This window comes from Streptomyces sp. SS8, from assembly GCF_054072955.1.
The window spans coordinates 111133-156797 of the sequence record NZ_JBSVCZ010000014.1; the positions used below are offsets into that span (position 1 = coordinate 111133).

Consider the following 45665-nt stretch of genomic DNA (forward strand, 5'->3'; position numbering starts at 1 on the left):
CCGCTGTTCGACCTTCTCGATGAACAGCTGAGTGGGGGCCTTGGTCTCGGAGGCCTCCTCGACCATCGCCACGATCTTCGCGATCACCGTCTGCGACGGATCCCGCTCCACCCGCACCGTGAGGGCGCCCGTGCCGTTCACCGTGCCGGCGAAGACCTCGTCCCCGGGCTGCTTGGCGGCCGGCAGCGGTTCGCCGGTGATGGTGGCCTGGTCCACCTCGCTCTCGCCGGCGAGGACCGTGCCGTCGGCGCCGACCCGCTCGCCGGGGCGGACCAGGACGGTGTCGGCGACCGCCAGTTCCGCGGCCGGAACGGTCTCCTCGCTTCCGTCGGGCAGCAGCCGGGTCGCGGTGGCCGGGGCGAGGCCGAGCAGGCCGCGCACCGAGTCCGCGGTGCGGGCGGTCGCGACCGCCTCCAGGGCGCCGGAGGTGGCGAAGATGACGATCAGCAGCGCCCCGTCGATGATCTGGCCGACGGCGGCGGCGCCGAGGGCTGCGACCACCATCAGCAGATCCACGTCCAGGGTCCTGTCCCGCAGGGCTTTCAGTCCCTCCCAGCCCGGTTCCCAGCCGCCGGTGACGTAGACGGCGGCGAACAGCGGGCCCCACAGCCAGGCGGGGGCATCCAGCAGGTACAGGGGGAGGGCGGCCAGGAAGAGGGTCAGGGCGGCGAGCACCCAGCGGGCCTCGGGCAGCGCCAGGATCCGGGTGCGCCCGCGCGGCGCGGCGGCAGCGGTGTGTTCCCCCGGCGGCGCCGGGGTGGTCAGTGTCGAGGTCATGGGCTACGGCCTTCGGGAGACGTGGGGTCCGGGCCCCACACCATACAGGAATGATTGAACATCCTTTCATGTATCGGTTTCCGTAGGATGAGGGCATGGGCCATGGAGCGAAACCCCCCGAGAGCGGCAGTGCGGTTCCGCGTGCCCGGCTGACCGCGCAGAACGCGCCCAGGGTCGCCGAGACCCTCCAGGCCCTGGCCACCCCCTCCCGGCTGCTGATCCTGGCCCGGCTGCGGGAAGGTCCCTGCGCGGCCACCGAACTGGCCGCCGCCGTCGGCATGGAGCAGTCCGCCTGCTCCCACCAGCTGCGTGTCCTGCGTACCCTCGGCCTGGTCACCGGCACCCGCCGGGGTCGCAGTGTCGTCTACGCCCTGCACGACGACCATGTCGCCGAACTCCTCGACCAGGCCCTCTACCACGTGGAGCACCTGCGTCTGGGGCTGGCCGACGCCCGGATCGAGGAAGCCGAGCCCGCCGTCCTCCCCTCCCCCTGAGCGGCCGGGATCCCGGAGGCCGCGCCGGCGGCCGCCCGGTCGAGCGCCGCTCCGGACCGCGGACTTGATTAATTCCCCCGATGCGGGGAATCTGGACGCCCGTGCGATTGTTTAACATTCAAGCAAGCCCGGTCGACGGGTGTACAGCGCAAGGATGAGACCTGTCATGGGCATTTTCAGCCGCGATCGCACACACGACACCCACGGAACGGAGACCGCAACCGTGAGCACCCCCGTCAAGCTCGCCGTCGTCTACTACTCCTCCACCGGCACCATCGCCGAGATCGCCAAGGAGATCACCCAGGCCGCGGAGAAGGCCGGCGCCGAGGTCCGTCTGCTCAAGGCCGCCGAACTCGCTCCGCAGGCCGCGATCGACTCCAACCCGGCCTGGGCCGCCAACGCCACCGCCACCGCCGACATCCCCCACGCCACCCCCGAGGACATGGAGTGGGCCGACGCGGTGATCTTCGGCTCCCCCACCCGCTACGGCAACATCGCCAGTCAGCTCAAGCAGTTCATCGACACCCTCGGCGGCCTGTGGGCCCAGGGCAAGCTGGCCGACAAGGTCTACAGCGGCTTCACCTCCTCCGCCACCGCCCACGGCGGCCAGGAGTCCACCCTGCTGGCGCTGTACAACACCATCCACCACTTCGGCGGCATCCTCGTGGCCCCCGGCTACACCGACCCGGCCAAGTTCGCCGACGGCAACCCCTACGGCACCTCCCACGTGGACGCCCAGGGCGACAACCCCGTCGACGACACCACCCGCACCGCCGCCCGCATACAGGCCGAGCGCGTCGTGAAGATCGCCACCGCCCTCAAGAAGGGCCTCACCGCCTGACGGCGAGGACGTACGTGGGCGTCCGCCGGCGGGTTCGACCCACCGCCCGACCGGCCCGGGGGCCTCGAACGGACCCGTCGGCTCCGTCCGGGTGGGGCTCGCCCGCATCCGCCGGACGGAGTGGGTGACCTCACAGGAGCATCCACCGGGCGGGCCGGCCGCACCCCCGCCGTGCGGCCGGCGCGCCCGCCGCCCTCCCGTGCCAAGGTGGTGGACAGGTGTCACGGACACCGGCGCGCCCCGTCCGGCCGGCGGGGGTGCGGCCGCGGGCCTTTTACCGGACGCGGACCCGGGTACCCACGTCCCGGACTCCGTGTCACGGCGACCGCAAGACCTCCGCGCCTCGCGGCCCGGACACACCGGTGCCGCGCACCCGTACCGGTGCGCGCGGCAGAGAACGAGGAGCTGTGATGAGCGGACCGGTCGGCACGGTCGACGCGCCCCCCGCCCTGGCCGACGCGGGCCACCCCACCGCGCCGTGCGTGGAGGTGGGTGAGAGCCGGGAGGAGACCGTCGGCAGGATCCGGGTGCGCCGCGCGCTGCCGCGCCGGGGCAGGCGTACGGTCGGCGCCTGGTGCTTCGCCGACCACATGGGACCGGCCGACGTTACCGAGAACAGCGGCCTGGACATCGGCCCCCACCCCCACACCGGTCTGCAGACCGTCACCTGGCTCACCGACGGGCAGGTGCTCCACCGCGACAGCCTCGGCTCCGAACAGGTCATCAGGCCCGGTCAGCTCAACCTGATGACCGCGGGCGGCGGCGTCTCCCACGCCGAGGAGGCCACCGGCCACTACCGGGGCGTCCTGGAGGGCATCCAGTTGTGGGTCGCCATGCCCGAGGCCACCCGGCACGGGCCGGCCGCCTTCGAGCACCACACCGAGCTCCCGCGCACCGACCTGGACGGCGGTGCGGGCGCGGCCACCGTCCTGGTCGGGGACTTCGGCCGGCTGACCGGCCCCGCCCGGCACGACACCCCCCTGACCGGGGTCGACCTCGATCTGCGCTCCTCCGCCACCGTGCCGCTGCGCACCGACTTCGAGTACGCCCTCGTGGTCCTCGAGGGAACCGTCGCCGTCCACGGCAGGCCGCTGCGTCCGGGCAGGATGGGCTACCTGGGCGAGGGCCGCGGGGAACTCCGCCTGGATGTGCGGGAACCGGCCCGCGCGATCCTGCTGGGCGGCGAACCGTTCCCCGAACCCATCGTGATGTGGTGGAACTTCGTCGGCCGCACCCGCGCCGAGATCGACGCCGCCCACGCCTCCTGGACGGCGCAGGACGACCGCTTCGGCCGGGTGCGCTCCTCCCTTCCGCTCATCCCCGCCAAGGCCCCCTTCTGGCAGCGGACCTGAGCCGACGACAGGGCGGACTACGGGCTGTGACCTGAGACCGTGCGGGCTCTCCGGGCCGGACCACGGCCGGAGAGCCTCGGCGGCGGGGCGTTCCTCGCGGTGAGGCGAGAGCTGGCGGCCGCACCGCTCAGTCCCGCTCCCCGGCACCGGGCGAGGGCGAGGCGGGCGGGGAGGGGGAGGCGGCCTCCTCGGGGAAGGACACCAGCGGCACATTGGGCTGCTCGGGCGTGCCGTCCAGGGCGGCGACGATCCCGAAGGCCGTTCCGACGGCCAGTGCGGCGGCGAAAACGCAGGTCAGCAGGGCGGGAAGGAACCTGGGCATGGGCGGCTGCCTCTTTCGCAGATGAGAGACGACATCCGACGCACACCGGCCCCGCCCGGTTACCGCTCAGTATGGGAAGGGTGTTGACACCCGTCAAGACGGCGCTCTACGTTCCCTGGCCCAGGCGCACCACGCTTTCGACCGCGGCGCCTTCGCACCGCTGATACGCCTCTCGCCCGGTGCTCGTCGTCCTGCCTCGGCCCGGTCCGGCACGTCCGCGCGGCCCGGCCTTCCGTCCTCACCCCTCGTCGGGAGTTCCCATGCTCCGTCACAGCCGCTCACGCCCGGCCCTCGCCCTCCTGGGCGCGGGCGTCTTCCTGCTCGTCCTCGCGCCGATGCTCGCCTGGTACGTCGAACCACGCGCGAAACGCACCCCGACCGATGTGAACATGACCACGGTGCTGACCGGCCGCGGCAGCTACTTCGACACCGACTCCGTCACCACCGTCGAGGACCAGGAGATCACCGTCACCCGCCGGGTGCTGGGCGACGTCGCCGACAGCGAGCGCAGCGGCAGGGCCGTGTGGGACGTGTCCACCACCATCGACACGCCGAGGACGCTGTCCCTGGGGGACCCCCGCAGATCGCTGAAGTGGACCACGGAGCGCTGGGTCACCGACCGCCGCACCAACCTGCCGGTGCACTGCTGCGAGGAGACGCCGGCCTTCGACGGCGACGCGTACCTGAAGTTCCCCTTCGACGTGCGGAAGCGGACCCACCGCTGGTGGGACAGCACGCTCGGCGGCGCCGTCCCGCTCCGCTTCGCCGGCACGCGGGATGTGTTCGGCCACCGGGGCTACCGCTTCACCGGCACCGTGCGGCCGGTGAGGACCGGCACCCGGCAGGTGCCGGGAAGGCTGGTCGACCGCCCCGGGCAGGGCCAGGTGCTCGCCGAGGAGTGGTACGCCAACGACCGTATCGAGCTGGTCGTCGACCCGCGCACCGGAAGGCTCCTCGACGTGAGCCTCGCCCCCCGGATGACGCTGCGCGCGCCCGGGGGCGAACGCGACGAGGCCGTTCTGCTGCGGAGCGACCGCCTGAGGTTCTCCGAGGCCACCCGGCGCCAGGCGGTACGGCTGGCCGAGTCCGACAACCGCCGTCTGCGGATGCTCGGCGAGACCGCCCCGGCGGGCGCCGCACTGGCCGGAACACTGCTCGCCGTTGCGGCGCTGCCGGTGGGACGGAGAGCCAAGCGGCACACCGCGCGGGACGGGGCCGGCCGGGGTCTCTAGAACGAAGTGATGAAGGGACGGCCTCCCAGGGCCCCGCATTTGTCATCCGGTGAGTAGAGAAGCGAACACGGGGCCGGAAAACTGACGGCACCACGCGCACCCCCCGCTCGCGCGTATCAGGTCGCCACACCGGGCGGCTCACCCTCATCAGTGTGTTCCAGACACGAGTTGGAGCTCCCATGCCCCAGCACGTCCCTCCCCTGGCGCCCGCCTCGGGAACAGCCTTCCCCGCCCACCCACCGGTCCCGGCGCCGGTCCCGTCCTCGCCGCGGCCGGCGGAGCCCGCTCCGCAGCCCCGCCGGATCGCCTTCCTCGCCCGCCGCGACCTCGGCAACAGCGCCGCGGGAGGCTCGGAACTCCTGGTCGACCGCATCGCCCAGGGACTCACCGAGGCCGGTCACCAGGTCACGCTGCTGTGCGGCGGCCCGGCCGCCCACCGCGACTACCGCGTGGTGTCGGCGGGCGGGGACATCGGGCACTTCCTGCGCGCCGGACGGGCGTTCGCCCGGCAGGTGGGCGACTGCGACCTGCTCGTGGAGGTGTGCAACGGCATGCCCTACCTCGCGCCCCTGTGGCACCGCGGCCCCACGCTGTGCCTGGTCAACCACGTCCACACCGACCTGTGGCGGATGCGCTACCCCGCCCCCGCCGCGGGAGTCGGCCGCAGCCTCGAACGGTGGACGCTCGCCGGCGTCCACCGCGGCAACCTGATGGTCGCCGTGTCCGAGTCGACCGCCGCCGCCCTCACCCGCATCGGGGTGGAGGAGGACCGGATCAGGATCGTCCACAACGGCGTCGAGCGGCCCGGACCACTGGTGCCCAAGAGCCGGGAGCCCCTCTTCCTGGCCATGGGAAGGCTGGTGGAGTACAAACGGATCGATCTGCTGCTGCGGCTGTGGGAGCGGGTCCGCCCGGTCACCGGCGGACGGCTGGTCGTCGTCGGCGACGGCCCCGAGCGGCAGCGCCTGGAGGCCATGGCCGGGCCGGACGTGGTGTTCGCCGGGCGCGTGACGGAGGAGGACAAGCACCGGCTGCTGTGCCAGGCGTGGCTGCTGCTCCATCCCTCGCTCGTCGAGGGGTGGGGGCTGGTCGTCACCGAGGCCGCCGCCCGCGGCACCCCGGCCGTCGGCTTCGACATACCGGGGCTGCGCGACTCCGTGCGCGACGGCGTCACCGGCCTGCTGGCGCGCGGGGAGAGCGCGTTCGCCTCCGCCTGGTGCACGCTCGCGCTCGGCGACGGGCGGCGGGAGGCGATGGGGCGCGCCGCCGCGCGCCGCGCAGCCGGCTTCACCTGGGACGAGACCGTCCGCCGGTTCCGCGCCGTGGCCGCCGAGGTGTACGGGGAGTACGGCGGCGGAGCCCGGGACGGAGGGCGCCGCGCATGACGCACACCCCGCTGAAGGACCCGTCCGTGCGCCGCTCCCTGACGCTGTTCCGCGCGTTCATGCGGGAGCAGACCGACCCCGAGCGGTGCTACACCCTCCTGGCCCGGGACTCCGCCGACCAACTGGAGCGGTACGCGCCGCTGTCCGGCAGCGTGGTCGCGGACGTCGGCGGCGGCCGCGGCCACTTCACGGAGGAGTTCCGGCGCAGAGGCGCGCACGCCTACCTCTTCGAACCCGACCGCCGTGAACTGTGCGCCCGGGGAGGGCCGCCCAGGGGCGCGGTGCTCGCCGACGGCTATCTGCTGCCGCTCGCGGACGGCGCCGCGGACATCAGCTTCTCCTCCAACGTCCTGGAGCATGTGGCCGATCCGCGGACTTTCCTCAGCGAGCTGGTGCGGGTGACCCGCCCCGGCGGCCTGATCTACGTGTCGTACACCAACTGGCTCTCCCCGTGGGGCGGGCACGAGACCGCGCCCTGGCACTACCTGGGCGCGCGGCGGGCGCGCGAGCGCTACCGGCGGCGGACCGGCCGCCCCGCCAAGCACACCCTCGGCGAGAACCTCTTCGCGATCCACATCGGCCCCGTGCTGCGCCATGTGCGCGGACGCCAGGACGTGACCGTGGTAGCGGTGCGCTCCCGCTACTGGCCGTTCCTCGCCTCCGCCGTCACACGGATCCCGGGGCTGCGGGAGATCGTCACCTGGAACCTCCTCCTCATCCTCCGGCGGTGCTCATGAGCGGAACGACGACATCGGCGCCGGTGCGGGCCGGCTCCCCGGCGGAACCCGGGCACCCGGGTTCCGCCGGACCCGCGCGGCCGGCCGGCGGCGCCCCCCGGGCCGAGGCCCCCCGAGGCCGCCGCACCCTCCTGGCCTTCTGGGCCGCCGCCTTCCTGGCCTTCCTGGCCCCCTCGCCGGGGAAGGTGACCTTCGAGACCAAGCTCGGCGTGCCGCTCGACCCGCGGGGGTTCATCGCCGGCCTCGGCGACCTGTGGCACTCACAGGCGGGCTTCGGCGGCATCTTCAACCAGTACATCGGCTACGCCTTTCCCTCGCTGCCGTACTACGCACTGATGGACCTCGCCCGCGTCCCCGTGTGGCTCGCCGAGCGCCTGTGGCTGTCGCTCATCGTGACCACGGCCTTCTGGGGCGCGCTGCGGCTGGCCGAACGGCTGGGCGCGGGCACCGCGCCGACCCGGCTGCTGGGCGCGGTCACGTACGCGCTGTGGCCCACGTTCACCGTCGTCGTCGGCTCCACCTCGGCCGCCGCGCTGCCCGGCGCGGTGCTGCCCTGGGTGCTGCTGCCGCTGCTCTCGCCCGCCCTGAGCGCGCGGGCCGCCGCGGCCCGCTCGGCGCTGCTGGTGCCGTTCATGGGAGGGGTGAACGCCGCCTCGGTGCTCGCCTCGCTGCTGCCCGTCGGGCTGTACCTGCTCAGCCGGCCCGGGCGCGGGCACGCCCGGCGGCGCCGCAAGTGGACACTGATCGCCTGGTGGGCGCCGTGCGTGGTGCTGGCCACCACCTGGTGGACGGTGCCGCTGCTGCTGATGGGCGCGTACGGCGAGGACTTCATGCCGTACGTCGAGCAGGCGGACACCACCACCGCCACCATGTCCGCGACCGAACTGCTGCGCGGAGCGGGCAACTGGGTCGGCTACCTCAACTTCGGCGAGGCCTGGCTGCCCGCCGGGTGGACGGTGGCCGCCGCGGCCGTCACCGTGGTGTGCTCGGCGTTCGCGGCGGCCCTGGGACTGGGCGGCCTGGCGCGGCGCGACATGCCGGAGCGGCGCTGGCTGGTGCTGACCGTGCTGGCGGTCGCGCTCGTCACCCTGGCCGGATACGGCGGCCCGCTCGGCGGACCCTTCCACGAGACCGTCCAGAGCTGGCTGAACGGACCCGTCAAGCCGTTCCGGAACATCTACAAGTTCCAGCCCGGGCTCGCCCTCGCCCTCGCGCTGGGCCTGGCCCATCTGACGGCCGCGGCCGCCCGGCGGCTCGCCGCCCGCCCCCGGCCGTCCGGGCGGCCGGCGCCCGCACGCCCGGTACCCGCACGCCTGGTCCCCGCCCTCGCTGCGCTGCTGGTCCTGCCCGGACTGGCCTGGCCGTACGTCAACGGCGCGATCCTCCAGCCGGGCGGCTTCACCGAGCTGCCCGGCCACTGGAGCCGGACGGCCGACTGGCTGGAGCGGAACGCGCCCGAGGACCGCGCCCTGGTCGTCCCCGCCACCGCCCACGGCGTCTACACCTGGGGCTCGCCCATCGACCAGCCCCTGGACGTGCTGGCGAAGTCCCCCTGGGCGCAGCGCGACTTCGTGCCCTTCGGCACACCGGGCCTGCGCCGCGCCATGGACGCGGTGGAGCAGGCCCTGATGAGCGGCGGCGAGGTCCCGGGGCTGCGCGACTTCCTGGCGCGCGCCGGCATCCACAACGTCGTCGTACGCAACGACCTCGACCCGGACCAGATCGGCTACGTCCCCCCGCAGACCGTCAGAAGGACCCTGGAATCCTCCGGTTACCGCAGGGTCGTGGCGTTCGGACCGCTGCTGACCGGCGGCCGGATCCCCGAGGACACCCCCCTGCAGGTGCAGGGCCTGTACCCCCGGCAGCGGGCCGTGGAGATCTACGAGCCGGCCGGCGACGCCCCGCCCCCCGGCCGCGTCGCGCTCAAACCCGTCTCCGGCACCGCCGAGATCAGCGGCGGCCCCGAGGCGCTGCTCCAGCTGTCCGGCGCGGACCCGACGCTGAGGGACCGGCCCGCCGTGCTGACCGGAGACCCCAGCCCCGGCGCCGGGGCACCGCCGCTGCGGGCGGTCGCGGACGGACTGCGCCGCGCCGACACCCGGTTCGGGCTGGTCAACACCAACACCTCCCACACCTACACCGCCGACGAGCGGAACCACCCCGGAAGCACGCAGAACCCGGGCGAGGAGCCGAAGCAGATCCTGCCGGTCCAGGGGGTGGAGCACCAGACGACGGCGGTGCTGCGCGGGGCGCGCTCGGTGACGGCCTCCAGCAGCGGCAACTGGCTGTTCCACCTGCCGCAGTACGATCCGGTGAACGCCTTCGACGGCGACCCCGGAACGGCGTGGGCCGAGGGCAGCCCCGGACAGCCCGCCGGCCAGTGGCTGCGCGTCGGGTTCGACCGGCCGGTGCGCCTGCCCTCCTCGATCACGGTGACACCGCTGCCCGGCGACGGAACGCGCGCCGCGCCCACCGAGGTGCGCGTGGAGACCGACCGGGGCACGGCCGACAGCCCGCTGCGGCCCGACGGCACCCCGCAGACCGTCAAGGCCCCCGAGGGCAGGGCGGACTGGCTGAAGATCACCATCCTCGACTCGCAGCAGGCGCGGCCCGGACTGTCGGGGGCCGGCTTCTTCGAGGTGTCCGTCCCCGGCGTCCAGGTCACACGGCTGCTGGAACTGCCGCGCGACGCCGAGGACGGCCCGGCCGGCGCCCGGATCTACTCACTGCACCGCGCCGCGGACCCCGGCGGCCTCTCCCCGGCCACGGCGGAGAACGGACTGCACCGGCAGTTCCGCACGCGCGGGAGCGGCACGTACGACATCTCGGCGCGGGCGCTGGCCGTCCCCGGCGAGGAGCTGGACCGGCTGCTGGACCGCGTCGCCCCCGGGCAGCGCGGGAAGATCACGGCTACGGCCGACTCCACCAGCGGGCTGGGCCGGAACCTGAGCGCGCGCAATCTGGTGGACGGCGATCTCACCACGGCCTGGATCGCCGGCGACCGGCCCGTGGTCCATCTGCGCTGGCCGGGGAAGAGGGAGATCGGCGAGATCGTCCTCGCCGCCGCCGGCGGCGTCTCCACACGCCCCGAGGAGATCCTGATCAGCTCCCCGGACGGAGCCGCGACGGCCGAGGTCGACAAGAACGGATGGGCCCGCTTCGAGCCCATCCGCACCGACCGGCTGGACATCACCGTCAGCAGGGCCGCGCCGATGACCGTCCACAACCCGGTCGCCGACGCGCGGCTGCAACTGCCCGTGGGCCTGAGCGAGGTGCACATCCCCGCGCTCGAGGACCTCCGGGTGCCGCCACCGGACCCGGACCGGCGCTTCACCCTGCCCTGCGGCCAGGGCCCGCCCCTGGCGGTCGACGGCACACTGCACGCGACCGGGGCGTCCGGTCTGGTGCGCGACCTGACCGAGCGCCGGCCGGTGAAGGTCGAGCTGTGCGCGGACGAGGCCGCCGACGGCAGCCTCCGTCTGGCGGCGGGCCGGCACCGAGTGGAGGCGGGCGCCGCGGGTCCCCTGGCGATCACGGACGTGACGCTGGCGAGCGGCGGGCCGGAGCCGGCCGAATCCGGCACCCGCGCGGTCGAGGTGCGCCGGTGGGACGGCGACCGCCGCGAGGTCGCCGTCGGCGCGGGCGAGGCCTCCTACCTCCAGACCCACGAGAACGCCAACGACGGCTGGAAGGCCACGCTGAACGGCGAGGAGCTCCGGCCGCTGCGGATCGACGGCTGGCAGCAGGCGTGGCTGGTCCCCGCCGGCGAGGGCGGCACGGTGCGCATGGAGTACGAACCGGAGGGGCTCTACCGGGCCGGACTGGCGGGGGGTGCCGCGGGCGTGGCGGCGGTGGCCGCACTGGCCCTGCTCCGGGTACGGCGCACGGCCCCCGGGGAGGAGACGGCGGCGGTCCCGGGCCCGGTCCCGCCGCCGGGACGGCTGATCGGCGTGGTCGCCCTGACGGCGGTCGTGGCCGTGGCCGCGGGCCCGCTCGCGCTGGCCGTACCGGTGCTGGCGCTCCTGGCCCGGCTGCGTCCGGGCGCGCTCGTACCGGTCGCGGTGGCCGCGATGGCGGTCGCGGGGGTCCTCGCGGCGACGGGCGCGGGCCTGCCGGCCGCCGGGGGCGAGGGCGCGTTCGGCGCCCCCGCGCAGGCACTCGCGCTGATCGCGCTGTCCGCGGCACTGGTCACGGTAGAGGGCCGGGGACGGGCGAAGCACCGCCACGGCGACGGCTCCCCGGACACGCGGCCCCTGCCCGCCCAGGACGGAGCGGCCGCCGCCCGCGGTGATGGGGGAGCGCGGTGGGGCACCCCCGCAGGGACGGCGGGGACAGCCGGGCCGGCCGCCCCGGCGACGACCTCCGGCCCGGGCGGGCGTCCCGGCCCGCCCCCCGGCCAGGAGGAGGGGCGCCCATGACCAGGCTCCGGCCGCCCCGGCGGGCGGCGGGCGCGCCCGTGCGGCGGATCCCGTTCGGCGCGGTGGACGAGATCTCCCGGCACTGCCTGCGGGAGGAGGAACCCGAAAGCGTCCACATCGAGGTGCACCTGCCCGGGCGGCCGGACCCCGAGCGGCTGCGGCACGCCTTCGCGCAGGCGCTGCGACGGCACCCGCGGGCCCTGGTGCGCGAGAGGCCGGGCACCCGGTTCCGGTGGCGGTACGAGTGGGAGCTCACCGAAGGCCCGGACACCGACCCGGTGAGCTTCCCCCCGCCCGGCCCCGGCGCTCTCGCCCTGGCCCGCGCCCGCGTGCTCGGCGCCTGCCCGCCGCTGTCCGCGTCCCCGCCGATGAGGCTGGAGGCCGTGGTCCCGGGCCCGGACGGCGGGGGGTGCGTGCTGGTGCTGACGCTCCACCACACCGCGCTGGACGGCCCGGCCGCCCTGCGGATCCTGGCCACGGCGGCGCAGGTGTACGGCGGCGCCGACAACGCCCCGGCGCCGCCCCGGAACCGGGCCCCGGACGCCCGCACCGCGGGCGCCTCCCCACGCCCGGCCCCGCGCGGCCGGGCGGCACTGCCGACACTGCCGGTGCGGCCGGTGCGGCCGGTGCGCCTGGCGGCCGACAGGTCCACGGGAGCGCCGACGGCCGGCGACGGCATGCTCGTCACCGACCTGCCGCTGCCCCCACGCCCGCCCCGCGGCCCGGACGGCGCGGCCCCGTACACCGTCAACGACCAGCTCCTGGTGGCTATGGCCCTGACGGTGGCGCGCTGGAACCGGCTGCACGGCGGCCCCCTCGGCCCGGTGCTGGTCACCATGCCCGCCGACGACCGCCCGCGCGGTGCGGACATGCCGATCGGCAACGGCACCCGTCTGCTGGAGGTGAGGATGTCACCCGGCTCCCGGGGCGACGAGCGGCTGCTGGCCGCCGACCGCCCGGACCCGGAAGCGGTCGCCCGGCTGCTGCGCCTGACGGCCGGACGCACCCGCGCGCTGAAGGCCGCGCCGCCGGGACCGCCGCTGGGCCGGGGCGCGGCACTGCTGACCGCGCCCGTGCTGCCGGCCGGCGTCCGGGGCGCACTGGCGCGCGGGCTGCGGGCGGTCGCGGCCCCCTGGACCTCGACGGTCCTGCTGAGCAACATCGGGCGCGTCCCGTACCCGCTCGACTTCGGCGACGCGGGCCGGGCGCGGGCCGTGTGGTTCTCCGGGCCGGCCCGGATGCCGCGCGGCCTGAGCCTGTCGACGGCGGCCGTCGGGGACCGCCTCCACCTGGCGATGCGCTGGAGGCGCGCGCTCCTGGACGACGAGGCGGGGGTCCTCCTCGGCCGCTTCTTCGCGCAGTCGCTGGCCGCGGCGACCACGGCGCCCGAGGCCGCCGCATGACCGCCACCGTACGGCCGGCCGGGTTGCGGGACTTCTACGAGAACCCGGCCGTCCCCGTCGCCTCCGGCCACGAGCGGAGCCTGCGCCAGGCACGGATGCTGGCCGCCGCCCTCGGTCCCGTACGGCCCGGCGACCCCCCGGCCACGGTGCTGGACGTCGGCTGCGGGGACGGCTCGGCCGCGGCCGTGGCGGCACGGGAGCTGGCCGGGCACCGGATCGTCGGCGTCGACTGGTCGCAGGGCGCGCTGCGCCGCGCCGCGTCCCGCATCCCCGCCGTCGTACGGGGCGAACTCACCGACGGCGGGCTTCCCTTCGCGGACGGGAGCGCCGACGCGGTGCTCTTCGGCGAGGTGGTGGAGCATCTGGTCGATCCGGACGCCGCGATGGAGGAGCTGCGCCGGGTGCTCAGGCCCGGCGGGCACCTGCTGCTGTCCACGCCCAACCTCGCGGCCTGGTACAACCGAGTGCTGCTGCCGGCCGGTGTGCAGCCGGTGTTCTCCGAGGTGAGCCTGCGCCGGGTACACGGGCGGCCCGGCCGCGAGGTGGTGGGCCATCTGCGTCTGTTCACGGCCCGGGCGCTGCGCGGCTTCGCCGCCGCGTCCGGATTCGAGACCGTACGGCTGGCGGGAGCGCCCTTCCACGGGGTGCCCCGGCCGCTGCGAGCCCTGGACCGGGCGGCCTGCCTGGTGCCGTCCGCGGCCTCGATCCTGCTCCTGCACGCCAGGCGGGTGTAGGGCCGTGGTGTGGGGGGTGGCCGCCGCGCTGCTGGCCAACGTGCTGTACTCCACCGGCTTCGTGCTGGAGAAACGGGCGCTGGCGGGCCTGCCGCCGCTGAGCGCCGGACGCCCGGCGCGGGTGGTGCGGCTGCTGATGGGCAGTCCGCTGTGGATCGGCGGTTCGCTGGCGCTCGCGCTGGGCTTCGCCGCCCAGCTGGTGGTCTACCGCACCCTGCCGATGGCCGCCGCGCAGGGCATCTTCCTCTCCGGCCTGGTGCTGCTGCTCCTGCTGTCCTCCGCCGTGCTCGGCGAGCGGTCCAGCGGGCGGGAGCGGCGAGGCGTCGCCGTCATCGGGCTGGCGCTGCTGATGGTGGTCGCCTCCCTGCACGGCGGCGCGGAGACGGTCGGACACAGCGCGCCCCCCGGCACGCTGCTCGCCCTGTGCGTGCCGTCGCTGGCGGCCGGCCTGTGGCTGTACGGGGCGGCCGAGCGCCGGGCCCGGCGCCGCCACCGGCAGCCCACCAGCGGGATCTCCTACGGCATCGCGGTCGGGCTGCTGTACGGCGTCAGCTCGCTCGCCATCAAGGGCGTGTCCGGTCTGCTCACCACCTCGGACATCGCCGCGATGGTGCTCGGCCTGCTCGCCTCCCCCTACCCCTACCTGCTGGCCTTCACCGGGATCGCCGGCCTGGTGCTGTCGCAGACGGCGCTGCAGCACTGCCGCGCGTCCTTGATCGTTCCCGTGTGCACCACGGTGACCTGCTTGTTCGCCGTGGCGACGGGGACGTACGCCTTCGGCGAACCGTTGCCGGAGGATCCGCTGAGGCTGGTGCTGCGGCTGGGCGGTACGGCGCTGGCGATGTGCGTCCTGCTGACGCTGCCGCGCCACGACCCCCTCCGGCCGGACGCGCGGCCGCAGGCCCGCCGGGCCGCCGGGCGCCACCGGCCGGGTGGCGCCCCGTACGAGAAGGAGACACACCGTGAAGCCCGATGACCCGCTTCTGAGGATCCTCGCCTGCCCGATCGACAAGGGGCCGCTGACGCTGTCGGAGTCCGGGGAGGCGCTCTACAACCCGCGGCTGCGCCGCCGCTACCCGATCGTGGACGGCGTCCCGCAGCTGCTCCCGTCCTCCGGCGAGGCAGTGGGGCGGGAGGAGCACGAGGAGCTGCGCAGGCCGCCCGCGAGGTGAGCGGTGCGGCCGGGGGCCGCGCCCGGTCACCGTCGCCTCTTCTCACGGAAATCCGGCGGTAAGGGGCGTGGGAGTGGAGAAGGGGGCCGGGGCGGTGTGCCCCGGCCCCCGAAGGTGGTGCGGTCTCTGTGATCTGCGGACGCGGTGGTCAGCTCTGGGCGCGGAAGCGGCGCAGCCGCAGGCTGTTGGTGACGACGAAGACCGAGGAGAAGGCCATCGCCGCTCCCGCGATCATCGGGTTGAGCAGTCCGGCCGCGGCCAGCGGCAGGGCGGCGACGTTGTAGGCGAAGGCCCAGAACAGGTTGGACTTGATGGTGGCCAGGGTCTTGCGGGCCAGGCGGATGGCGTCGGCGGCGGCGCGCAGGTCGCCGCGGACGAGGGTGAGGTCGCCGGCCTCGATGGCGGCGTCGGTGCCGGTGCCCATGGCCAGGCCGAGGTCGGCCTGGGCCAGGGCGGCCGCGTCGTTGACGCCGTCGCCGACCATGGCCACGGAGCGGCCCTGGTCCTGGAGGCGCTTGACGGTGTCGACCTTGTCCTGGGGCATGACCTCGGCGATCACCTCGTCGATGCCGACCTCGCGGGCGACGGCGTCGGCCACCGCCCGGTTGTCGCCGGTGAGCAGGACGGGGGTGAGGCCGAGGGCGCGCAGCCGGGTGATGGCCTCGGCGCTGGTGGGCTTGACGGCGTCGGCCACCTCCAGGACGGCGCGGGCGGCTCCGTCCCAGGCGACGGCGATGGCGGTGCGGCCGGAGGCCTCGGCGTCGTTCCGTGCGCGGGCGAGGTCGGCGGGCAGGTCGATGGCCCACTGGTCCAGGAGCCGGGTGCGGCCGACGAGGACGGCGTGACCGTCGACGACGCCCTGGACGCCGAGACCGGGGACGTTCGCGAAGTCCTCGGGAGCGGGCAGGGTGCCGACGCGCTCGGCGGCGCCGGCCGCGATCGCCCGGGCGATGGGGTGTTCTGAGGAGTGCTCCAGGGCGCCGGCCAGGCGCAGCACCTCGTCCTCGTCCTCGCCCTCGGCGGTGTGGACGGTCAGGAGGGTCATCTTCCCGGTGGTGACGGTGCCGGTCTTGTCCAGGACGACGGTGTCCACGCGCCGGGTGGTCTCCAGGACCTCGGGGCCCTTGATGAGGATGCCGAGCTGGGCGCCGCGTCCGGTGCCGACCATCAGGGCGGTGGGGGTGGCCAGGCCCAGGGCGCAGGGGCAGGCGATGATCAGGACGGCGACGGCCGCGGTGAAGGCCGCGGTCCAGCCCGCCCCGTTGCCGAGCCAGAAGCCCAGGGTGCCCAGGGCGAGAGTGATGACGACGGGGACGAAGACGGCGGAGATGCGGTCGGCCAGCCGCTGGGCGGCGGCCTTGCCGTTCTGTGCGTCCTCGACCAGCTTGGCCATCCGGGCGAGCTGGGTGTCGGAGCCGACGCGGGTGGCCTCGACGACCAGCCGGCCGCCGGCGTTGAGGGTGGCGCCGGTGACCGCGTCGCCCACGCCGACCTCGACGGGGACGGACTCGCCGGTCAGCATCGAGGCGTCCACGGCCGAGGAGCCCTCGACCACGGTGCCGTCGGTGGCGATTTTCTCGCCGGGACGGACCAGGAACCGGTCCCCGACGGCCAGTTCGGTGACGGGGACGCGCACCTCGCGGCCGCCGCGCAGGACGGTGACCTCCTTGGCGCCCAGCTCCAGCAGGGCGCGCAGGGCGGCGCCGGCCTTGCGCTTGGAGCGGGCCTCGAAGTAGCGGCCGGCCAGGATGAAGGCGGTCACCCCCGCGGCGGCTTCCAGGTAGATGTTGGCGGCGCCGTCGGTCCGGGCGATGGTCAGCTCGAAGGGGTGGGTCATGCCGGGTGTTCCGGCGGTGCCGAAGAACAGCGCCCACAGGGACCAGACGAAGGCGGCCGAGGTGCCCACCGAGATCAGGGTGTCCATGGTGGCCGCGCCGTGCCGGGCGTTGGTGAAGGCCGCCTTGTGGAAGGGCCAGGCGGCATAGGTGATCACCGGGGCGGCCAGGGTCAGCGACAGCCACTGCCAGTAGGTGAACTGCCAGGCCGGGACCATGGCCAGCGCGATGACGGGCACGGCCAGGATCACGGCGGTGGCCAGGCGCTGCCGCAGCGGCCGCAGCTCGTCCCCCTCGTCCGCGGCGGGAGCGGCCTCGCCGGAGCCGCCGCCGTCCCTCCCGCGCTCGGGGGCGGGGGGCGTGGCGGTGTAGCCGGTGGCCTCGACGGTGGCGACCAGGTCCTCCACACCGACGCCCTCGCCGAAGGAGACCTTGGCCTTCTCGGTGGCGTAGTTGACGGTGGCGCTCACACCGTCCATGCGGTTGAGCTTCTTCTCGATGCGGGCGGCGCAGGAGGCGCAGGTCATGCCGCCGATGGCGAGTTCGACCTCAGCTGCTTCGCTGACGGTGGTGGTCATCACTGCTCCTCGGACAGAAGTGACAGGTGCTTTGGTGTGGTGCGGGGCGGAAGAGAGGCCGGGCGGCTCGGCCGGGAGCCCGCGGCCGGTGGTTCCGCCGGCCGCGGACGCGTTCCCCGTCCTCGCCGGACGGGAGGGGCGGGTGCCGGGCCCGCCGGACAGGGGGCCCGGCACGGGGAGGCGAACGGAGGCGCGGGTCAGGCGGCCCGGCCGGTGAGCTCGTATCCGGCCTCGTCGACGACCTCGGCGATCCGGGCGTCGTCGGGCGCGCCGACGGTGTTGACGGTGACCCGGCCGGCCGCGACGTCGACCTCGACGTCCAGTACGCCGTCGAGTTCGCCGATGACCTTGGTCAGGGTGGCCTTGCAGTGACCGCAGGTCATGCCGGAGACCGCGTAGACCGTGGTGGTGCCCTCGGCGGTGGCGGTCTGGGTGGTGCCGGTCGAGCAGCTTCCGTCGGGGGTGCAGCAGGACGACATGGTGTTCCTCCGGGAGATCTCGTTCATACCCCAGGGGGGTATTTCTGGTGTCGTCATGTATACCCCCCTCCCCTATGTTTGGCAAGTCCTCGCCGTTCGCTTGCATATACCCCTCGGGGGTATATGCTTCCGTAGCGGGACCTGAATGGGCAGGCCACGTTCGAGGAAGGTGAGAGCACCATGAACACCGGGCTTAAGATCACCGCGTTCACCGCCGCGCTCGCGGCCGCGTTCGGGGCGGCGTACGGAGTGGGGAACGCCGTGGACCCCGTCTCCACCGAACCCGTCCACGCGGCGCACGCCGACCACGGAGCGGGCGCGGGACACGAGGACACCGCGCCGGGGCGCGGGGGAGGAGAGGGCGGACACGGGGAGACGCAGGCCGGCGGCCTGCGGATCTCCGAGGGCGGCTACACCCTGGACCTGGACACCTCACGCGTGAAGGCGGGCGAGGAGACGGAGCTGAGCTTCACCGTCCGGGACGAGGGCGGACGACCGCTCACCTCCTACCGCACCGAGCACGGCAAGCAGCTCCATCTGATCCTGGCCTCGCGGGACCTGGCGGTCTACCGCCACCTGCACCCGAAGCGGGCGGCCGACGGTACCTGGAGCGTCCCGGTGGACCTCCCCGCCGCCGGCGACTACCGCGTCTTCGCCGACTTCGTCCCGGCCGCCGAGGGAGCGAAGCCCCTCACCCTGGGCGCCGACCTCGCCGCCGTCGGCGAGTACGAGCCGAAGAAGCTCCCCGAGCCCTCCCGCACCGCCACCGTCGACGGTTACACCGTCACCCTCGACGGCTCCCCGCGCCCCGGGGCGACCGGAACCCTCGACCTGAAGGTCGCCAAGGACGGCCGTCCCGTCACCGACCTCCAGCCCTACCTCGGCGCCTACGGCCATCTGGTCGCCCTGCGCGCCGGCGACCTCGCCTACCTCCACGTTCACCCGAACGGTGAGCCCGGCGACGGCGCCACCGAGCCCGGACCCACCGTCTCCTTCGCCGTCACCGCCCCCGGCAGCGGCTCCTACCGCCTCTTCCTGGACTTCAAGCACGAGGGGAAGGTGCGCACCGCCGCCTTCACCGTAGCCGCCGACGGAACGGCGAAGACCGGGAAGAAGGCCGGGGAGGAGAAGGGCGACGGAGACGACGGCACACACCGGCACTGAACCGGCGCACCCGGCCGCGGACGGCCTCTCGCCGGGCGGCGGCGGGCCCGCCGGCGCGACACCCGGCCCGCCGCCCGCCCTCGTCGTGCTGCTCCCGGCCGGCCGGTTCCTGTGCACACTGTGGCGCACCCGCCGTGCGCAGCGTCGCCATCTGGACCTGCTCGCCGTGCTCGGCGGCCCGTCCTGTGAGCACGACGCGGTGATCGTCGACCACGACACCCCGGCCGTCTACTGCCTGCCCGGGCGGTCCCGCCGGGTGGTCGTCGCCCGGGGGCGCTCAGGGCGCTCAGGGCGCTCTCCCGGGAACAGCTCCAGGCGGTACTCGCGCACGAGCGGGCCCGCATCGCCGGACGGCACCATCTGTGCCACGCGGCGACGGAAGCGTTCGGGAGGACCTTCCCCGGGCTTCCGCTCGCCCGGCACGCACGGGAGCAGACCGCTCTGCTGCTGGAGATGACCGCGGACGACAGGGCACTGCGCCACCACTCCCGGGAGACTCTGGCGGCCGCCATGTACGAGGTGGCGGCGGGGCGGACGCCCCGGGCGGCCTCCGGGGCGGGAGGATCCGGCGCGGCGGTCCGCCTGTACCGGCTCCTCACCCCCGAAGCGGGGCCGCGCCGCGCGACGCGGCTGGGTATCGCCGCCGGATCCCTCGCAACCATGCTGCTGCCGCTGCTCATCGCCTGCGGCCCGGCCCTGGGCTGACCGGCCGCGGCGGCCGGGACCATCGGCCCCTGCGCCGCGGCCGGCGCGGAGGCATGCTGGCAGTGGGCGGAACGCCGGAGCGGACGCGCCGAACGCGGCAGCCACGCCGGCCGGCCCGGGAGGTGACGGACGATGATGTTCTGGAACGGCCACGGCGTCAGCGGCTGGGAGTGGTTCGCGATGTCGGCCGGAATGCTCCTGTTCTGGGTGCTGGTCATCACCTCGGCGGTCCTGCTCTTCCGCGCCCTGGACCGTCCCCGGGAGAGCCCCCGCACGCCCGGGGGGCCCGGCGCGTCCGGGGAGTCCTCCGCCGAGCGGCTTCTGGCCGAGCGGTTCGCCCGCGGCGAGATCGACGAGGAGGAGTACAGGGGCCGTCTGGCCGTTCTGCACTCCTCCGGCCCGCCCGCGAAGCCCTGATGGGGGCGGTGGCCCGCGTTCCCGGGCCGGTCCGCAGCGCGGCGGAGGAGCCTCGGCGGTAACCGAGAGTGCTGGATCTGTCGCTGTGCGGAATGAATCGCTTCTCGCGGGGTACCGGCGTGCGGACGCCCCGCTCGGCGCGAGCCCGGGGCGGACGGCTGCGGACGGACGTCGGGCGAGGAGAAGATGCGCGAGTTCCTGGACCTGGGGGCGATGCTGCTGCTCGCGGTCGGCGCGGTCGCCGCCCTGCGCCTGCTCCACCGGCTGACGGCCGTCCGGGAGGAGCCGCTGCTCGCCGCGCCCTACCTCTCCGGGAACATCCCGGACGAGCACGCGCTGTCGCGTTTCCACGCCCGCTGGTACGCGCTGACGCTGCTGTTCCTCGCCTTCGACGTCGAGATGCTCTTCATGTACCCCTGGGCCGTCGTCGTCGCCGAGGTCGGGACGGCGGCCGTGGTGGAGATGTTCGTCTTCCTCGGCCTGCTCGTGTGCGGCGTGGTGTACGCCTGGCGCGAAGGGGCCCTGCGATGGGCCTGAGCACCGTTCTGCGGAACCTGTCGGAGCGCCTGGCCGCACCGGCCGCCCGCGCCCCTCGTGTCCTGCTGGTGGCCTGTCCCGGTGCCACGGCCGTACGGCTGGCGGCGGAGGCGGCCGTGACCGGGCTCGGCGGGCGCCCGGCCGGCTCGCCCGCGGAGGCGGACGTCCTGCTCGTGGCGGGAGAACCGTCCGAGGAGATGAGGGCCGCCACCGACACGTTGTGGGGGCAGATGCCGGAGCCGCGCGTGCGTGGGGAGGTGACGCGGCCCCGGGACGCCGAGGCTGTACTGCGTGGCCTCCTGCCCGTGCTCGCCGGTCCCGGGCAGGAGGCGGAGGCGGCGCGGCGGAGCGACGAGTGGGGGCGGGGCGGGGGAGAGGGCGGACGGGCGGGGGAGGGCGGGCGCGGTGAGAACGGGGGACATGGGGAGGACGACCACCGGGGACACGGTGGTGACCACGGCGGCGGTCACGGCGATCAGGCTGACCACGGCGAGCACGGGGGCGGTCACGGTGGCCACGAGGGCCTCGGCGGGACGCGGACGCCCGGCGGGCTGATGATGGCCGACCGCGCCGAGGACCGCGACGGCCTGAAGCTGGACGTGCTGCACGTGCCGCTGGGGCCGGTGCTGCCCGGCTGGCCCGCCGGTCTGGTCGTCGACACCGTCCTGCAGGGGGACGTCGTACAGCGGGCCGAGGGCCGGGTACTCCCCTCCGCGGGGCCGGGCGGCCCGCCGTTCTGGCATGCCGAGGACGATCACCCCGTGGCTCCCGGGGCCCGTACGGCCGCCTGCCATCTGGACTCGCTGGGACGGCTGCTCGCCCTGGCCGGCCGGGAGGACGCCGCGGCCGGGGCCCGCCGGTTGCGCGACCGGCTGCTCGCGGGCGAGCCGGTGGAGGAGGTCCGGGCGGACTTCGGACCGTGGCGGCGGCGGGTGGAGCGCTCGCGCGCACTGCGGTGGACGACGGACGGCATCGGCGTGCTCGCCCCGGCCGACGCGGTGCGGCTGGGTGTGAGCGGCCCCGCCGTACGGGCCCGGCCGCCCCACGACGCGACCGCGCGGTGGCTGCGGTGGCTGGTGGAGACGGGCGAGGCGCTGGCCGGCGGGCAGGCGCCCGGCGGAGGCCCACGCGGCCACCGGGCCCCGGACGGCTCCCCGCCCTCGCGCGGCCTGCTGGAGGCGGCCGTCGAACTGATGCCGGGTCTGGAGCTGTCCGCCGCCCGGTTGCTGGTGGCCAGCCTCGACCCCGACCCTGACGAACTGGCCGACCCGGGCGAACCGGCCGGGCCGGAGCACGGGGAGGCCGGGGACGAGGCGCGGGGCGGGGAGACGCGGAAGGACCCGCACCGGGACCACCACGGCCACGGCGAGCACGGCCACGGCGGTGGAGGAGGTGGTGGGCGGTGACCGTCACCGGTGCGCCGGCCTGGGCGGTGGTGCCCGCGGCCGCCGTCCTGCTGGCCATGGCACTGGCCGCCGCCGTGCTCGACGCCCTTCTCGACACACCGGCGGCCGGTGGCGGAACGGCGGCCGAGCGCGGCCGGAGGTGGTCGCGCCCGCTGGCCGAGTCGGCGCGGCTGATGCGGCAGCGCGGCCGGAGCACGGTGGCGCCGGACCGGCTGCTGTGGCGGATCGGCACGGCCGGACCGCTGGTGGCGGCCCTGCTGATGGCGGCGGTGGTGCCCGTGGGGGGAACGGTGGTGGCCGACCTGCCGGTGGGCATCGTCTGGTTCAACGCGGTGGACATCGCCCTCTGGGCGGCCGTGTGGCTGGCGGGCTGGGGGCCGAACAGCGTGTATCCGCTGGTGGGCGGCTACCGGTTCGTAGCCCAGGCGCTCGGCTACGAGCTGCCGCTGATGTTCGCGCTGACCGCGCCCGCGGTGGCGGCGCAGAGCCTGAACGCGGGCGAGGTGGTCCGAGCCCAGCAGGGGGTGTGGTTCGTGGTGTGGATGCCGGTGGCGTTCGTGGTGTTCCTGGGCGCCGTGGCCGCCTTCGGCATGTGGGGGCCGTTCTCCTCCCCGGTGGGCCGCGACGCGGCCGGGGGAGTGCTGGCGGAGGCGGCCGGGGTGGACCGGTTGCTGCTGCTGGCCGGGCGGTACGCGCTGGCGGCGGCCGGGTCGGGGATGGCGGTCGCGCTGTTCCTGGGCGGCGGCTCGGGTCCGTGGCTGCCGGGCTGGCTGTGGTCTCTGGTCAAGACGCTGGCCGTGCTCGCGGTGCTGGTGGTGCTCCGGCGCCGGCTGCCGGTGCTGAGTCCCGAGCGGATCGTCCGGACCGGCTGGCTGGTGGCGCTTCCGGCGGTGCTGCTGCAGGTCCTGGTGGTGTCCGCCGTCATGGTGGCGAAGGGGTGAGGTGAGGTGCAGACCGCGCTGTTCTGCGTGCTGGCCGTGGTGGCCGTCGCCTCGGGGGCCGCGGTGTTCACGGTGGACTCCATGGCCCGGGCCACCTACGCCCTGGCCCTGTCGTTCGTCGCCGTCGGCGCCTCGCTCCTGCTGCTGGACCTGGCCTATCTCGGTGTGGTGACGATCCTGATGATGGTGATGGAGATGGCGATCATGGCCGTCTTCATGGTCATGTTCATGATGAACCCGGCCGGTCTCGTGCCGATGTCGATGCTGCACAACAAGCGCGGGGCGGCGGCCGTCTCCGGCGGGGTCTTCCTGGCCCTGGGAGCTGTCGCGCTGCTCGTCCCGTGGCCGGAGCGGCGCGGCGCCCCGCCCGCCGATCCGACCCGTGCGGTGGGCGAGGCGATCATGGGCTCGAAGATGCTGGTGATGACCGGCGTCGGCACGGTGCTGTTCACCACCATCGTGGCGGCCCTCGTCCTGGCCGTCTCCCGCGGCCGGTACGGCGGCGACGAGGGCGCGCGGGAGGGGCACAGCGAGGACCGCGGCCCGCACGGCGGCCACGACCGTCACGGCGGGCACGCCGGCCACGGCACGCGCGCGGCCTCCTCACCGCGGGGGGACGCCGCATGACGCTGGAACCGTTCCTGCTGCTGGCCTCGGCCCTGTTCGCCGTCGGGATGTACGGGGCGCTGAGCCAGCAGTCCGTGGTGATGGTGATGATGGGCCTGGAGCTGATGGTCAACGGCGTCATCGTGGCGGCGGCCGCCTTCTGGTACTTCCTCGCCCCGGCGGCCCCGGACGGACAGGTCCTGGTGCTGGTGGTCATCGCGGCCATGACCGTGGACATGGCGATGGGCTTCGCCGTGGTGACCCTGCTGTTCCGTACGAGGGACGCCGACATGACCGACATGGCCGCGGAGCTGAAACGGTGAGCGGGCCGGGTGCGCCGCTGCTGTGGTCCCTGGTGCTGCTGCCCGCCGTGACCGGGGGCGTCCTCGCCCTGTCCGGCGGCGGACGCCGCACCGCCGGGACGTACGACCGGCCCGGCGGGACGGGGCGGGCCGCGCCCGCCGTCGCGGTGGCCGCCGCGGCGGCCACCCTTGTCCTGGCGGTCGCCGCCGCCCTCGTGCGGCCCACCGCGCGGGCCGGATTCGTGGCGGGCGGGCCGCTGGAGCTGGCGGTGGACGGGCTGTCGGCCGCGGTGGTGGTGACGGTGGCGGCGGTCGGTCTGCTCGTGCTGGTCTTCGCCGCGGGCGGCATCCGCGCCGAGCGGCCCCGCTTCTTCGGCCTGATGCTGCTGTTCACCGCCGCCGTCCTGGTCACCGCCACCGCCACCACCCTGACCGCCCTGCTGCTGGCCTGGGAGGTGATGGGCGCCGCCTCCTACGCGCTGATCGCCTTCCGCTGGCGCGAGGACGCCCCCGCGTCGGCCGGGACGACCGCCTTCCTCACCACCCGCGCGGGCGATCTCGGGCTGTACCTGGCGGCCGGCGCCGCCCTCGCGGCCCCGGCCGGGGGAACCGGCGCCGGCGACCGGCTCGCCCTGGGCGCCCTGGCCGGCCTGGACGGCCCGTGGCTGCACCTGGCCGCCGCCGGGGTGCTGCTGGCCGCCTTCGGCAAGGCCGCCCAACTGCCCTTCTCCTTCTGGCTGTCCAGGGCGATGCTCGGCCCGAGCCCGGTCAGCGCCCTGCTCCACTCGGCCGCCATGGTGGCCATGGGCGGCTATCTGCTGCTGCGGCTGCGCCCGCTGCTGGAGTCCGCCGGCTGGGCGTCCGGCGCCGCCGCCTGGGGAGGTGCGCTCACCGCGCTCGCCCTGGGCGCGGTCGCCCTGGCCCAGCGGGACCTCAAACAGCTCCTGGCCGCGTCCACCGCCGCCCAGCTCGGCTTCGTCGTGCTGGCGGCCGGAGCCGGGAGCGTGGCGGGCGGCACCGCCCACCTCGCCGCCCACGCGGCGGTCAAGTCGCTGCTCTTCCTGGCCGCCGGGGTGTGGCTGGCGGTGCTGGGCACCGAGGACCTGGGCGCCCTGCGCGGGGTCGCGCGCCGGGACAGGGCGACCGGCCTGCCGTTCGCGGTGGGCGCGCTCGCCCTGGCCGGGGTGCCGCCGCTGTCGCTGTGGGCGACCAAGGACGAGATCCTGGCGGCGGTGGAGTCCCCGGCCCTGTACGGGGTGGTGCTGGCCGCCTCCGTCCTGTCGGCCCTCTACGCGGGGAAGGCGCTCGGCCTGCTGCTGGCCTCCGGACCCTCCGGCACGGCCGTACGGGAGCCGCAGGAGAGGACCTCCGGACCGCTTCGGACCGCGCCTTCGGCCCTCCTCGCCACCGGAGCCGCCGTGCTCGGCGCCCTGGCCCTGCCGCCACTGGCCGGAGAGCTGAAGCGGGCGGTCGGGGCACCCGGTGAGCCCTCGGCCGGCGCGGCCACCCTGGCCGCCACCGCCATCCTCGCCCTGGCCGCGACGGCGACCGCCGCCGCCTTCGCGCCCCGGCTGCCGGAGCCCGCCTGGGCCCGCGCCTGGCTGCACCTGGAGACGGCCGCGCACACCCTCGCCGTACGTCCCGCGCTGGCCGCCGCCCGCGCCCTGGCCCGCTTCGACGACACCGTGCTGGACCGCGCGGTCACGGGGACCGCCGCGGGAGCGCGACGCCTGGCCTCGTGGGCGTCGGCCGCCGACCGCTCGGGGGTGGACCGGGCCGTCCGGGGCGTCGCCGACGGCGCCCGGTACCTGGGCGAGCTGGCGCGCCGCCCGCAGACCGGACAGCTCCACCAGTACTACGCCCAGGCCCTGGTCCTGCTGGCCGCGGCCGCCGTCCTGCTCCTGCTGCTGAGGTGAGCATGCTCTCGCTGACCGTCTTCCTGCCGCTGCTGGCCGCCGGCCTGGTCCTGCCGGCCCGGCGCGGCCTGCCCGAGGCGGCCGTGCGGTGGCTGTGGGTGGCGGTCTCGGCAGCGGAACTGGGCCTGGTGGCCGTGCTGTGGGCCACCTACGACGGTCCGGACATCGGCCACGAGACCGACCGGCCGTGGATTCCCGGCGCGGGCGCGGGGTACCACATCGGCGTCGACGGGCTCTCCCTGCCGCTGCTCGCCCTGACCGCCACCGTCTTCCTCGCCTGCGCGGTGTACTCGCTGCGGGACCGCCGCGCACAACGCGGCATCCGCCGCTTCGCCGCCCTCTTCCTGGCGCTCGAGACCACCTGCCTGGGCCTGTTCGCCGCCCTGGACCTGATCCTGTTCTTCCTCTTCTTCGACCTGTCGATCGTCGGCATGTACCTCGTCATCGCCGGCTGGGGGCACGGGGAGCAGGCCGCCCGCTCGGCGCTGAGGTTCTTCCTCTACACCTTCGTCGGATCCCTCGCGCTGCTGCTGGGCTTCATCGGGCTGTACGCGGCCTCGGACCCGCACACCTTCGACATCACCGAACTGACCGCCGCGCCGCCGCTGGAGGGCGGCGGCGCGGCGGGAGCGCTGGTGCTGCTGGCCATCGCCGTCGGACTGGCCGTCAAGACCCCCACCTTCCCCTTCCACACCTGGCTGCCCCCGGCCCACACCGACGCCCCCGCCGCCGGATCGGCCGTCCTGGCGGCGGTCCTGCTGAAGATGGGCACCTACGGCTTCGTGCGCATCGCCATGCCGATCCTGCCGGGGGACTGGCGCGCCTACGCGAGGGTATTCGTCGCCGTCGGCGTCGTCTCCGTCCTCTACGGCGCCCTGGTCGCCCTGGCGCAGAGCGACTTCAAACGGATGGTCGCCTACACCAGCGTCAACCACATGGGCTACGTCCTGCTGGCCCTTGGCGCGGCCGGAACGGCCGCCGGCGCCGACGGGGCCGCCCGCTCCACCGCCGTCACCGGTGCGGTGGTCCAGATGGTCAGCCACGGACTGATCACCGGGGCCCTGTTCCTGCTGGCGGGGGTGCTGATGGAGCGCGGCGGAACCTATGAGATGGGCGCCTGGGGCGGACTGGCCGGACCCATGCCGCGGTTCGCCGCGCTGACGGCCGTAGCCGCCTTCGCGAGCCTGGGCCTGCCCGGCTTCAGCGGTTTCCTCGCCGAGTTCCAGATCTTCGCCGGGAGCCTGGGGGCCGTACCGGTGGCCACCGCGCTGGCCCTGCTGGGCATCCTGGTCACCGCCGGGCTGTTCCTGCGGGCGCTGCACCGGCTCCTCCTCGGGGCCCGGCGCGAACCGGAACCGGCCGGCGCCGACCTGCGCCCGGCCGAACTGCTTTCCGTGGCACCGCTGCTGGCGCTGTCCCTGCTCATCGGCGTCCTGCCCCGATGGCTGCTGGACACGATCGAGCCCGCCGCCCGTACGGCCGTGGAGCTGGTCTCCCGGTGAGCGGCGCGGAGCGGGCGGGACCCCCGGGCGGAGGACTCCAGGGAGGTGGCGGTGACTGACATGCACAAGGAACCGCTGGCCCTCCTCCCGGAGATCCTGCTGCTGTTCGGCGCCGTCGCCACGCTGCTGGCCGGCTCCTTCCTGCCGCGCCGGCGCCAGTGGGCCGCCCGCGCCGGGGCAGCCGCCGCACTCGCGGCCTCCCTCACCGCCGCGGTGGTCCTCGCGCCCGGGGGTGACCGCACCGTCTACGCCGGCACCTACGCCCTGGACGGCGCCACCGACGCGGTCCGCGTCATCGTCCCCGCCGCGGCCCTGACCGTTCTGACACTGGCCTCGGGGCGGGTGCGCGGCGACCGGCGCGAGACCGAGTTCTGCGTCCTGGTGCTGCTCGGCTCGCTCGGCGCCGTGCTCCTGGCGGGTGCGTCCGACCTGCTGCTGCTGGCCGTCGCCTATCTGCTGGCCTCCATCCCCCTGTACGCGCTGGCCGGCTGGGGGCGCGACGCACGCGGCGCCGAGGCCGCGCTGAAGCTCTACCTGCTCGGTGTGCTGCTGGGCATCACCATGCTGCTGGGTACCGCCGTCCTGTACGGGCTGGGCGGCGCCACCGACTACGCGGCCCTGGCCGACGGGCTCCCCGGTGCGCCCAGAGCCGCTCTGGCGGTCGGGACGGTGGCGCTGCTGGCCGGCCCGCTGTTCAAGGCCGGTGCCGTCCCCGCCCACTTCTGGGTGCCCGACGCGGCGTCGGGGGCGACGGTGCCGGCCGCCGCGTTCCTCACCACGGTCCCCAAGATCGGCGCGCTGGCCGCCCTGTACCGGGTGCTCGCCGTCCTTCCCGAACAGGCCCTGCAGTGGCGGGTACTGCTGGCAGCCGTAGCGGTGGCGACCATGACGCTGGGCAACCTGGCGGCCTTCGCCCAGAGGGACCCGCTGCGGCTGCTGGGCTACTCCACCATCAGCCAGGCCGGCTACCTGCTGATGGCGGTCGCCGTCGCCGGACGTGCCGAGGCCCTGCGCTCCCTGCTGCTCTACCTCGCGGCCTACGCCGTCACCAACCTCGGCGCGTTCGCCGTCGCCGCGGCGCTGCCCGCCTCGCGCACCCTGGAGGCGTACCGCGGACTGGGGCGGCGCAGGCCCCTGCTCGCAGCCGCGCTCACCGTCTGCCTCCTGGGCCTGGTGGGCACCCCGCCCACGGCGGTGTTCATGGGCAAGCTGACGGTCTTCTCCGCCACCTGGGACGGCGGCATGGCCTGGCTGGCCGTCGTCGCCGCCGTCAACACCGCCGCCAGCCTCTTCTACTACCTGCGCTGGATCGCGCCGGCCCTGTCGATCCGCGGTCCCGGCCGGTCCCCGCAGGACGCCGCACCGTCCGGGGAGGACGGGGAGCGGCAGGAGGGGACGGCGGCCGCCGCCGAGCCCGAGCGCTGGGCGGCGGGCACGGCGGTGGCCGCCGCGTCGGCCACCCTGGTGCTCGGCGCGGGCGCGGGATGGGTGCTCGGCGTCCTCTCCGACACCCTCGTGCGGTGAGGCGGCCCCGAGGGGGCGGCTTTGCGGTGCAGGGGGCGGGCGGCCAGCGCGGCGGGCGCCGGCGCGCCCGGGGGGCGCTTCTTCATCCGTTCGCACCCTCCGGGAGGGATTTCTCCGCGACCGGACTGGCCAACGTATACCCCCCGGGGGGACCTTTTCGGCGCTCGGATACATACCCCCCTCCCGTACAGGGGTGTGTGATGTCCTCTGCCCCGCCCTCGCCCAATCCCCGGCACTGGAAGGCGCTCGGGCTGGTCGCGCTGGCCCAGTTCATGGTGATCACGGACACCTCGATCATCGGGGTGGCCCTGCCGCAGACGCAGGCCGATCTGGGCTTCTCCCAGGAGAATCTCTCCTGGGTCTTCAACGCGTACGTCATCGCCTTCGGCGGGCTGCTGCTGCTCGGTGGCCGGCCGCTTCCTGCCGGCCTGCCTCCTCGCCGCCATGGCGCACCGAGTGCGGGGCCCCTCCCCTCCCGCCCGGAGGAACGGCTGCTCCTGACCGCCTCCCGCGCTCCGGCACAGGCCACGCCGTTCGCGAGGTGCGGTCGGGGCGCCCTGCCGGACTTCCGGGGGCCGGCGGCCTGTCTCCGAGCGGGCCGGCCATGTACCGGGAGAGCCTGCGGAAGGCGTGCGGGCGCCGTTCCGGCCTCCGCTCACCCGCGGCCGTACGGGGCCGGCTCGCCGAGGGGCCGGAACCGGCGCGACGAAGCGGGCTCAGCGGCCCTTGACGCGTTCCACGGCCGCGACGCCGCCGGCGGCCAGGGCGATCTGGACGGCCAGCTCGATCCAGTCGACACCGCGGGTGTCCGCCACCCCCAGCCCCGTGGCGATGGCGGTGCCGACCAGTGCCGCGAGGATGCCCACTCCTATGGTCAGTAGCACCCCGGTGTGCTGACGGCCGGGCAGGGCGAGTCGCCCCAGGACGCCGATGACGATGCCGATCACTACTGCGCTGACGAGTCCGGAGATCTCCATGCTGTCCCTTCCAGGGCTCGGTTCGCTGTGCGGACGCCGCCCCCGGGGCGCCGACGTGCTCGCCCGGGAGGCGGGTGGGGCTTATTACAGGTCGAACTCGTGGGGCGGCAGGTCGAGCGCGTAGCAGGCCTCGCGGACCAGGGCCCGCTCGGTCGCGTCGAAGTCGCCGTCGGCACCCCCGATGACGATGCCGATCTGGATCACGGCGCGGGCCTCGGCGGGCTTCTTCCTCGCCTTGGCGACCTCCTGCATCACGCTGACCTTGCCCAGTTCGAAATCGGCGGTCAGCGTGTCCAGATATGTCTCGAAGCGGCGGTGCAGATCGTCGGCGGGGAAGTTCTTCAGCACCTCGTTGCCGGTGATCAGGTGGGCGACGCGCCGGCGCTCGGCCGGGTCGATCGTGCCGTCGGCCGCCGCGACCAGGGCGCACATCGCCATGGACGCGTCGCGGAAAGCGCCGCTTTTGAGGTCGTTCTTCTTCGCTTCCAGTTGAGCCTGCATGGTCTGGGCGGATTCCTTGATGCGGTCCCACAGGGCCATGTCCACTCCATCCGTCGCCGAGATCCGGACCGCGAAGGCGCGGCCCGGGAGTCAGACTATCTTCTACGATCCTGTAGAAACAAAGGGTGGACCGCATGGCCGGGCCCTCCGCGTCCCTGTCCGGACGGACGAGGCGGGAAGACCGGCCCGCCCGCTTCCCGCCGCGGCGCAGGCGGCGCGCTCGGCTCTCCCGCGACGGGCCCAGGGCGCCCCCCGCCCCGGCGGGTGCCGTGCGGGACTGCCCGGACTGCCGCGCTCCCGGCCCGTTTTGGAGCGCGGCGGCGGAGATCAATAGGATCCGCCGATGATCAGAAAACAACGGTCGGCGATGGGCCTGGGAGCCCTGCTCGCCGTACTCGCCGCCGGGCTCGCGTTCCCGGCCGGGGCGGCCGCCGACGAGACCACCGCGGACGCGCCGAAGGTCAACCTGGTGATCGACGTCAGCGGTTCGATGCGCGAGCGGGACATCGACGGACAGTCGCGGATGGCCGCGGCCAAACAGGCGTTCAACGAGGTGCTGGACGCCACCCCCGAGGAGGTCCGGCTCGGCATCCGCACACTCGGAGCCGACTACCCCGGCGACGACCGGAAGACGGGCTGCAAGGACACCGCGCAGCTGTACCCGGTCGGCCCGCTGGACCGCACCGAGGCCAAGGCGGCTGTGGCCACGCTGACGCCGACCGGCTGGACACCGATCGGGCCGGCCCTGCTGAAGGCGGCCGACGACCTCGACGGCGGCACCGGCTCCAAGCGGATCGTGCTGATCAGCGACGGAGAGGACACCTGCGCCCCGCTCGACCCGTGCGAGGTCGCCCGGGAGATCGCGGCCAAGGGCATCGGCCTGACCATCGACACCCTCGGCCTGGTGCCGAACACGAAGATGCGGCAGCAGCTCAGCTGCATCGCCGAGGCCACCGGCGGCACCTACACCTCGGTGGAGCACACCGACGAGCTCACCGAGAAGGTCAACCAACTGGTGGAACGGGCGGCCGACCCGGTGGTGACGCCGGTGGCCGTGGAGGGCGCGGCGCGGTGCGCCGACGCGCCGGCCCTGGAGTCCGGCCTGTACACCGACCGCGAGGAGTTCGGCCAGGAGCGCTGGTACCGGGTGGACGTGGCGCCCGGTCAGGAGCTGCGCGCCTCGGTGAGCGTGGCGGCGGACCGGGCGGTCGCCCCGGACTACGGGGTGCTGCTGCGCGCGGTCACGGTGCACGGCCGGGAGATCGTACGCGGTGAGGCGGCCGGCAACGGCCGCACCGACGTGATCTCCACCGGTCTGCGCTACCCGAAGCCGGACGGCGACGGCGACGGCGGCGGCGAGGATGCCGAGGCCGGGACGGAGACGGTGTGCCTGCGGGTGACGAACTCCTTCTCCGCGGCCTCCGGAGTCAAGACCAGCCCCGGTCTGCCGCTGGAGCTGACCGTGGACGTGGTCGACGGCCCGTCGCAGGCCGCTGATGTGGCCTCCTTCGGGCTCGGCCGCGGCTGGTGGCTGCTCGGTGTCCTGGTGGTGGCCGGCTTCCTCGCGGGTGTGCTGTGGGGCTGGCTGTCGCGTTGGCGTGTCGCGGTGTGGAGGACCAACTGATGCGGATCACACGCGTGGTGAGTGCCGCGCTGCTGACACTCGGCCTCGCGGCGGGGCCCGCCGCGGCCGACTCGACACCGTCGGCGAGCCCGTCCGACGACGGCGCGGCGCCCACGTCGGCGGGCACGTCGTTCCGTACGGCGACGGAGATCGACCAGGGGCGGACGGCGACGGCGAACGCCTCGGCCGGTGACTACCTGTACTGGTCGTTCCCGGCCGACACCGGTCAGCGCCCCACCGTGCAGGCGACGGTGAAGCTCCCCGCGGAGCACGCGGCGCAGACCTGGCAGATCGACGTCTACGACGGCCTGAGGCGCCGTCAGGCGTGCCAGTACGGCGCGCAGACCCGCACCGCCGCCACGGGCACCGAGTCGGTGGAGCTGACGTGCGTGCTGCGCACGGTGCGGGCCTGGTCGGAGCCGTGGGCCAACGACCCGCTGCCGGGCACCTACTACCTCCGGCTGACGGCGGTGGGCGTACGGACGGCCGATCTCGGGCAGCCGGTGGCCGCCGAGGTGCGGGTGGAGTCGGAGGACATGGGCGGGGCGGCGGCCGTGGACGGCCGGCTGGCCGAGCCGCTGATACCGGGCGTCGCGATGACGCAGCGACAGGACGGGAACGAGGACGAGGAGGAGTCCGGGGCTTCGGCGGTGCTGTCGGCCATCGAGCCGGACGACGGCTGGTCGTCGGGCCGGTGGTCCGACCGCTGGGTGTGGACGGCTTCCGGCGCGGTGCTGGCGGCGCTCGCGGGCATCGGGGGATACGCGCTGACGCGGGGTTCAAGGCGCCCGCGGCACGTGCCGCCCGGCGCCTGAGGCCACCGGGGCCCGCCGCCCCCCTCACGCGGCGGGCCCTTCCCAGGGTTTCCCCGGCGGGCCTTCCGCCGGGGAAACCGATGTGTTCCCGGCCGGCACCGGCCGCCGTGCGGCCCCTCTCCGGCCCTGCCGCCGGTGCCGGGTGGACGGAGCGGCGCGATGTTTCGCACCGGACGGCACGGTTACCCAGGCGATGACCCGCCGCCCCCGGAACGGACGGGTACCGGCTCCGCCACCGGCCGCGGGGAAGGGCGTCCACGGTGACGCGACGGCCGGGCACTTCCAGGACACAGGGAACGGAGAGACGAGTGGCGAACACGAAGGTGGCCGACTACGTTCTGCGGCGGTTGCGCGAGTGGGGGGTGGACCACGTCTTCGGCTACGCGGGAGACGGCATCAACGGTCTGCTGGCCGCCTGGGGCCGGGCGGGGAACAGGCCGGAGTTCGTCCAGTCCCGGCACGAGGAGATGTCGGCCTTCCAGGCGGTGGGGTACGCGAAGTTCTCCGGCAAGGTGGGGGTGTGCGCGGCGACCTCCGGCCCCGGGGCGATCCACCTGCTCAACGGCCTGTACGACGCCAAGCTCGACCACGTACCGGTGGTGGCGATCGTCGGCCAGACCGACCGCAGCGCGATGGGCGGCTCCTACCAGCAGGAAGTCGACCTGCACACCCTGTACAAGGACGTCGCCTCCGACTTCTGCGAGACGGCGACGGTGCCCGAGCAGCTGCCCAACCTCATCGACCGGGCGATCCGCACCGCCTACGGCCGGCGCACGGTGACCGCGGTCATCATCCCGGCCGACGTGCAGGAGCTGGAGTACACCCCGCCGGGCCACGAGTTCAAGATGGTGCCCTCGAGCCTCGGGCTGGGCAGGTCCGCGCCGGTCCCGGCGGACGAGGACCTCGCGCGGGCGGCGCAGGTGCTCAACGCCGGCGAGAAGGTGGCCGTGCTGATCGGCCAGGGCGCCCGGGGCGCGCGGAGCGAGGTCGAGCGGACCGCCGACGTGCTCGGCGCCGGAGTGGCCAAGGCCCTGCTGGGCAAGGACGCCCTGCCCGACACGCTGCCCTACGTCACCGGCGCCATCGGACTGCTGGGCACCCGGCCCAGCTACGAGCTGATGCGTGACTGCGACACCCTGCTGGTGATCGGCTCCAGCTTCCCGTACACCCAGTTCATGCCCGAACTCGACCAGGCGCGCGCGGTGCAGATCGACGTCGACCCGCACATGGTCGGCCTGCGCTACCCCTTCGAGGTGAACCTCGTCGGCGACGCGCGCGCCACCCTGGAGCGGCTGCTGCCGCTGCTGCACCGCAAGGAGGACCGCGCCTGGCGGCACACCGTCGAGGAGAACGTCTCCCGCTGGTGGGAGGTGATGCAGCGGCGCGCCGCGCTGGAGGCCGACCCGGTCAACCCCGAGTACGTGGTGCACGCGCTGGACGGACTGCTGCCCGAGGACGCCATCGTCACCGCCGACTCCGGCTCGGCCGCCAACTGGTACGCCCGCCACCTGCGCCTCAGGGGCGGGATGCGCGGCTCGCTGTCGGGCACGCTGGCGACCATGGGGCCGGGCGTGCCCTACGCCATCGGTGCGAAGTTCGCCCACCCCGACCGGCCGGCCATCGCCCTGGTCGGTGACGGGGCGATGCAGATGAACGGCCTGATGGAGATGGTCACCGCCGCCAAGTACCGCTCCCGGTGGTCGGATCCGCGGCTGATCGTGTGCGTGCTGAACAACCGGGACCTCAACCAGGTCACCTGGGAGATGCGGTCGATGAGCGGCGCTCCGCAGTTCGAGGAGTCCCAGCACATCCCCGACCTGCCCTACGCCGAGATCGCCACCCGGTTCGGGCTGGACGGGGTGCGTGTGGAGAAGCCGGACGACGTCCGGCCCGCCTGGGAGCGGGCGCTGGCGGCCGACCGTCCCTTCGTCATCGACGTGCGCACCGACCCCGCCGTGCCGCCGATCCCTCCGCACGCCACCTGGGACCAGATGGGAGCCACCGCCTCCGCGATACTGCGCGGCGACAGCGACCGGGGCTCGATGGTCCGGCAGGGGGTCAAGGCCAAGGTGCAGGAGTTCCTGCCCGGCGGCAAGCGTCCCGAGGAGGAACAGGGCGGGTGAGCGCCCCGCCCACCGCGCTCCACGGCACCGGCCCCGGCAGCGGACGCCGGGGCGGAACCTCGGGCGGCCCGTTCTCCGCGGTCACCGGCGTCCTCGTGCTCGCCGGGGGCCTGGCCCGGATCAGCCCTGTCCGGGCGTACGGCCCCTACCGCCCCGACAAGGTCTCCTTCGGATCCCAGCCGGACTGGTGGGTGGGGTTCGAAGGAGGGCTCGCCGCGGCTGATGCCCGGGACGGAGACGACCGTGCCGAACAGCACGTGGTGCGGATGTGCCACCACGAAGCAGGAGTCGGTCGCATGCCGGTCCAGCGGCGCGGAGACCCCTGTTTCGGCGATGGGTCCCAGGGCACCCGCGACCCGTTCGGCGTACACGGGCCGACCGAGGACCAGGAGGGCTCATGAAGGCTGTCGTGTGGCACGGCGTCGGTGACATCCGGGTGGAGGAGGTGCCGGAACCGAAGATCCACGAACCGTACGACGCGATCGTGCGGATCACCTCGTCGGCGATCTGCGGGACCGACCTGCACTTCGTGCGCGGCACGATGCCGGGCATGAGGGAAGGGCGGATCCTCGGCCACGAGGCCGTCGGGATCGTGGAGGAGGTCGGCGCGGGCGTGCGGAACTTCCGCCCGGGCGACCGGGTGGTGGTGCCCTCCACAGTCGCCTGCGGAACGTGCAGCTACTGCAGGGCCGGCTACTACGCCCAGTGCGACAACGCCAACCCCGGCGGGCGCCGGGCGGGCACGGTGTTCTTCGGCGGTCCCGAGGCGGCCGGCGGTCTGGACGGGCTGCAGGCGGAGTACGCCCGCATCCCGTACGCGCACGTCGGGCTGGTGCCGTTGCCGGACACCGTCGACGACGCGCAGGCGATCCTGCTGTCCGACATCTACCCCACGGCGTGGTTCGGCGCGCGGCTGGCCGAGATCGGTTCCGGTGACACGGTCGCGATCCTCGGTGCCGGCCCCGTGGGCCAGTCCGCGATCGCCTGCGCCCGGCTCCAGGGCGCCGGGCGCATCATCGTGGTGGACGGCGTCCCCGACCGTCTCGACCTGGCCCGCGACCAGCACGCCGAGACGGTCGACTTCAACGCCGAGGAGCCCGTCGAGGCGGTACTGGACCTGACCGGCGGCATCGGCGTGGACCGGGTGATCGACGCCGTCGGCGTCGACGCGCAGCGCCCCGCCCGCGGCCCGGCCGCCGAGGCCCTGGCCGGGCAGGCGGAGGAGTTCGACCGCGAGCGCGACGAGATCGCCCCCGAGCAGCGGCCCGACGGCGACACCTGGGTCCCCGGCGACGCGCCGTCGCTGGCGGCCCGCTGGGCGGTGCGGATGGCGGCCAAGGCCGGCACCGTCGGAACCATCGGGGTCTATCCGCCGCAGGTGGAGCACTATCCGTTCGGTGAGGCGTTCATGAAGAACCTCACCCTGCGGATGGGCAACTGCAACCACCGCCGCTACCTGCCCCGCCTGGTCTCCATGGTCGCCTCCGGCGAGCTGGACCCCACCCCGCTGCTGACCCGCTGGGCCGAGGTGCCGGACGCGGTGGAGGCGTACCGGACGTTCGACCGCCGGGAGTCGGGCTGGACGAAGGTGGCCCTCGGCCCGGGCGGACAGGGCTCGGTCGCACCCGGCATGGGGGAGGCCGCGGGCACCGGAGCGGCCACCACCGCGGGGACCGGGGAGACGGGGAAGCGGTGAGCGTGAGGGCGGCGCACCTGGGGAGAAGGCCCGGGAGGCCGGCGACTTCATGAAGGCGTTGTCGCTGAAAGCGGAACCTCGAAGGTCGATGCCGGCCATGCCGTGAGGGGTGCCTCGTGCGGAGCCGGTACGCACGGCGCGGAGCCCCGTCGCCTGGGTGAGCGCGTCCTTCACGCGCGGTCCTGACTGGCTCCGCCGCCGCCCGTCGAGGTCGTCGCCGCCCGGGAGCGGGGGATTCGGCGAGAGGGAGCGGCTGACCGAGGGCAATCGAGGAGGCCGGGCCGCCGCTGGGAGGCGGCACCGGACCCTTCGAGTGGTTGAACCGCCCCTGCGGACGGGCGATGTCCTGGCCTTCCACAGCGGACCGCTCACCGCGGTGGTGCGGAACGCCGAACGGGACCTGGAGCGGATGTGCGAGGGCGCCCGCACCCCGCGGGCGACCACCGCCCCGCCGCCCGGCAGGGCGCGGGGCACGCGGGGTTTTATCCGCTGCGGCGGAGGCGCGCGCCGAAGGCCCCGAGGGCGTCCCGGAAGCCGGCCGGCTCGTCGACGGTGAAGTCGGCGTCCAGGAAGGCGAGATCCGGGAGCAGCCACTGCCAGGTGTCGAGCATCAGGACGGCCCTGGTCCGCCGGTCGCCCAGGGCGACGAGTTCGGCCTCCCGGTACCTGAACGCCTCGGCGACGGCGGGCAGGGGCGCGTCCACGGTGACGACGACGCGCTCGCGGTGCTTGTTGAGCCCCTGGCGCAGGTAGTCGAGCGCGGTCTCGGCGGGCAGGGGTCTGGGCGTGTAGGTGCTGGTGGAGGTCCTGAGGCGGGTGATGCGGTCGATGCGGAAGACGCGCCAGTCGTCCTTGTGGGTGTCCCAGGCGAGGAGGTACCAGCGCAGGTTGTGGTGGACATGGCGGTAGGGGGCGACGCGCCGGGACGTGGCCGAGCCGTCCCTGCCGGCGTAGTCGAAGGTGATGACGAGGTGGTGCTGGATGGCGTCGGCCAGCGCGGCCAGGACGTCGGCGCTGACGCTCGGGGCGGGGGCGGCGTCCGTCTCCAGGCTCGTCCGGAGGTGGGCGGCGCGGTGGCGCAGCCGCTTGGGAAGGTACTGGTCGACCTTGCCGTAGGCCCGGGTGGCGGCCTCGTCCACGCTGCCTTCGGCGGCACTGCCGGTGGAGGCGAGGGTGGCCAGCCCGAGGAGGGTCGCGATCGCCTCGTCGTCGTCGAGCGCCAGCGGAGGCATGGCGCTTCCCGCGGCGAGTCGGTAGTGGCCGCCGGGGCCGGGCTGGGTCTTGACGGGATAACCGTAGCCGCGGAGGCGGTCGACGTCGCGCCGCAGCGTCCGGGGACTGACGTCGAGCCGCGCCGCGAGTTCCTCGCCGCTGAACGCGCGCCCGGTCTGGAGCGTGGCCAGCAGGGCGAGGATGCGCTGGGTGACATCCGCCATGCCCCCATTCTCACTCCAGTCGCGGTCAGAATGCGACCACATCTCTTCGTAGCCTTGTCGCATGCTGGAGCGTGCGATCCGTATCCGAGGTGCCCGGACCAACAACCTGAAGTGCCTGGACGTGGAGATCCCGCGCGGCCGACTGGTCGTGTTCGTCGGGGTGTCCGGGTCGGGCAAGTCGTCCCTGGTGTTCGACACGATCGCGGCAGAGGCCGGGCATCAGCTCAACGAGACCTACCCACCGTTCGTCCGCAACCGACTGCCGAAGTGGTCACGTCCCGAGACGGAGGGGATCGAGGGACTCTCGCCGGTCGTGGTGATCGACCAGCGCAGGATCGGCGGGAACGCCCGGTCCACGGTGGGGACGATCACCGACGCCTGGACCTACCTGCGGCTGCTGTTCTCCCGAGTCGGCTCGCCGCACGTGGGCGAGTCGAACCGGTTCTCCTTCAACGACCCCACCGGTATGTGCCCGACCTGCTCCGGGATCGGCGAGGTCGTGGTGAGCGCCGTAGACCGGTTCCTGGACCTGGACAAGTCCCTGGCCCAGGGCGCGATCCTGCTGCCGGGGTTCGGCGACGGCGGCTACTGGTACTCCCAGTACGCCGACATCGGCAGCTTCAAGGCCGACACCCCGCTGCGGGAGTGGACGGAGGAGGAGCGCCGGGCACTGCTCCACGGAGGCGAGCACGCCGCACGTCTGGGCACCAAGCCCCCGAAGGACTACGAGGGCATCGTGGAGCGGTTCGAGCGCATCTACCTGCGCACGACCGACAACCTCTCCGACCGCAAGAGGGAGGTCATCGCCCGCTTCACCCGCTCCCAGGTCTGCCCCGAATGCCACGGCGACCGCCTTGAGGAGGCCGCCCGCACCGCCACCGTCGCGGGCCGCACCATCGGCGAGATGGCCCGCATGGAGATCACCGAACTCGTCGGTGTGCTGGAGGAGGTGACCGAGCCCTCCGTCGCACCGGTCGTGGCAGCCCTCAGGGAGAGGCTGCAGGCCATGGTCACCATCGGGCTGGGATACCTCCACCTCGGCCGTGCGACCACCAGCCTGTCCGGCGGGGAGTCGCAGCGGATCAAGACCGTCAAGCACCTCGGCAGCAGCCTCATCGAGATGCTCTACGTCTTCGACGAGCCCACCGTCGGGCTCCACCCGCACGACATCGCCTCCATGACCGCCCTGCTGCGGCAGTTGCGCGACAAGGGCAACACCGTCCTCGTCGTCGAGCACGACCCCGCCGTCATGGAGATCGCCGACCAGATCATCGAGATCGGACCCGACGCGGGCGCCGGAGGAGGGGAACTGGTCTTCCAGGGCACCTTCGACGAACTCCAGAAGGCGCGGACGGCGACGGCCGCCGCCCTCGACAAGCGGGTGCCGATCACCACCAGCCCGCGCGAGGCCACCGGCGCGATCACGGTGGCGAACGCCACCCGCAACAACCTCAAGGACCTGACCGCCGACATCCCCACCGGGATCCTCACGGTCCTCACCGGGGTCGCGGGATCCGGCAAGTCCAGCCTCGCGACGGAACTGGTCGCCCAGCACGACGCGGTCGTGATCGACCAGAAGCCGGTCAGCACCAACCGCCGCTCCACCCCAGTCACCTACACCGGGACAGCCCCCGCCATCCGCAGGCTCTTCGCCAGGCACAGCGGCCTGCCCGCCAGCCGGTTCAGCGCCAACTCCGAGGGAGCCTGCCCCGACTGCAAGGGACTGGGCGTCATCTACACGGACCTGGCCTTCATGGACGGCCAGGAGACCGTGTGCGAGACCTGCCGGGGACGGCGGTTCGTTGGCGAGGTGCTCCGCCACCGCGTCAACGGACTGTCCATCGCGGACATCGACGACCTGACGATCACCGATGCCATCGGGCAGCTGCCGGACAAGCAGATACGCGAGGCCCTGACGCACCTGGAGCGGGTCGGACTGGGCTATCTGCGCCTCGGCCAGCCCCTCACCACGCTGTCCGGCGGCGAATGCCAGCGCGTCAAGATCGCCAAGGAACTGCGCGAGACCAGCGAACCGACCCTCTACGTCCTCGACGAGCCCACCACCGGTCTGCACCTGCGCGACATAACGGCCCTGCTGGACGTCCTCGACCAGCTCCTCGACCAGCGCCACACCGTCGTCGTGATCGAGCACAACCTCGATGTCATCCGGCGCGCGGACTGGCTCATCGACCTCGGCCCGGGCCCCGGCAGGCACGGGGGCCGGATCCTCTACCAGGGGCCGGTCGCCCGGATCGAGGGCACCGTCACCGCCGCCGCCCTGCGGGAGGAGTGAGCGCCCCGCGGCCCGGGCGGAACCCGGCAGCAGCGGGTTCTGCCCGGGCCGGCGTACGCCCGGTGGCCCCGGCCGTGGGCCGCCCCGCCGTGGGCCGGCGGGGTCAGCGTGCTACGGCATACGTCTGGCGGCCACGCGGGCTCGCGGCGGCCAGCAGCAGGTCACGCCCGGGATCCGCGCCGACGGCGCAGACCTTGCCCAGCGAGAACTCGGCCGCCGGCTCGACCTCGTGCCCGCGGGCGCGCAGCTCCTCGATGACCTGTGGATCGCAGTTCCGCTCCACGGTCAGCACCCTGGGACGCGACTCGTGCGGAGTGAACGAAGCGGCGAAGTGGTCGGTGTGGAACGCGAGGGACTCGGTCGCGGACTGGAGGTCGAGGCCGAACTCGGCCACAGCGAGGAAGAACTCCAGAGTCCACTGGTCCTGGCGGTCCCCGCCCGGGGTGCCGAAGGCCAGAACCGGTTTGCCCTCCCGTATGACGAGGCTGGGGCTGAGCGTGGTGCGCGGGCGGCGCCGCGGCCCGAAGGAGTTGGGGTGTCCCTCCTCGAGGGACATCGTCTGCGCCCGCGTGCCGAGGGAGAGGCCGGTGCCCGGGACGACGGGGGAGCTCTTCAGCCAGCCGCCGCTGGGAACGGCGGCCACCATGTTGCCGAACCTGTCGGCCACGACGATGGTGCAGGTGTCGGTGCGGGCCTTCGTGGCCTGTACGACGGTGGGCAGGCCGTTGCGGATCTGGGACATCCAGTGCTCCCGCTCGGGGGGCACGGGGTCCGCCACGTGTTCCGGCACGTGTGGCCGGCGCCCGCCGGGGGAGCCGGGGCGCAGAGCGGTCGCGGCCTTCGCCTCGACCAGCTCGCGCCGTTCCGCCGTGTAGGCGGGGCTCAGCAGGATCTCCAGCGGCACGTCGCTGTGGTCCGGGTCCCCGTACCAGGCCTCGCGGTCGGCGAAGGCCAGCTTGGCGCACTCGGCCACGGTGTGGATGTACTCCGCGCTGTTCAGGCCCATACCGCGCAGGTCGAAGCCCTCCAGGAGCGCGAGCTGCTGGAGGAAGACCGGGCTCTGTGACCAGGGACCCGGCTTGTGGACCGTGCAGTCCCCGTACCGGATGTGCACGGACTCCTCCACGGTCGCCTGCCAGTCCGCCATGTCCTGACCGGTCAGCAGACCCTTGTGCCGTCGGCCGGTGGAGTCCAGGACCTCCGTGGTGGAGACGAACGTGTCGATGGCCTCGGCGACGAAGCCCTGGTAGAAGGCCTTCTCGGCTGCGGCGATCTGCGCCTCGCGCCCGCCTGACGCGGCGCCGGCCTCTCGCAGGAGCCGCTTGTACGTCTCCGCCAGCGCGGGATTGCGGAACCGCGAACCGGCTGCGGGGGGACGGCCGTCGGGCAGGTAGACGCGCCCGGACTCGAGCCACTCCGTCTCGAACAGCGGTGCCAGCACCCCGATGGCCTCAGCCGTGCCGGCCAGCAGCGGAAAACCGTTCTCCGCGTAGCCGATGGCGTAGTCGAGGATCTCGGAGAGCGGCAGTGTGCCGTGCTCGGCCAGCATCCGCATCCAGGCGCCGAAGGCGCCGGGCACGACGGCCGGCAGCAGGCCCGATCCCGGAATCTGGTTCAGCCCCAGCCGCCTGATGCCGTCGATGGTGGCGGCCTGGGGCGTCGGCCCCTGGCCGCACACCACCTGTACGCGGTCCGTCGCCGCCCGGTAGGAGAGGATCGGCACGTCCCCGCCGAGCCCGTTGAAGTGCGGTTCGACCACCTGCAGGACGAAACCGGCGGCGGCGGCCGCGTCGAAGGCGTTACCACCCTTCTCAAGGATCGACATGGCGGCAGCCGAGGGCAGCCAGTGGGTCGAGGAAACGGCTCCGAAGGTTCCACTCAGCTGTGGTTTTCCCCAGTTCAACGCGACACGCCTTTCTGTGTGGGTGGTTTCGTGACGGGCCCCGGCGAGTGCGTGCCCGCCGGGGCGCGGTGCGCGCCGTCAGCCCTGCGGCACGAGGTCGTAGAAGCACATGCGCGGCCCGGCCGTGGCCCAGGTGAGGGTGCGGCGGCACGACAGGCGGGTCCGCTCGAAGACGTCGAACCACGCCGCCCGGTCCACGGGGAAGCCCTGGTCGGTGAGGACGTGCATCAGGAAGAACTCCGAATCGTTCTCCCGGTCGTCGTAGAACGGTTCCGGCTCGCCGATCAGCAGCATCCTCTCGCCGGTGAGGAAGTCCGCGTAGGCGTTCAGGATGTCCACGACGGCCTCGTCGCCGTCCCTGAAGTGCTCGTGCAGAACGCCGATGCCGGTGATCACTTCGGCGCCCGAGCAGGCTCCGGGCCAGGTCGCGGGGTCGAACGCGTCGGCGACGACGAAGTCGAGGCGGTCCTCCAGGCCGTGGCGGCGTGCGAGGTCGCGGGCGACCTCCACCGCCGCGGGCGCGATGTCCAGGCCGACGCCGGTGATCTCCGGATCGTTCCGGCAGGCGTCGACGAGGAGCTGCCCGCCGCCGCAGCCGAGGTCCAGGATCCGCCTGGCCCCCCGGTTGCGCATGGTCTCCAGGACGAGTGGGGTGTAGTACCTGGCGAATATGGTCCCGCAGTGGCGGCTCAGCGGTCCGTTGCTCCGGTGCACGTCCGTGCCGTAGACGGCCCGCCCCGTCATCAGCTCGTCGGCCCGCTGGACGACCGGGCCGTACGCCTCGAGGTAGAAGCCGAGCCGGGCCAGGGAGACATCCGACGTCAGGAGCGCACCGCGGCGGGTCAGCCGGTAGGCGCCCCGCCATTCCTCGAGCACACCCTTGAGGATCAGGTAGCGCAGGACGTTCGACGCGATGCGCTGGTTCATGCCGTCGAGGAGGCCCGCCTCCGCGCTGTCGCGGCCACTGCGCAGACGGTCCAGCAGCCCGGACCTCGCCAGCGCGTGCACGGCGTGGCAGAGGTGCAGGGAGCCGAGGAGATCCGGCATCGAGGAGAGCTGGAAGTCCTGCCACCCGCCGGTCAGTTCCTCGTCGCGGAGCTCCAGGACCTCACTTCTGCGCGGTCCGGAACTTCTGCGCGTGATGTCCATCTTCCGTCTTCCCCTTCTCTCGGAACGTGTCGGATGCGCGAGCGCGAACAGGATCGGTCGGGATCACGGACTGCGGTGCCGGGCGCGGAGAGCGTCCGCTCCGCGGCGGGAGGCGGCGTATTCGCGGTGGATCGCCGTCAGGCCGGGCGTCTCGTGCCCGGCCGGCGTGATCTCCTCGCGGCCGAGCGCCGCCAGGGACGGATGCGCCGCCTCGGAGTCCCGCACGGGGGCAGAGGCGGGTGCCGGGGTGGACGGTGTGGGGGCGGTGCCCAGGATGTTGTGGTGGATGTCGAGGGTGGCGGTGGAGCGGTTGAGGGTGATGTAGTGCAGCCCGGGTGCGCCTTCGGCCAGCAGGCGTTCGGCCATGGCGGTGGCGTGGTCGACGCCGATGCGGTGGCCGGCGGCCGGGTTGCCGCGGGCGGCCTCCAGACGGCGGGCCAGGTCCTCGGGGAAGGCCGCGCCCGACAGTTCGGCGAAGCGGGCGATCTGCCGGGCGTCGGTGGCGGGCATGATCTCGGGGATGATCGGGGTGTCGCAGCCGGCGGCGGTCACCTTCTCGCGCAGCCGCAGGTAGTCCTCGACGTGGAAGAACATCTGCGTGATGGCGTAGTCGGCGCCGGCCTTGCACTTGGCGACGAAGTGGCGGATGTCGCTGTCCCAGTCGGGCGATCGGGGGTGCTTCTCGGGGAAGGCGGCCACCCCGACGCTGAAGTCACCCATCTCCTTGACCAGGGAGACCAGTTGGTGGGCGTGGGTGAAGCCCTGCGGGTGCGGGGTCCAGGGCGCGCCCGGGTCGCCGGGCGGGTCGCCGCGCAGGGCGAGCACGTCGCGCACTCCCGCGTCGGCGTACCGGCCGATGATGTTGCGCAGCTCGGCGACCGAGTGGCCGACGGCGGTGAGGTGGGCGACCGGCCGCAGCGTGGTCTCGGCCGCGATCCGCTCGGTGACGGCGACGGTGCGGTCCCGGGAGGACCCGCCGGCTCCGTAGGTGACCGAGACGAACGTCGGGCGCAGCGCCTCGATACGGCGGATGGCGTTCCACAGGGTGCGCTCGCCCGCCTCGGTCCTGGGCGGGAAGAACTCGAAGGAGAAGGAGGGGGAACCGGCCTCGAGGACGTCGCGCAGCGTGGTCATGTCCGACCTCCGGCGTCGAAGCTTTCGGCTTCCGGGTGATGGGCGACGGTGGCGTCGGCGTCGGCGGGCTGCTCGGGACGGAGCCGGAACTCCTCGGGCAGCCCGTACGCCCGGTCGGCGGCGTCGTACTCCGCCGGCACCGCACGCAGGGCATCGGCACGGACCGGGCCGCTCATACGCCGATCCTTTGAAGGTCGGGGGCGATCTCTGCGGCCGCCGGTGCGCCGTAGCCCTGTTCGAGGCGCAGGAGGAGATCGGCGGCGGAGAGTTTGTACTCCTGCGTGCCGACCGTCTCCAGGACCACGGCGGCCAGCGCGCAGCCCAGCCGGGCGGCCCGCTCGTACGGCCACTGCCAGGCGGCGCCCGCCAGGAAGCCGGCCCGGAAGGCGTCGCCGACGCCGGTGGGGTCGACCGGGCTGGGAACGGGGACGGCGCAGATGTGCAGGGGCGGCTGTCCGGGCCGTGCGACCGTGGCCCCTTCCGGACCCCGGGTGGTGATCCAGGCGCCGACCCGCTCCAGGACCTCGTCCCCGGACCAGCCGGTGAGCTGCCGGAGCAGAGCCGACTCGTACTCGTTGGTGAACAGCCAGCGGGCGCCGTCGATCAGGCGACGGGCCTGACCGCGGTCGAGGCGGGCCAGTTGCTGGGAGGGGTCGGCGGCGAAGGGGATGTTCAGGCTCCGGCACTCTTCGGTGTGCCGGAGCATGGCCTCGGGATCGTTGGGGGAGATCACCACGAGGTCCACACCGCCGGTCCGGTGGGCGTGCGGGGTGAGGGTGATGCCGCGGGCCTCGCCCATCGCGCCGGGGTAGAAGGTGGCGATCTGGTTTTGGTCGGCGTCGGTGGTGCACACGAAGCGGGCGGTGTGCAGGGTGTCGCTCACGTGGGTGAGCCGAGTGTCCACGCCGTTGGCCTCCAGCCAGTGCCGGTACTCGGCGAAGTCGTGGCCTGCGGCCCCGGCTAGGAGGGGCCGCAGGCCGAGTCGTCCCAGGCCGATGGCGATGTTGGCGGCCACTCCGCCGCGGCGGACCTCCAGGGTGTCGGCGAGGAAGGACAGCGAGACCCGCTCCAGGTGGCCGTCGACCAGATGGTCGGCGAACCTTCCCGGGTAGGCCATCAGGTGGTCGGTGGCGATCGATCCGGTCACAACGATGCGCACGGCATTCACTCCTTGGGCCCGCCCGGGGCCGGCGGGTGCGGGCCGCCGGCCCCGGACGGGAGGCGGGGTCAGAGAT

At 74.1% G+C, this 45665-nt stretch carries 39 protein-coding genes and 2 pseudogenes (1 of these 41 running past the window's edge); 29 read left to right on the forward strand and 12 right to left on the reverse strand.

Annotated features, from left to right (window positions below; genetic code table 11):
- On the reverse strand, window positions 1-777 hold the start of the coding sequence (locus ACW69E_RS15710) for a heavy metal translocating P-type ATPase (RefSeq protein WP_457498864.1). Its footprint begins 1197 nt before the window's first position; 777 of the gene's 1974 nt are visible here — the first part of the coding sequence; its start codon is at window positions 775-777; its stop codon lies beyond the left edge, outside the window.
- 95 nt (window positions 778-872) lie between these two features.
- Between ACW69E_RS15710 and ACW69E_RS15715 the strand changes: the two genes are divergently transcribed.
- The 3 genes from ACW69E_RS15715 (at window position 873) to ACW69E_RS15725 (ending at window position 3464) form a co-directional block, all read left to right on the forward strand.
- Window positions 873-1271, forward strand: coding sequence for an ArsR/SmtB family transcription factor (locus tag ACW69E_RS15715; protein ID WP_457498865.1), 399 nt, complete (start codon window positions 873-875; stop codon window positions 1269-1271).
- 223 nt (window positions 1272-1494) lie between these two features.
- Window positions 1495-2112: an NAD(P)H:quinone oxidoreductase gene (gene wrbA / locus ACW69E_RS15720; RefSeq protein WP_457498866.1), complete on the forward strand. Its 618-nt coding sequence runs from the start codon at window positions 1495-1497 to the stop codon at window positions 2110-2112.
- A 410-nt stretch (window positions 2113-2522) separates the two neighbouring features.
- Window positions 2523-3464 carry a pirin family protein gene (locus ACW69E_RS15725; protein WP_457498867.1) on the forward strand — a complete coding sequence of 314 codons (942 nt, stop codon included), beginning with the start codon at window positions 2523-2525 and terminating at the stop codon, window positions 3462-3464.
- 127 nt (window positions 3465-3591) lie between these two features.
- On the opposite strand, the gene ACW69E_RS15730 is transcribed toward ACW69E_RS15725, so the two are convergent.
- Window positions 3592-3786, reverse strand: a complete 195-nt coding sequence (locus tag ACW69E_RS15730) for a hypothetical protein (RefSeq protein WP_457498868.1) — start codon at window positions 3784-3786, stop codon at window positions 3592-3594.
- Window positions 3787-4046: 260 nt separating this feature from the next.
- On the opposite strand from ACW69E_RS15730, the gene ACW69E_RS15735 reads away from it, so the two are divergent.
- The 8 genes from ACW69E_RS15735 (at window position 4047) to ACW69E_RS15770 (ending at window position 14867) form a co-directional block, all read left to right on the forward strand.
- The gene (locus ACW69E_RS15735; RefSeq protein WP_457498869.1) at window positions 4047-5018 is read left to right on the forward strand and encodes a DUF3068 domain-containing protein; all 972 of its coding nucleotides are present in this window, start codon (window positions 4047-4049) and stop codon (window positions 5016-5018) included.
- A gap of 179 nt (window positions 5019-5197) precedes the next feature.
- On the forward strand, window positions 5198-6403 hold the full coding sequence (locus ACW69E_RS15740; RefSeq protein WP_457498870.1) for a glycosyltransferase family 4 protein: 1206 nt from the start codon (window positions 5198-5200) through the stop codon (window positions 6401-6403).
- 11 nt (window positions 6404-6414) lie between these two features.
- Window positions 6415-7140 (forward strand): class I SAM-dependent methyltransferase, encoded by a 726-nt coding sequence (locus tag ACW69E_RS15745; RefSeq protein WP_457498909.1) that lies wholly within the window; start codon window positions 6415-6417, stop codon window positions 7138-7140.
- A complete protein-coding gene (locus tag ACW69E_RS15750) occupies window positions 7137-11558 on the forward strand; it encodes an alpha-(1->3)-arabinofuranosyltransferase domain-containing protein (RefSeq protein WP_457498871.1) in 4422 nt (1473 codons plus the stop codon). The genes ACW69E_RS15745 and ACW69E_RS15750 overlap by 4 nt, the downstream gene beginning before the upstream one ends.
- The gene (locus ACW69E_RS15755; protein ID WP_457498872.1) at window positions 11555-12961 is read left to right on the forward strand and encodes a condensation protein; all 1407 of its coding nucleotides are present in this window, start codon (window positions 11555-11557) and stop codon (window positions 12959-12961) included. The genes ACW69E_RS15750 and ACW69E_RS15755 overlap by 4 nt, the downstream gene beginning before the upstream one ends.
- On the forward strand, window positions 12958-13695 hold the full coding sequence (locus ACW69E_RS15760; protein WP_457498873.1) for a class I SAM-dependent methyltransferase: 738 nt from the start codon (window positions 12958-12960) through the stop codon (window positions 13693-13695). Before ACW69E_RS15755 ends, ACW69E_RS15760 begins: the two co-directional genes overlap by 4 nt.
- Window positions 13696-13699: 4 nt before the next feature.
- Window positions 13700-14671 (forward strand): hypothetical protein, encoded by a 972-nt coding sequence (locus ACW69E_RS15765; RefSeq protein WP_457498874.1) that lies wholly within the window; start codon window positions 13700-13702, stop codon window positions 14669-14671.
- Window positions 14658-14867, forward strand: a complete 210-nt coding sequence (locus ACW69E_RS15770) for a Trm112 family protein (protein WP_457498875.1) — start codon at window positions 14658-14660, stop codon at window positions 14865-14867. Before ACW69E_RS15765 ends, ACW69E_RS15770 begins: the two co-directional genes overlap by 14 nt.
- Window positions 14868-15015: 148 nt before the next feature.
- Here ACW69E_RS15770 and ACW69E_RS15775 read toward each other — a convergent pair whose 3' ends face one another.
- Complete coding sequence (locus tag ACW69E_RS15775; protein ID WP_457498876.1) at window positions 15016-17280, reverse strand: heavy metal translocating P-type ATPase; 2265 nt, start codon at window positions 17278-17280, stop codon at window positions 15016-15018.
- A 197-nt stretch (window positions 17281-17477) separates the two neighbouring features.
- Window positions 17478-17759: a heavy-metal-associated domain-containing protein gene (locus tag ACW69E_RS15780; RefSeq protein WP_457498910.1), complete on the reverse strand. Its 282-nt coding sequence runs from the start codon at window positions 17757-17759 to the stop codon at window positions 17478-17480.
- 180 nt (window positions 17760-17939) lie between these two features.
- Here ACW69E_RS15780 and ACW69E_RS15785 point away from each other — a divergent pair, with 180 nt between their 5' ends.
- The 12 genes and pseudogenes from ACW69E_RS15785 to ACW69E_RS15840 all read left to right on the forward strand — a co-directional run.
- Window positions 17940-18923, forward strand: a complete 984-nt coding sequence (locus tag ACW69E_RS15785; RefSeq protein WP_457498877.1) for a hypothetical protein — start codon at window positions 17940-17942, stop codon at window positions 18921-18923.
- A 453-nt stretch (window positions 18924-19376) separates the two neighbouring features.
- Window positions 19377-19628, forward strand: a complete 252-nt coding sequence (locus ACW69E_RS15790) for a hypothetical protein (RefSeq protein WP_457498878.1) — start codon at window positions 19377-19379, stop codon at window positions 19626-19628.
- A 132-nt stretch (window positions 19629-19760) separates the two neighbouring features.
- Window positions 19761-20045: an SHOCT domain-containing protein gene (locus ACW69E_RS15795; RefSeq protein WP_457498879.1), complete on the forward strand. Its 285-nt coding sequence runs from the start codon at window positions 19761-19763 to the stop codon at window positions 20043-20045.
- Window positions 20046-20231: 186 nt separating this feature from the next.
- Complete coding sequence (locus ACW69E_RS15800) at window positions 20232-20582, forward strand: NADH-quinone oxidoreductase subunit A (protein ID WP_457498880.1); 351 nt, start codon at window positions 20232-20234, stop codon at window positions 20580-20582.
- Window positions 20573-21988 (forward strand): hypothetical protein, encoded by a 1416-nt coding sequence (locus ACW69E_RS15805; protein WP_457498881.1) that lies wholly within the window; start codon window positions 20573-20575, stop codon window positions 21986-21988. The genes ACW69E_RS15800 and ACW69E_RS15805 overlap by 10 nt, the downstream gene beginning before the upstream one ends.
- Window positions 21985-22929, forward strand: a complete 945-nt coding sequence (locus ACW69E_RS15810; protein WP_457498882.1) for a complex I subunit 1 family protein — start codon at window positions 21985-21987, stop codon at window positions 22927-22929. The genes ACW69E_RS15805 and ACW69E_RS15810 overlap by 4 nt, the downstream gene beginning before the upstream one ends.
- A gap of 6 nt (window positions 22930-22935) precedes the next feature.
- Window positions 22936-23556, forward strand: coding sequence for an NADH-quinone oxidoreductase subunit J (locus ACW69E_RS15815; RefSeq protein WP_457498883.1), 621 nt, complete (start codon window positions 22936-22938; stop codon window positions 23554-23556).
- The gene (nuoK, locus tag ACW69E_RS15820) at window positions 23553-23858 is read left to right on the forward strand and encodes an NADH-quinone oxidoreductase subunit NuoK (RefSeq protein ID WP_457498884.1); all 306 of its coding nucleotides are present in this window, start codon (window positions 23553-23555) and stop codon (window positions 23856-23858) included. The genes ACW69E_RS15815 and nuoK overlap by 4 nt, the downstream gene beginning before the upstream one ends.
- Complete coding sequence (locus ACW69E_RS15825; RefSeq protein WP_457498885.1) at window positions 23855-25753, forward strand: proton-conducting transporter transmembrane domain-containing protein; 1899 nt, start codon at window positions 23855-23857, stop codon at window positions 25751-25753. Before nuoK ends, ACW69E_RS15825 begins: the two co-directional genes overlap by 4 nt.
- Window positions 25754-25755: 2 nt before the next feature.
- Window positions 25756-27255, forward strand: coding sequence for a complex I subunit 4 family protein (locus tag ACW69E_RS15830; protein ID WP_457498911.1), 1500 nt, complete (start codon window positions 25756-25758; stop codon window positions 27253-27255).
- Between the two features lie 60 nt (window positions 27256-27315).
- Window positions 27316-28779, forward strand: a complete 1464-nt coding sequence (locus ACW69E_RS15835; RefSeq protein ID WP_457498912.1) for an NADH-quinone oxidoreductase subunit N — start codon at window positions 27316-27318, stop codon at window positions 28777-28779.
- Between the two features lie 200 nt (window positions 28780-28979).
- Window positions 28980-29192 (forward strand): annotated as a pseudogene (locus tag ACW69E_RS15840) (MFS transporter); the annotation flags it as partial.
- Window positions 29193-29495: 303 nt separating this feature from the next.
- Here ACW69E_RS15840 and ACW69E_RS15845 read toward each other — a convergent pair.
- Complete coding sequence (locus ACW69E_RS15845; protein WP_457498886.1) at window positions 29496-29756, reverse strand: GlsB/YeaQ/YmgE family stress response membrane protein; 261 nt, start codon at window positions 29754-29756, stop codon at window positions 29496-29498.
- Window positions 29757-29840: 84 nt separating this feature from the next.
- Window positions 29841-30296: a tellurite resistance TerB family protein gene (locus ACW69E_RS15850; protein WP_457498887.1), complete on the reverse strand. Its 456-nt coding sequence runs from the start codon at window positions 30294-30296 to the stop codon at window positions 29841-29843.
- 304 nt (window positions 30297-30600) lie between these two features.
- Between ACW69E_RS15850 and ACW69E_RS15855 the strand changes: the two genes are divergently transcribed.
- The 5 genes from ACW69E_RS15855 to ACW69E_RS15875 all read left to right on the forward strand — a co-directional run bounded on the left by ACW69E_RS15855 (window position 30601) and on the right by ACW69E_RS15875 (window position 36515).
- A complete protein-coding gene (locus tag ACW69E_RS15855; RefSeq protein ID WP_457498888.1) occupies window positions 30601-31881 on the forward strand; it encodes a VWA domain-containing protein in 1281 nt (426 codons plus the stop codon).
- Window positions 31881-32696, forward strand: a complete 816-nt coding sequence (locus ACW69E_RS15860; protein WP_457498889.1) for a hypothetical protein — start codon at window positions 31881-31883, stop codon at window positions 32694-32696. The genes ACW69E_RS15855 and ACW69E_RS15860 overlap by 1 nt, the downstream gene beginning before the upstream one ends.
- A gap of 308 nt (window positions 32697-33004) precedes the next feature.
- Window positions 33005-34819: a thiamine pyrophosphate-requiring protein gene (locus tag ACW69E_RS15865; RefSeq protein WP_457498890.1), complete on the forward strand. Its 1815-nt coding sequence runs from the start codon at window positions 33005-33007 to the stop codon at window positions 34817-34819.
- On the forward strand, window positions 34816-35220 hold the full coding sequence (locus tag ACW69E_RS15870; protein WP_457498891.1) for a hypothetical protein: 405 nt from the start codon (window positions 34816-34818) through the stop codon (window positions 35218-35220). The genes ACW69E_RS15865 and ACW69E_RS15870 overlap by 4 nt, the downstream gene beginning before the upstream one ends.
- Complete coding sequence (locus ACW69E_RS15875; RefSeq protein ID WP_457498892.1) at window positions 35217-36515, forward strand: zinc-dependent alcohol dehydrogenase; 1299 nt, start codon at window positions 35217-35219, stop codon at window positions 36513-36515. The genes ACW69E_RS15870 and ACW69E_RS15875 overlap by 4 nt, the downstream gene beginning before the upstream one ends.
- 482 nt (window positions 36516-36997) lie before the next feature.
- Here ACW69E_RS15875 and ACW69E_RS15880 read toward each other — a convergent pair whose 3' ends face one another.
- Entirely contained in the window at window positions 36998-37951 is a 954-nt protein-coding gene (locus ACW69E_RS15880; RefSeq protein WP_457498893.1) for a helix-turn-helix transcriptional regulator, read from the reverse strand.
- Window positions 37952-38012: 61 nt separating this feature from the next.
- Between ACW69E_RS15880 and ACW69E_RS15885 the strand changes: the two genes are divergently transcribed.
- Window positions 38013-40244 (forward strand): ATP-binding cassette domain-containing protein, encoded by a 2232-nt coding sequence (locus tag ACW69E_RS15885; RefSeq protein WP_457498894.1) that lies wholly within the window; start codon window positions 38013-38015, stop codon window positions 40242-40244.
- 103 nt (window positions 40245-40347) lie between these two features.
- Here the strand turns inward: ACW69E_RS15885 and ACW69E_RS15890 are convergent, their stop codons facing one another.
- The 5 genes and pseudogenes from ACW69E_RS15890 to ACW69E_RS15910 form a co-directional block, all read right to left on the reverse strand.
- Complete coding sequence (locus tag ACW69E_RS15890) at window positions 40348-42069, reverse strand: gamma-glutamyltransferase family protein (RefSeq protein WP_457498895.1); 1722 nt, start codon at window positions 42067-42069, stop codon at window positions 40348-40350.
- 156 nt (window positions 42070-42225) lie between these two features.
- Complete coding sequence (locus ACW69E_RS15895) at window positions 42226-43296, reverse strand: methyltransferase domain-containing protein (RefSeq protein ID WP_457498896.1); 1071 nt, start codon at window positions 43294-43296, stop codon at window positions 42226-42228.
- A gap of 270 nt (window positions 43297-43566) precedes the next feature.
- Window positions 43567-44430 (reverse strand): annotated as a pseudogene (gene metF / locus ACW69E_RS15900) (methylenetetrahydrofolate reductase [NAD(P)H]); the annotation flags it as partial.
- Entirely contained in the window at window positions 44427-44606 is a 180-nt protein-coding gene (locus tag ACW69E_RS15905) for a hypothetical protein (protein ID WP_457498897.1), read from the reverse strand. The pseudogene metF and the gene ACW69E_RS15905, both read right to left, overlap by 4 nt.
- The gene (locus ACW69E_RS15910; RefSeq protein ID WP_457498898.1) at window positions 44603-45589 is read right to left on the reverse strand and encodes a carbohydrate kinase family protein; all 987 of its coding nucleotides are present in this window, start codon (window positions 45587-45589) and stop codon (window positions 44603-44605) included. Before ACW69E_RS15910 ends, ACW69E_RS15905 begins: the two co-directional genes overlap by 4 nt.
- Between the last annotated feature and the right edge of the window lie 76 nt (window positions 45590-45665).

Excerpts from the sequence above, each read along its gene's own strand:
- ACW69E_RS15830 (WP_457498911.1), top strand. The coding sequence starts at position 25,756 with ATGCTCTCGCTGACCGTCTTCCTGCCGCTGCTGGCCGCCGGCCTGGTC.
- ACW69E_RS15875 (WP_457498892.1), top strand. The coding sequence starts at position 35,217 with ATGAAGGCTGTCGTGTGGCACGGCGTCGGTGACATCCGGGTGGAGGAG.
- ACW69E_RS15850 (WP_457498887.1), bottom strand. The coding sequence starts at position 30,296 with ATGGCCCTGTGGGACCGCATCAAGGAATCCGCCCAGACCATGCAGGCT.
- ACW69E_RS15800 (WP_457498880.1), top strand. The coding sequence starts at position 20,232 with ATGCGCGAGTTCCTGGACCTGGGGGCGATGCTGCTGCTCGCGGTCGGC.
- ACW69E_RS15760 (WP_457498873.1), top strand. The coding sequence starts at position 12,958 with ATGACCGCCACCGTACGGCCGGCCGGGTTGCGGGACTTCTACGAGAAC.
- ACW69E_RS15805 (WP_457498881.1), top strand. The coding sequence starts at position 20,573 with ATGGGCCTGAGCACCGTTCTGCGGAACCTGTCGGAGCGCCTGGCCGCA.
- ACW69E_RS15755 (WP_457498872.1), top strand. The coding sequence starts at position 11,555 with ATGACCAGGCTCCGGCCGCCCCGGCGGGCGGCGGGCGCGCCCGTGCGG.
- ACW69E_RS15880 (WP_457498893.1), bottom strand. The coding sequence starts at position 37,951 with ATGGCGGATGTCACCCAGCGCATCCTCGCCCTGCTGGCCACGCTCCAG.
- ACW69E_RS15855 (WP_457498888.1), top strand. The coding sequence starts at position 30,601 with ATGATCAGAAAACAACGGTCGGCGATGGGCCTGGGAGCCCTGCTCGCC.
- ACW69E_RS15780 (WP_457498910.1), bottom strand. The coding sequence starts at position 17,759 with ATGTCGTCCTGCTGCACCCCCGACGGAAGCTGCTCGACCGGCACCACC.
- ACW69E_RS15795 (WP_457498879.1), top strand. The coding sequence starts at position 19,761 with ATGATGTTCTGGAACGGCCACGGCGTCAGCGGCTGGGAGTGGTTCGCG.
- ACW69E_RS15725 (WP_457498867.1), top strand. The coding sequence starts at position 2,523 with ATGAGCGGACCGGTCGGCACGGTCGACGCGCCCCCCGCCCTGGCCGAC.
- ACW69E_RS15885 (WP_457498894.1), top strand. The coding sequence starts at position 38,013 with ATGCTGGAGCGTGCGATCCGTATCCGAGGTGCCCGGACCAACAACCTG.
- ACW69E_RS15785 (WP_457498877.1), top strand. The coding sequence starts at position 17,940 with ATGAACACCGGGCTTAAGATCACCGCGTTCACCGCCGCGCTCGCGGCC.
- ACW69E_RS15775 (WP_457498876.1), bottom strand. The coding sequence starts at position 17,280 with ATGACCACCACCGTCAGCGAAGCAGCTGAGGTCGAACTCGCCATCGGC.
- ACW69E_RS15735 (WP_457498869.1), top strand. The coding sequence starts at position 4,047 with ATGCTCCGTCACAGCCGCTCACGCCCGGCCCTCGCCCTCCTGGGCGCG.
- ACW69E_RS15790 (WP_457498878.1), top strand. The coding sequence starts at position 19,377 with ATGACCGCGGACGACAGGGCACTGCGCCACCACTCCCGGGAGACTCTG.
- ACW69E_RS15730 (WP_457498868.1), bottom strand. The coding sequence starts at position 3,786 with ATGCCCAGGTTCCTTCCCGCCCTGCTGACCTGCGTTTTCGCCGCCGCA.
- ACW69E_RS15860 (WP_457498889.1), top strand. The coding sequence starts at position 31,881 with ATGCGGATCACACGCGTGGTGAGTGCCGCGCTGCTGACACTCGGCCTC.
- ACW69E_RS15845 (WP_457498886.1), bottom strand. The coding sequence starts at position 29,756 with ATGGAGATCTCCGGACTCGTCAGCGCAGTAGTGATCGGCATCGTCATC.
- ACW69E_RS15835 (WP_457498912.1), top strand. The coding sequence starts at position 27,316 with ATGCACAAGGAACCGCTGGCCCTCCTCCCGGAGATCCTGCTGCTGTTC.
- ACW69E_RS15740 (WP_457498870.1), top strand. The coding sequence starts at position 5,198 with ATGCCCCAGCACGTCCCTCCCCTGGCGCCCGCCTCGGGAACAGCCTTC.
- ACW69E_RS15905 (WP_457498897.1), bottom strand. The coding sequence starts at position 44,606 with ATGAGCGGCCCGGTCCGTGCCGATGCCCTGCGTGCGGTGCCGGCGGAG.
- ACW69E_RS15750 (WP_457498871.1), top strand. The coding sequence starts at position 7,137 with ATGAGCGGAACGACGACATCGGCGCCGGTGCGGGCCGGCTCCCCGGCG.
- nuoK (WP_457498884.1), top strand. The coding sequence starts at position 23,553 with ATGACGCTGGAACCGTTCCTGCTGCTGGCCTCGGCCCTGTTCGCCGTC.
- ACW69E_RS15890 (WP_457498895.1), bottom strand. The coding sequence starts at position 42,069 with ATGTCGATCCTTGAGAAGGGTGGTAACGCCTTCGACGCGGCCGCCGCC.
- ACW69E_RS15895 (WP_457498896.1), bottom strand. The coding sequence starts at position 43,296 with ATGGACATCACGCGCAGAAGTTCCGGACCGCGCAGAAGTGAGGTCCTG.
- ACW69E_RS15715 (WP_457498865.1), top strand. The coding sequence starts at position 873 with ATGGGCCATGGAGCGAAACCCCCCGAGAGCGGCAGTGCGGTTCCGCGT.